Here is a 57671-nt window from a genome sequence, read left to right on the forward strand (position 1 = left end):
CTACTACAGCCTGTCCGGCAACAACGTTGTGTTGACCCAGAAGGGCGCCGACTTCGTTAACGCCGGCAATCAACTGCCGAAAATCGATCTGACCGTCACCGACCCTGATGGCGCCAGTTCCAACGGCACCGGCCAGCCGACCGTCACCCTGCACAACGACATCCCGGTGATCACCATCGCGGCCAATACCCTCGATGAGAACGCTGCTAAAGCGGGCACTGTCGCCGGTACCTTCACGGCCACCGATGAAGAAACGCCGCGCGCGGGTCTGACGATCACCTTCACCGGCAACAGCAACGCAGACGGCTACTACAGCCTGTCCGGCAACAACGTTGTACTGACGCAGAAGGGCGCTGACTTCGTTAACGCCGGCAACCAACTGCCGAAGATAGACCTGACTGTCACCGACCCTGAAGGCTTGAACTCTCACAGCACTGGGCAGCCGACTGTCATCCTGCACAACGATGTGCCGGTGATCAGCATCGCGGCCAATACCCTCGATGAGAACGCTGCTAAAGCGGGCACTGTCGCCGGTACCTTCACGGCCTCCGACGAAGAAACGCCGCGCGCGGGTCTGACGATCACTTTCACCGGTAACAGCAACTCGGACGGCTACTACAGCCTGTCCGGTAACAACATTGTGCTGACCCAGAAGGGCGCGGACTTCGTCAACGCCGGCAATCAACTGCCGAAGATCGACCTGACCGTCACCGACCCTGAAGGCCTGAATTCCCACAGCACCGGGCAGCCGACCGTGATTTTGGTCGACGACACTCCAACCGCCAGCAACGGCTACATCCAGAGCAACGAAGACACCTCGGTCGAACTGACCTGGGCCACCTTCGGCGTCAAGGATGAAGACTCCGCTAACCCGAAAGTGGTGTTCACCAGCCTGCCTGCCGGCGCCATCGAGTACAACGTCAACGGCACGTGGGTCAAACTCACCACCAACGATCTGAAGACCGATACCTCGGCGGGCAAGTCGTTCAGCCAGGCTGACTTCGATAACCACAATGTGCGTTACACCCCGGCAGCCAACGAGTCGGGCGACAACAGCTTCGGCGGCACCGGCGTGGGTAACATGCAAGGCGATTACACCCAGCTGAAGTTCCAGGCTACCGATGGCAACTCCTACAGCGACACCAAGACCATCACTGTGGATATCCACCCGGTGACGGACGTTCCGGTCGTGACGGTCGGCGCATTCGGCGCTGTGCCGACAGGCTTGACCATTCAAACCTGGACCGGCGGCACCCTGCGCACTGATTTGGGGACCAACGGTAACGGTGTGGTCAACTCCAGTGACCTGATCAAGGTGATCGACGCCAAGACCGCTGCGAGTGCTGTCTCTACGGGCGTGACCAGCAGTGTCAGCAACAGCAATGTGGCGGATGGCACCGCGACCAAGGTCTCTGGCCTGATCTACCTGGAAGCCGGCAAGAGCTATACCTTCACCGGTACCGCCGATGACAGCCTGGCCATCACTGTAGGCGGCAAGTTGGTCGCCAGCGAGACCTGGAGCAAGGGCAGCGCGATTACCGGGACAGCCTATACGCCGACCGAGTCGGGCTATTACACCCTCGATATCTACCACTACAACCAGGCCGGCGCGGGCAACTACGACGTCAATGTGTCGATCAACAATGGCCCGTCGATGTCGCTGGGCAACAGCGGCGTGCAGACCTACACCAGCGTGGACGCGTTGAAAGCGGCCGGTGCGGTCCTCGGTGACAGCCACGTGGTCAACGGCGAAGGCTATTACACCGGCTACGTCTACAACCGTGGGCCGGAAGACACCGCCATCAAGGTCGCGCCGATTACCACCACGTTTGTCGACAACGACGGTTCTGAATCCCACAAGGTGGAAATCAGCGGCTTGCCGGCAGGCACCGTGATTACCGACGGCACCACGGGGCACAGCATCACCTCGACTGGCGCAACCACGCTGTACGACGTCAGCACCTGGAACCTGAAAACCCTGACGGTTACACCGTTCAAGGACTCCACCGCCAGCTTTGATCTGACCGTGAAAGCGACGGCCAAAGAGTTGAGCACCGGCGTTGAAGCGGTGACCACTGGCAAAGTGAGCATCGTGGTCACTGCGGTCAATGACGCGCCAACCCTGGACCTCAGCACCGTCGACGGCTCTGTTGCAACTGGCTTCAGCACCTCGTACACCGAACGCGGCACCAACGGTGTTGCGATTACCGGCAATGTGGCCATCGCTGACGTCGACAGCACCCAGATGCAAAGTGCGACCATCACCCTGAAAAACGCCAGTTCGGGTGACGTGCTCAGCTCCAACCTGGTGGCAGTGGGCGGTACCTACAAAGGCGTCACCGTGACCAGCGTCGGCACCGACGTCAGCGGCAAGATCGTGCTGACCCTGTCGGGTGTGGCGGATGCTGCGACCTACAAGGCGCTGCTCGAGTCGTTCCAGTATTCCAGCACCAGCAAGTACCCGGCCATTGGTGACCGCACCATCGACATCGCCGTGACTGACAATGAAGGCAGCAACAGTCTGAGTTCGTCAGTGGCGACGACCACCATCACGGTCAAGCCCCAGGTCTACACCCCTGTCACCGAAGGCGGTGCGGCGGCGGATACCATCGACCTGGGTTCCAGCTCGGCCAACAACATCGTGGTCGGCGACAAGGGCGGCATCACCACCCCGGGCAGCAACTACAACATCGCGTTTATCGTCGACACCTCGGGCAGTATCGGGTCGAGTGCGATGTCGTCGATCAAAACCCAGCTCTCCAGCATTTTCGATACCTTGATCGCCAACGCCAAGCTGACGGGGTCGGGTGTGGTGAAAGTGCTGCTGGTCGACTTCGATACCAAGGTTGAATCCCAAGTGTCGGTCAACCTGGCCGACCAGGCTGCCGCCAAGGCTGCCTTGCAGGCCGTGTTGAATAATATGGCCTCCAACCCGAGCGACGTGACCAACTACCAGGATGCCTTCAACGCGGCGACGGCCTGGTTCAAGAGCAGTGACGCCACCAGCAACGCCGGTGCAAAAAACCTGACGTATTTCATTACCGATGGTGAGCCGAATGTCTACAACGCCACGTATGACAACATCAGCCTGGGGTATACCAGCTCCTGGTGGGGGTCCAACGTTACCTTTGACAACAAGGTCAACGGCTACACCTACACCCTGGGCCAGACGACTCCGGTCACCGCAACGATCTATGGCCAGACGCAGGTCATCGTCGACAAGGACGGCAAGGTGTACTCGTACGACTCGTCCGGCAACAAGACCTTTGAAGGTTATGTTGTGTCCGACGGCCGTGGTGGTTTCGACGTCGCGGGCGCTGCCGGCAACTCCGGCCGTTATGACTACGCGCTGGAAAACGCCAAGGCCGCTTACACGGCGTTGACGACTGCGGTCTCGGGCGGTGTTGAAGTACAAGCCATCGGCCTGGGCAACAACGTCGATAAGGACATGCTCCAGAAGTACTTCGATACCGACAAGACGGTCAGCACGATCGACACTGCGAAACTGGCGGATACCATCACCGGCCATACCGCCGATGCGGGTGCCGACAACGTTTCCGGCGGTTCGGGCAACGACATCATCTTCGGTGACCTGATCAGCTACAAAGGCCAGGAAGGCAGTGCGGCACTCAAGGCGTTCGCCGCCGAGAAGCTGTCCACCACCGTCGACCAGATCGATGACCGCACCTTGCATCAGTACATCACCGAGCATGTGCAGGACGTCGGTGCACTGGCCAACGCGTCGAACATCTATGGCACCAATGATGGCGGCGACACCCTGATCGGCAATGCCGGCAACGACATCCTGTTCGGCCAGGGCGGCAACGACACCCTCTCCGGCGGTGCCGGCAACGACATCCTGGTGGGCGGCAAGGGTAACGACATCCTGACCGGCGGCGCGGGTGCAGACACCTTCGTATGGCTCAAGGGCGACACCAACACCAGTGGCGGCTTCGATCGCATCACCGACTTCAAGCACGGCGAAGGCGACAAGCTGGACCTGTCCGATTTGCTCCAGGGCAATAACGACAACAACTTGTCCAGCTACCTGAAGCTGACCACCGACTCTGCGGGTAATTCGACGTTGAGCGTCAGCAGCACCGGGTCGTTCACGGCGTCGGGTGGCGGCACGGCTGATGTCACCATCAAGGTCGATGGCGCCAACTGGGGGGCCGGCAGCACCGCGATCAACAACCTGATCGCCGGTGGCGACTTGACCGTCAAGCACCACGACTGATCACCCACGGGGCGTCAATCTTTCGAGATTGGCGCCCCGTTGGCATCGGCTTCGGAAAAATGCGTGTAATCTCTGGGGGGCCGTGCGCGGCGCCTGCAGGGATTTTTTATTGGGAGAACGTTGATGTTCTACGTGCAACGCGATCAACACAACGCTTTGATTCGCGTCGAGGCGCAGGCCTACGCCGAAGCCACCGAGACGCTGCCGGCTGACCATCATGAGATTCAGGCGTGGTTTGCCGATGATCTGGTCGACAACAGCCTCAAACAGCTCAAGCAAAGTGACCTTGAGATGATTCGAGTGCTGGATGACTTGATCCAGGTACTGATCACCAAGAACGTGATGAGCATCACCGACTTGCCGCCGGCAGCACAGGCCAAGTTTTTGGAGCGTACCCAGGCCAGGGCGGCGTTGGGTGGCTTGAGCGAGTTGATCAATGACGATGAAACCGGTTTGATCTGACGCCCACGCACCTCCTTCACGGCGTACCCGTCAAGGAGGCACGATGCGTCAGTGCTTCACTTCCAGGGCGCCGGTTCTCCGACCAGTTGGCCTTGCACGCCTTCAATACCCATCTCGCGAATCACTCGCAACTCACCCTCGGTTTCTACTCGTTCGGCAATCAGCGGCAGGTCAATGCTGTGGGCGGCGCGCTGGATCGCTTCGATAAAGAAGCGCTTATGGCTTTCCTGGTCGATGGCTCGGATGTAGCTGCCGTCGATCTTGAGGTACGCCAGGCCCAGGTTCGCCAGGTTGCCGATCATGCTGAAGCGGCCACCGAAACGTTGCAGGCCGAGGCTGTACCCCAGGCTGCGCATACGGCGGGTAAGACGCTCCAGCTGGGTTTGCTCAGGCACTTGCTCTTCGCCGATCTCCAGCGTCAAGCGCGGCCCCAGAGCCGGGTGCTGGGCCAGACGTTCGAAAACCCGCTCCAGGGCCTGTGGGTCATTCAAGGTCGCGGCCGAGAGGTTCAGCGCCACCGCTGGAGTGTGCTGCGTCAGGTGCTTGATCACCAGGTCGAGCATCAGTTGATCGAGGCGCGCGGTCCAGCCGAAGCGCTCCAGCCAAGGCAGGAAGTGGCCGGCGGCGATGGTCTGGTCCTGATTATCGAGCAGGCGGGACAGCACCTTGTAATGCAGCACCTGTCGGGTGTCGCTGCTGCTGACTACGGGCTGGAAAAACAACCGGAAGCGCCCTTGGTTCAGGGCGTCGTCGAGCAATGTGTGCCAGCTGTGCGGATCGTCGCTGGCGGTGCCCGTGGTCTGGTGTTCCAGGCACACCCAGCTTTGGCCAATGCTGGCTTCGGCCTGGGTCAGCGCCTGGTCGGCCAGCATCAACAGATCTGCCGAGGCATCGCCAGGGTTGTACGGCGCCAGCCCGATGAAGGCCACGGTCGACAGGTCGGTGGCGCCCGTTTCGTGCAGGCTTTGCAGGGTGCTTTCCAGCGCCTGGGCCAGTTGCAGCGCTTCGTCCCGCACTAGGCCAGGGGCAAGCACCGCAAACTCGCCACCTCGACTGCGGGTGATCAGGTTTTGGGTTTCCGGGTATTTGGCACAGGTTCGCACCAGCTGCTGGCTGACGGCCTGCAACAGTTGGTCGGTACGCTGCCCGCCCAGGCGCTGGTTGAGGCCGCTCAAATCGTTGACCCGCAACATCAGCAGGTAGCCCGAACTGGACTCTTCGAGGTTGCTGACCCGCGATTGCAGTTGCATCTCGAAGTAGCGACGGTTGGCCAGTCCGGTCAGGCTGTCCTGATAGGACTCCACCCGCAGCTTCTCGCTGCGCTCGGTCTGCTCGTGGAACAACGCCTTGAGCTTCTCCACCATCTGGTTCATGGCCTGCACGACACGGCGTAATTCGGGGGTGCGGGGCAGATCGGGCAGGCTGAGGAACTCGCGACGCGCAATGGCGTGGGACTGCTCCACCATATAATCCAACGGCTTCAACTGGCGGCGCAGCAACAGCGCGCCCAATACCGCACTCACGGCACCGCAGATCAGCAGCCAACCCAGGCTCCCCAGTGCGCTTTGCCAGAGTTTTGCCAGGGCAAACATCGGGTGACTGACCACTTCAACCCGTGCCGCCTGCTGCCAGCCACGGCTGACGATGGCATCGCCGCCGGCCGGCGCCAGGCCGATCATCTTCACGAACCAGGCCGGTACGCTGCTGGCGTCCGGCTCGGCGGCACGCTCCACCAGCACCTGGTTATTACTCAGGTCCACCACGCGGATGCTTGCGTAGTAGCCACTGTCAAAGATCGAGCTGACCATCAGTTCGGTCATCGCCGGATCGTCGATGTTCGGCGTCAGCGACAGTGCCAGCGCGGTGGCCGCGTCCTGGGCGTGGGAGCGCAGTTGGTTGACGTACTGGGTACGCGAACTCTCCAGGCTGACGATGAAGCTACCGCTGAACGCGACCACCAGGAACACGCAGATAGCGATCAGCAATTGTTTGAACAGTGACATCGTAGCTCCTGTTAATTATCCGAACTGGCCGGAAACCCTTCTGCGCTCATTTTCTTCAACACGTCCTGCCAGCGTGACAGGCGCTTGGTGTCACCGACTTTTTTGTTGCCTGTCGCGCCGGTCAACCACAGCCCTTCGCCGTTGAACGCATAGACAGGCAGCAGGTCCGGACGTTGGCTGGCAGGCAGGATGGGGTCCATCAGGCTGTCCAGCACCAAGGGCATGGCTTCGGGGCTTGCATAGTATGTCAGCACCATATGCGCACGGTTCTGGCGCAAGGCCTTGACGTAGGTTATGCGCAGCTTCTCGGCCGGTACGCCCAGATGCCGCAGGCTGAAGTATTTGGCGATGGCGTAGTCTTCACAGTCGCCTGCGCCTTTCCACAGGGATTGAATGGGGGTCGCCCAATAATCAATCTCGTGCCACAGGTCGATGTCTTCCTCGTAGTGCAACTGGCGGTTGAAGAACAAGTTCACTACTTTGAGCTGCTCGGCCTCACTTACCTGCTTTTGCGTTGACAGCAATTGTTGCCACGCATCGATGCGCTGACGCCCGGGGCCCAGCGGCCCGTAAAGCGACTCGGCGCGGCGGCTGATCTGGCTGAAATCCCAATCGGCGAGCAAATCGCCCAGCAGGCCGCCACCCAGCAACAGCGTGATGGCAAGACCGTACAGAATCCGCGGGAGTTTAAAGCGTAACGCCACTGCGATTACCCAAGCTTGCAGCATTGAAGGTGCGGCAATGGTGCGGTGATACTGGGTAAAAAACAATGGCACGATGAAATCACCGCCATTGAATTGGAGTAAATATGCGTCAGGAAATTGGCCTTTTTCCACTCGTCTGAAAGGGTGGTGTGGGTTTCATCAAAATAATGACACCTCGTTAGCGCTGTCACAGAATATGGCAACGAAGACGCCTACAAAAAGACCTGCGGTGAAGCCTCACCTTGCCGACCTTTCACGTCTTTAAATGGCGCTGTAAAGGAGCTCCGGCTATGAGCCGCACTGATGATCTATTTGCCTTGTTCGGCAAGGGCGTTTCCCGGGACCCTACGGGAAGAAATGCGCGCTTGCACTTTTTTGGCAGCATTCCGTTCGATGATGGCACTCGGGTAAACCAAAAAGAGGGTTCGCGCCTAAGTGCTCAGGGGACTTATGCCCATGAACACCCACAAAATGAACCATTGAGCGCGCTGCGCCCGACCGTTGTGGCGTTGGTGTCAGTCAATGGTGGCGTGGGCCGCAGCACCTTGGCTACGGCGCTGAGCAGCGGCCTGCAGCGTCTGGGTGAGTCGGTCGTGGCGGTGGACCTGGATCCCCAGAATGCCTTGCACCAGCACTTCGGTGTCGATCGTGAGCTACCCGGCGTGGGCCGTAGCAGCCTGCTCAACAGACCCTGGCAGAGCATTCTGCAATCGGGGTTCGCCGGATGTCAGGTTATCCCCTTTGGCGACACCGACACCCAACAGAAGGAAAACCTGCAACGTTGGTTGACCCGTGAACCGAAGTGGCTGGCTCAGCGCCTGTCGGCACTGGGGCTGAGCGAAGGGCATACGGTGATCGTCGATACCCCCGCAGGGAACAACGTTTATCTCCATCAGGCGTTGAGCGTGGCCGATATTGTGCTGGTGGTCGCCCAACCGAATGCCGCTTGCCTCGGCACGCTGGATCAATTGGACGCACTGCTGGCGCCCCACCTTGAGCGTGAACGCCCACCCCGTTGTCACTTTGTGATCAATCAACTGGATGAAAACTCGGCGTTCAACCTGGATATGCTCGATGCCTTCAAGCTGCGTCGGGGCGAATACCCATTGGAAGTCGTCCACCGTGATCCGGCGATCAGCGAAGCCCTGGCCTTTGCGGCCGACCCGCTGGCCGGCTCGGTACCGAGCCTGGCCGGTGACGATATCAGTGAACTTTGCCGGTTATTGATCGCCCGTAAAAAGCGCGCCTAAAGCACGGTTTATACGCTTGACGCCAGATGCTTATGCACAATCGGTGGGGTACAGGTGTCACGAAACTGCTGTTTTGTGCAACCGTTCTCAACACGCCGCAACTGCCTGTTTTACGTGCGTTTTATTCTGTGAACAAAAAATGAACAACGTGGCTTTTTGCCTGTAGCGCAGATGGCCACAGGTCTTGTAAAGATTCCATCAACAGAGTTATCCACAGGCTGGGGTGCGACAATCCTGCCCCTTAATCGCGCTCGGCAAGCACCATCAAGTTGCGTGGTGTCAGTGCGGTTTCGCAGAAGCTGCCCACCTCGACCCTGTAGCCACGTTCGGCCAGAAACAGTGCCCGATCCAGGACCAGCCACAGCTCAAGTGGGCGCCGAAACAGCCCACGCAGCAACTCCAGGTTCCTGACCTCGGCCAAACGTCGCCAGCCGTGCGCTTCCAGCGCCGCCCAATCCTGTTCACCTGTGGATAACCCTTTGAGACTGGCCAGCGCCTGGCAGTAGTCGGCGAAGGGTTTGTCCAGCCAACCGGCGGGCAGGGACGGTGTGGGCAGGTACTCGTCGCAGTGGCGTAACTGGCGTTGTAACTGATCGAAACCCAGACGGCGGGCCATTGAGGTGTCCCGCTGCAGCCGCACGCGTTTGCCGGCCGTGACGGTTTCGCTGAGGGGCAGGCCAAGGTCGTCGACCGACAGCCGCAAGGTGGAAGCACGGCCCGCTTCGGACAGCGGTTGGTAGGCGCTCGCGTGGATGCGGTTGTAGCAGCACGGCGCTACGGCCAGTTGCTTGCAGCCGGCGGCACTGGCCAGTTGCAGCAGGCGCACATGCAGGTCGCCGCAGGCATGCAGGGCGACGGGGGTGTGCTCGGGGTCTAGGCTTACGTCCGCCATGACATCTTGCAGGCGATGGGTGACGGGCAGGCCATGGTGGTCGCTCAAGGCCTGGCCTGCCGCGATCAGCGCCGGGTCGTATTCCAGGCAGGTCAGTTGCTGGCCGGTGTGCAACAGGCGGCGGCCGAGGTGGCCCTTGCCGGCGCACCAGTCCAGCCAGTGCCGGGGTGTTTGCGCAAACTGCAGCGCGGCGCCGAAGGCTTCGATTTGCTGCCACTTGCGCCCGGGTACGTCGACATTCAGGCGGCGCGCCGCGGGTTGCAGGGGCTGCGTCGGTAACTTATCCACAGCACTGAGGCGCAGGGCTTCGCGGGCCAGTGAGGGAAAAGGCGCTGGCGCCGGTAGGGTGTGGGGATGGTTATGGCTGGTTTCCGCGTCGGACAACGAGCGTTGACGCAGCCATCGGGCCAGTTGCGGATGCTCGGTTTCCCAAGGCAACTGCCGATGCACAAAGGGCCGTGGTCGCCACAGCCCTTGGTGTTCGATCAGAAACGCATCCAGCGCCTCGAAGCGGGCTTCAACGTCCCTGGCAGGCATCGACGCGCAGCCAGCGTTCCAGCAGCCTGAAGCCGCGTACCAACAGGAAGGAGATCAGCAGGTAGAACACGCCGGCGGTGAAGAACATCTCCACCGTCAGGTAGTTGCGCGCGATGATCGTCCTGGCCATGCCGGTCAGTTCCAGCAGGGTCACGGTGCTCGCCAGCGAGCTGGCCTTGAGCATCAGGATCACTTCGTTGCTGTAGGCCGGCAATCCGATGCGCGCGGCCCGGGGCAGGATGATGTAGAACAGCGTCTTGGGCCTGGACATGCCCAGCGCACGGGCGGCTTCGATTTCCCCAGGCGGAATGGCCTGGATGGCACCCCGCAGGATCTCGGCGATGTACGCGGCGGTGTGCAGCGTCATGGTGGCGGTGGCACACCAGAACGGGTCGCGCAGATACTTCCACATGAAGCTTGAGCGGATGCTGTCGAATTGGGCCAGGCCGTAATAGACCAGGAACAACTGCACCAGCAGCGGCGTACCGCGAAAGAAAAAGATATAGGCGTAGGGCAGGGCGCGCACAGACAGGTGCTTGGACGAGCGCGCGATACCCAGGGGGATGGCCAGGATCAGGCCGAGGATCACAGCGATGCTCACCAGCTCCAGGGTCAGGATGGCGCCCTGGATAAACTTCGGCAGCCACTTGATGATGACTTCCCATTCCATTACGTCGTCCTCACGAAGCCGCGGGCGGCGCGTTGTTCCAGGAAGTGCATGGCCACCATCGACAGCGACGTCAGGCCCAGGTAGATGAATGCGGCGACCATATAGAAGGTGAAAGGTTGTTTGGTAACCGTTACGGCAATCTGCGCATGGCGCATGATTTCTTCGAGGCCGATGACCGTGACCAGCGCGGTATCTTTCATCAGGATCAGGAACAGATTGCCCAGGCCCGGCAGGGCGATTCGCCACATCTGCGGCATGATCAACCGGGTAAAGATACGAAACTTCGACAGGCCCAGTGCCACACCCGCTTCGCGGTGGCCTTTGGGAATGGAGATGATTGCACCGCGCAGCACTTCCGTGGCGTAGGCGCCGAAACACAGGCCCAGGGCGATCACGCCAGCGGCAAAGGCGCTGAGGGACAGGTCGGGAATGTCGAGCAGCTCACCCAGTGAGCGCATGGCGTTGATCGTGCCGAAGTAAATCAGCAGCACCCACAGCAGCTCCGGCACACCGCGAACGATTGTCGAGTAAGTACCGCCCAGCCATTGCAACGGCTTGTACGGGGAAGTCTTGGCCAGGGCACCGGCGAGGCCGAGTACCAGCCCTAGGCATAATGCCGTGAGCGCCAGTTTGACGGTCATCAGCGCGCCGGCAGCGAGCGCCGGGCCGAATCCGTAGAGATCGAAATTCATGGTGTTTTCATATCGCGGCAGGCATTGCTGAAAGCCGGCGCGCTCAAGTGAGCGCGCCGGGCAGGCCGTTCAGGTCATTCGATGCTGAACGGGAAGTACTTGTCGTTGATCTTCTTGTAGGTGCCGTCAGCCTTGATCTCTGCCAGGGCTTTGTTCAGGCGCTCGCGCAGCGGGTCGCCCTTGCGTACGGCGATACCGATCTTGTCGCTCTCGACAACCGGGTCGCCCTTGAACTCGTAGGCCGAACCGTCTTTGCTCTTGAGCCATTCGTACTGCACGTACTTGTCGGCGAGGATCCCGTCGAGACGGCCGGACGTCAGGTCAAGGTAGGCGTTTTCCTGGGTGTCGTAGAGCTTGGCTTCGGTGTCAGGCAGCTTGTCTTCCAGGTAGGTGCCGGCGAGCGTCGCGCGTTGGGCGCCGATGACCTTGCCCTTCAGGTAGCCGGCGTCGGTCTTGAAGTCTGCGGCGGCCTTGGGCGCGATGAACTGCAGCTTGTTGGAGTAGTACGGGTCGGTGAAGTCGACGGCTTGCTTGCGCTCGTCGGTGATCGACAGCGAGGACACCAGAAAGTCGAATTTCTTGGCATTCAGGGCCGGGATGATGCCGTCCCAGTCGGACACGTACACGTCGCACTTCTCGACTTTCATCTTGGCGCACAGGGCGTCGCCGATGTCTTTGTCGAAGCCGACCACTTGGCCGCTGGCGTCTTTATTGTTGAACGGCGGGTAGGCCGCTTCGATCCCCATGGTCAAGGTTTCTGCCATGGCCGTGGCGCTGAACGCCATCGAGACGGCCGCGGCCAGAAGGAATTTTTTATAGTTCTGCATGCATGTTGCTCCGTTAGCGGTTGCTGGACATGAATTGTTTGCAGCGCGCCGAAAGCGGGTTTTCAAACACCTGCTGTGGCGATCCTTGCTCTTCGATCAGGCCCTGGTGGAGGAACACCACTTCGCTGGACACCTGACGGGCGAAGCCCATTTCGTGGGTGACCAGCAGCATGGTGCGGCCTTCTTCGGCCAGCGCGCGGATCACATTAAGTACTTCCTGGACCATTTCCGGGTCAAGGGCTGAAGTGGGTTCGTCGAACAGGATGACCTTGGGCTGCATCGCCAGGGTGCGCGCGATGGCGGCCCGTTGTTGCTGGCCGCCGGACAATTGCGCGGGGTAGGCATGGCGCTTGTCGGCGATGCCGACCTTGTCCAGCAGGGCTTCGGCCACTTCTATGGCCTCGGCCTTGCTTTGGCCGAGCACGCGGCGAGGGGCCTCGATGATGTTGTCGAGGATGCTCATGTGCGGCCACAGGTTAAAGTTTTGAAACACAAAACCGATTTCGCTGCGCAGGCGGTTGATCTGCTTGCCGTCGGCGGCCTGCAGTTCGCCGTTTTTCGCGGCCTTGAGCTTGAGTTCTTCGCCGGCCACCAGGATCTGGCCCTGGTGCGGGTTTTCCAGCAGGTTGATGCAGCGCAGGAACGTGGACTTGCCGGAACCGGAGGAACCCAGGATCGAGATCACATCGCCGTCGCGAGCGGTCAGCGAGATACCTTTGAGTACCTCCAGCTCACCATAGCGTTTATGCAAGTTGCGGATTTCAAGCGCGGGCGTGGCCTCGGCCATGTGGGGTCCTCATTGTGTTCATTGCGATCTTCGCTGTTGGGCCGCCTTCCTGGCGAGGCGCCAAGCTAGCATAGCGTCCTGATGGCGGCCAACAGCGTGGCGGGCGGTAAACGGGCGGTGTGCGGCAGGGTGTCGCATCGGCACAGCAGGGTGTCGCGCCATCAACAACCGAACAACCGTTTGAACCCGTGAATCCCGCAGGCTTCGCGTGAAAAAGGGCGCGATGGTGCCAGCTTTGGCCGGGTGTTGGAAGGGTTAAACCGGCAAACGGTAGTGATCGGCCCTTTTATGGCGCGCCGCGTACTTTTCGTGTGTGTTTTTGGTGCACTTGTTCGTCTTGAAAGTGAGTCGCACGGTAACGCTATAGCGGAATGCCATTGTTCTCAATGACTTGCGATGACTGTTGAATCGTCCTACAGGCCGCGTCAATCGCGGCTTTGTAACATTTTGGCGCAAATCTTGCGTAAAAAATAAAGAACGCCCTGTTGGTTTCTTTTCACGAGGAAGAGCCCAGGCCGGGCGGACCGTTTTCGCAATTCCTCGCAAAGGTGTGTCAATGAGTAGTACGCAAAGCTCCAATGACCTCGAACAGGGGCTCAAACCGCGTCACGTCACCATGCTGTCGATTGCCGGCGTCATTGGTGCCGGTTTGTTTGTCGGCTCCGGCCATGCGATTGCTGCCGCCGGCCCTGCGGTCTTGCTGGCATATGCCGCAGCGGGAACGCTGGTGGTCTTGGTGATGCGCATGCTGGCCGAAATGGCCGTGGCGTCGCCGGACACCGGTTCGTTCTCCACTTACGCCGACCGTGCGATCGGTCACTGGGCCGGTTTTACCATCGGCTGGCTGTACTGGTGGTTCTGGGTGCTGGTGATTCCATTGGAAGCCAACGCGGCCGCGACCATTCTCAACGCCTGGTTCCCGGATGTGGCCATCTGGGCCTTTACGCTGATCATTACCTTGCTGCTGACGGCCACCAACCTGTTCAGCGTGAAGAACTACGGTGAGTTCGAGTTCTGGTTCGCGTTGATCAAGGTCGTGGCGATCGTGGGCTTTGTGATCCTCGGCCTGGCGGCGATTTTCGGCTTCCTGCCGACCAGCCAGGTCAGCGGCGTTTCCCACCTCTTTGACACCCAAGGCTTTATGCCCAACGGCATGGGCGCGGTATTGGCCGCGATCCTGACCACCATGTTCTCCTTCATGGGCACCGAGATCGTCACCATCGCCGCCGCTGAATCGAAGAACCCAGGCCAGCAAATCACCAAGGCCACCAACTCGGTGATCTGGCGGATTGGTTTGTTCTACCTGTTGTCGATCTTCATCGTCGTGTCCCTGGTGCCTTGGAACGATCCGACCCTGGCGGCCGTAGGTTCCTACCAGACCGTGCTGGAACGCATGGGTATCCCGAACGCCAAGCTGATCGTCGACCTGGTGGTCCTGGTTGCCGTGACCAGCTGCCTGAACTCGGCGCTGTACACCGCTTCGCGCATGCTGTTCTCCCTGGGCCGTCGCGGCGATGCACCGGCCGTGGCCAAGCGCACCAACAAGAGCGGCACGCCTTACTGGGCGGTATTGCTGTCCACCGGCGCGGCGTTCCTGGCGGTATTTGCCAACTACGTGGCACCGGCAGCGGTGTTCGAATTCCTGCTGGCCAGCTCTGGCGCCATCGCGTTGCTGGTGTACCTGGTGATTGCAGTGTCGCAACTGCGCATGCGCCAGAAGCGCATGGCGGCGGGCGAGAAAATTGTCTTCAAGATGTGGCTGTTCCCAGGCCTGACCTACGCGGTGATGGTGTTTATCGTTGGCACATTGACCATCATGCTGTTCCAGGAAGCGCACCGGGTCGAGATCATCGCGACTGGGGTCTTGAGCTTGCTGGTAGTGGCGGCGGGGTTGATTGTGTCCAGCCGTCGCAAGGCGCAGAGAGTGGGCGCTGCGGTGCTGAATTGATGTGATGGAATGCGGTGCTTGATTGCGCCGCAGTTCAAATGTGGGAGGGGGCTTGCCCCCGATGGCGGTGCGTCAGTCGACATCTAATTGACTGGTACCACGCTATCGGGGGCAAGCCCCCTCCCACATTTGGTTTTAGTTGGTGAGGGCCTCGGATGCGGCGACGTAATCCGCCTGGAACTGCGGCGATTCAATCCACGCCAGTGCGGCGGCTTCATCGTCGCTGTCGGTGGCCCACTGCTGATACTCGATCAGTGCCGCCAGGATAAAGTCGGTGGCTTCTTCTTCGCCTTCCTGCTCCAGCACCAGCGCGAGCAGCGGGTGGGCCAGGAATACCGCGCAGAGGGCCTGCTGGCTGGTCTCGCCGGCGGTGCGCATCTCCACGAACAGCTCGGTCAAATCCACTGATTCAAGGTCAATCCGGTCGTCATCGCCGGCAAACGTATCCGGCTTGCTCGCGACGGCGCGCTGGGTGCGGTTCTGCTTGGCCTTGGCCTTGGCCCGGTGGGCACGTTTTTGCTGCTTGTTCGGCGAGGCCATGGGCTCACGTCCTTGGGTCAGGATCTGGGTGGGGTATTGAAGCGCAGGTTGAGGGAAATCCCAAGGGTATCCGCCGTTAATTGACCGTGTTGCAGCCATGCCAATGCAATCGGCCACAACCGATCCTGATACTCGCTGCGAAAGAACGCGAAATGTCCGACCTGTTTTTCGCCGATGTCTTCCGGGGCGATGCGCAGATGGGTGCGCTCGCTGCCGTCGAAGTAACCCAGCAACCGTTCAATCGCCGCCACGGTGCCGAAGGGGTCATCGGTGATGCTGATCGCCAGCATCTGCGCCTTTACGCGACTGAATGGCAAGTCCGCCAGGGCCCGCCCGCTGGGCCGTGTCTCATACCTGGGCGTTGGCGTGCTCCAGTCGCGCACCACGCCTGCCGGCGTATCCTCCAGCCAACCCAGGCGCTTGCCGGGGAAATACCCGCAGAGTGCCGTGACCATCGGCATGACCACATGCCATTTGGCAAACATCTGCCAGCGCCCGGCGGCGGCGTAATCGCGCCAGTAGGCGAACTGCGCGCCCACGGTCACGATTCGCCGGATCACCGCGCCGGATGCCCCCAGTCCCGCCGCACAACCGCCAAAACTGTGGCCGACCACATCAATCGGCTGGCCTGGAAACTCCCGCTGTGCCCGCAGCAGGATCGCTTCGAAATCCAGCGTGCCCCAATCCGACCACGACGCCTTGAACCCACGCAACGAACCGCTGCGCGACTCGCCAATGCCGCGATAGTCATAGGTGATCACGTCGAAGCCGTTGGCGAACAGGTAGTCGGCGAAACGTGAGTAGTGGCGGCAACGCACGGAGGTGGCGGCGTTGATGATGACGACCGGGCGTTCGCGGTCGGTGCGCGGGTGGCGCCAGGTGAAGCCGCCGAGGGGGTGGCCGTCTGCGGCGGATTCCTTGAAGGATTCGCTTTGGCTATTTCTGGGTGTAGTTGCAATTTCTACTACTGAAGAGGCGTCATTCAAATTCATCGTTTCGAAGCCCCTGCCTGGATTATTATTTTTTAGTAACAGTTAGCCAGTTTGCCAGCACTTGTCTGCCCTTTGATTGGGTCATTAACCTTCGGCGCTCGCAAAGCGTGCAGAGCCCCGGCGAAAGCCATACATCCGAGAGAAACGACAGCAAACCATGGACAGATTAGACTGGCAGGCACCTATTCCGGAGGTCTCCATGAGCATCCCACGTTCTCCCATCGTTTCAGAGTTTGAAACTGAAGAGCAGGCTGCCAGCTACGACCGTTGGTTTCGTGCCAAGGTACAGGCTTCCATTGATGATCCTCGCCCAAGCATTCCACATGATGAGGCAATGGCTGAAGTCGAGAGGATGCTGGAAGAGAGGCGCAAGGCTCGTCGTGCTGCTCGTTAAATGGCGACCTGAGGCTATCGTCGCCTTGACCGAAATTATTGATTACATCGAGCAGTACAATGCCGCTTCCGCCGCTTCGTTGCACCGTACGATTGTGGAGGCCGCTGAGGGTTTGTCGTCAATGCCATACGGATTCAGGCAAGGGCGCTTGTCCGGCACTCGTGAAATGGTTGTTCATCCAAACTATTTGGTCGTCTATCGCGTTATGGAACAGGTCGAGATCCTGACCGTATTGCATACACGCCAAGAATATCCTTCAGAGGCGACCGGTCCGCTGCACTCGACCTCGCGCCAGTAGACGCATAGGCTTGCACCTCTGCGATCCACCAGAGCGTTTTCATGACCCGCGACACCCTCGAACACCACCAGATCCCCCTCTACTTCGCCGCTGTCCTCCTGGCTGCCGCTTTCGGCCTGCTCGCGCCTTCGTTGGCCCAGGGCCTCGGCGCGCTGGTCACGCCCGCCATCGCGGTGTTGATGTATGCGATGTTCCTGCAAATTCCTTTTCTGGACCTGCGCCAGGGCTTGGGCCACAAGCGCTTTCTGTCGGCGCTGCTGCTGGCCAATTTCATCCTCGTGCCGTTGCTGGTCTGGGCCTTGACCCGTGGCCTGGTGGAGCGCCCTGCGTTGCTGGTGGGCGCATTGCTGGTGTTGCTGACGCCGTGTATCGACTATGTGGTGGTGTTTACCCATATCGGTAAAGGCGACTCGCGCTTGATGCTGGCGGCGACGCCGGTGCTGTTGTTGCTGCAGTTGCTGCTGTTGCCGGTGTACCTGGGGTTGATGCTGGGGGCGCAGTCCGGGGTGGTGGTGCAGGCGGGGCCGTTTATCGAGGCGTTCCTGTTGTTGATCGTGTTGCCCATGGCGCTGGCGGTGATCACTGCATTCCTGGCGCGGCGCTCATCGGGCGTCAGCGCCTGGAGTGATGCCTGGGCGTGGTTGCCGGTGCCGGCGATGGCGCTGGTGTTGGTGGTGGTGATCGGTTCGCAAATCACTTCGGTGGTGCGTGACATTAACCTGCTGCTGCCGGTGATTCCGGTATACGTGGCGTTCCTGTTGCTGGCGCCGGTGATCGGGGCGTTGGCTGCGAGGCTGTTCGCGCTGCCGGCGGCGACGGCACGAGCGGTGACGTTCAGCGCATCGACGCGTAACTCATTGGTGGTGTTGCCGCTGGCCCTGGCGTTGCCAGAAGACGTGCGCGGCGTGGCGGCGACGGCGGTGATCCTGCAAACCCTGGTCGAATTGGTCGGCGAGTTGATCTACGTGCGCCTGATCCCGAGGCTGGTGTGGCCTGCAGGCCGGTGAAATGTGAATGTTCAGGTTTGTTCAGGTGCTATTAGGGATACGTTCGGCACTCTAGATCGGCGTTCCCTACCTGACAGGCCAACCCATGGATCACTGCAACCGTTTCCGCCTGGAGTCCCTGGGCATTTTCCTGTTCGCGCTGTTGCTGTTCACGCTGGGTATCTGGGACCAGCAACCCCAGGGCTTTGACGGTCGCTGGGCGCTGTTCCTGCAGGAAATGTTTCGCCATGGCGCGAGTCTTTTCCCCACCACCTACGGGCAGCCTTACGCGGACTACCCTGGTACCGCGACCTTCTTCAGTTACGTATTTGCCCGGCTGTTCGGTGCGCCCAACCATTTGGCCAATGTGCTGCCCACTGCCCTTGCATCCGCCGGGGTCGTAGCCTTGATCTATCGCCTGCTGGTCCCGGCGAGTCGCCCGTGGGCGTTGCTCACGGTGCTGCTGACGTTGCTCACCACCCAATTGCTCGAGAAGTCCCGCTCGGTATGCCTGGACCAGATGGTGGCGTTGCTGTGTGTCGGCAGTTTCTACCTGCTGCACAGTGGTGAGCGCCTGGGCTCACGGTTCAGGCAACTTGCGGTGTTCCCGCTGTTCATCCTGGGTTTCGCGATACGCGGCCCGCTGGGCTTGATCGAAGTCTGCGGCGTGGTATGTGTGTATTGGGCGCTGGGCAGCCCTGGAGAGCGGGTCAGGCAGGTGTTGATCCACGGCATCGTCGGCCTGGTGTTGCTTACGGCCTGTTGGTGGCTGTTGGTGAAGCTGGCGCGCATCAGTGGCGGCGATGCGTTTGCCGATGAAGTGTTCAAGATGCAAGTGGGCGGGCGCCTTGATGAAAGCGGCGAGCCGTTCTATTTCTACTTCCAGCTGAGCCTGTACCGTTACTTCCCCGTGGTGCCGCTGGCGTTGGTCACATTGGTTGCGCTGCGTCATCGTTGGGCGGAGCGGTTTGATGACCCGGTGCAATTGGTGGTGCGGCTCGGTGCCTGTGGGCTGATGATCCTGCTTGGCTTGTCGGTGCCGCATTTCAAGCGTGCCTATTACATCTTGCCCATGGTGCCGATGTTTGCGGCTGTCGCGGCCTATGGGCTGCTTCAGGCGCAAGGCTGGCTCTCGGGCGTGCGCAGGGGCTACGAGTGGCTTGTCGCGGCGTTGCCGGCGCTGTGCGTGGTTGCCGTGTTGGTCTGTCGGCATGGGTGGCAGAAGCACGGTTACTGGCCTGACGTCTCGTTGCCGCTGTTGGTGGGGGCGCTGGTGCTCCTGCAAGTGGCGGCCGTGCTTGCCTGGCGGCGAGCGGGGCGGCTGGTGTGGCTCAGCGCGTTCGCGCTGGGCGCGCAATGGCTGGTGCTGGTGACGGTCGTGGAGCCTGCCAAGGACCTGCAGTTCGACACCCGGCAGTTTGTCGGCCAGGTGGAGGCGCTTCGCGTATCGCAGCCCGGGCAACTGGTATTCCTGAATCTCGGCAGGGACACCTGGGCGGTGCGCTACATGATGAATCTGGACCATGACGAGCAACCGCTGTTTGTCGGTGCGACAGAGGTTGAGCGCTTGGGCGCGTTGCCCCGTCCGTCGTGGGTCATTGTGGCGCGCAAGGAAACCGCGCTGCTGAAGGGCACGCCTCTGGAGCATCTGACGCCAAGCTTTGAAGGGCGGTTGAACGACAACCCGCTGATGGTGTTCTTGCTGAAATGAACGGGCACTGTGCTGTGCCGTTTTTGTAATCGTCGTAACGGACCGATTACCCAACAAAAAGCCTGCAATGAGCAGGCTTTTTGTTGTCAGCTGTGACTGCGGATCAAGCAGCTTCCAGCAAGGGGATCTGCATGCCAATCTTGGCCGAGGCGAAGTTCATATCGCCGCTGGCAATCGACTGCGCCTTGAAGCCTTGGCCGATCAGGTCCTTGATATAAAATTTGTTGTAGATGAATGCAAAGACGATGTTGCTCAAACCCATTGTGATCATTGCGATGACGAATTGAATCAGGCCGTATTTCAAGTCGCCGCGAAACAGGGCCGGGAAGCAACCGAAAAAGAAGGTGGTCCACGAAAAGCCGACAGGAGCTTCCTTCATCGCGCCCGTGTTCGGGTTTTTGAAAATGATCGATGTGTATGCCATTTGTTTCTCCATGTGCCCAAGGGATTAAGCGACACGTTGGGCTGCGTATCGCTTGGGTGTGATGTGTCGGGGTGTCAGTCAACGATTTCCCAGATCATGTTGTCCTCGTCGACCATGACGTCCACGCTCAGGGTCTCGTGACCATCCGGGCCATCGACCTCAAGCAGTCCGCGATACTTGTTCTGCCCTTTTTTGATCAGGGTTACTTCCTTGATTGTGTTTTCGCCGGGCGAGGTGTCTTTGTCCCACTGCTCCTGGATGGTTTCCTTCACCTCTTGGGCAAGCTCCTCATTGGCCGCGTGGGCATTGCCAAGGCAAAGCGTTGCGGCGAGCGCCAGCGCAAGGTTGATGCGGGTGAGGGGGCGGGTCATTTCGGGCTCCTTGTTGACATAACTCTTCCATGTCGACTGAAGGGGGGCTTCAGTGTCGAATAGTAATAAGGGTTGTCATGCTGTGATGGGAGCGAGCGCGGGGGAGTTAATCCGTCGTCGTGGCTTGCTCGTGTGTTGACGGGCAATGGCTGACGGTTACAGGAGGGAATGCATCCGCATAATGTTGCTCGCCGGCCTTGGCATATTTTGAATCATATCATAGCGCTATTACTGCGAGGTGCAGTGGGGAGCGACATAAAATGTCGGACAACAAAAAACCCGCACTAGGCGGGTTTCTTATGTGTTTCAGATGACGTTTGCACCACCTGAAACTAATTAGTGGTGCCCAGAGACGGAATCGAACCGCCGACACGGGGATTTTCAATCCCCTGCTCTACCGACTGAGCTATCTGGGCAACGGGGCGCATTAAACGGGTTTTTCAGGGGGTCGTCAAGCAAGTTTTCAAAAAATATTTAATTATTACCGTCGCTTACGTGCCGACCCTGGTTTTTGATCAATTATTGAGCAGGCGGCACGTAGCCGTCAGCCTTGGCGTAATCCTCGCCGGAAAAGAACTTGTCCATTTCGCCTGACAGGTATTTACGGTCTTCGGCGTTCATCATGTTCAGGCGTTTTTCATTGATCAGCAGCGTCTGGTGTTTCAGCCAGTCGCCCCATGCCTGGGCGGAGATGTGATCGAAAATGTCCTGGCCCTTCGCACCTGGGTACGGAGGGCGTTCCAGGCCTGGCAATTCTTCGTTGTACTTGCGGCACATTACGGTGCGGGTCATGACGACTCTCCTGCGTTCAATACATCGGCCGCGCGTTTCAGCAGTTTCTTTACCGGGGCGGCAAGGCCCAGGCGCGGCGGGGTGGCGAGGTTATACCAGAGCCAGTCGGCCTCGGCCACGTGATGGGCGGATTCCTCGACCTGCACCAGCCAGGGTTCGATGGCCAGCTGGAAGTGGCTGAAGGTGTGGATCAGCCCCGGCAGTGCCTGGTGCTCGCCCAGCTCGAGTGCGTGCTGGTTGGCCAGGTGTTCGAGGTCTTGCAGGTCGTCCAGTTCGGGCAGGCTCCACAAGCCGCCCCACAGGCCGGTGGAAGGGCGGCGGTAAAGCAGGATGGCGCCTTCGGCATTGGCCAGCATCGGCATCAGCGTGCGCTTCTGCGGGATGCTCTTGCGCGGCTTGGGGATCGGGTAGCGTGTCTCCAGGCCGAGCAGGTGGGCTTCGCAGCCTTTTTCCAGCGGGCACAGCAGGCAGCTGGGCTTGCTGCGGGTGCAGAGGGTGGCGCCCATGTCCATCATCGCCTGGGTGTAGGCATTGACGCGATCATGGGGCGTGAAGCGCTCTGCGGTAGCCCACAGCTGCTTGGCCACCTTGGGTTCGCCGGGGTAGCCCTCTTGAGCGGTAAAGCGCGCCAGCACGCGTTTGACGTTGCCGTCGAGGATCGGCGCGCGCAGGCCCATGCTCAGGCTGGCAATCGCGCCGGCGGTGGACAGGCCGATGCCGGGCAACTCGGTGAGTTTTTCCACATCCCTGGGAAACTCGCCGCCGTACTCGGCCACGATGATTTTCGCGGTCTTTTGCAGGTTGCGCGCCCGAGTGTAATAACCCAGGCCGGTCCACAGGTGCAGCACTTCGTCTTCCGGCGCGGCGGCCAGGGCTTCGACCGTTGGCAGGGAGGCCATGAAGCGGTCGAAGTAATTGAGCACCGTGCTGACCTGGGTCTGCTGCAGCATGATCTCCGAAACCCACACCCGGTAAGGCGTGATGCCCTGCTGCCAGGGCAGGTCATGGCGGCCGTGGCGGTCGTACCAGTCCAGCACCGCCGTTGAAAACTGCTCGTTTTTCATCGTTTGAACAGGCCTTTCAAAGCATCTTTGAGCTGCGGATTGACCTTGTCGAGCTTCTCTTCCAGCTTCTCGCTGAGCTTGTTGCCGGCCGCCTTGATCGCGACCTGGCTCAGGCCGTCCTTGTCCAGGCGGCAGGCCTTGGCGCCGAGTTCCAGCGGGCCACGGCAGCGCAGCGGCACTTCGATGCCCTGGAAGTTGGCGCCGACTTCGCAGGCCGGGTCCGGTACTTCGCGCTGGTCGCCTTCGACGATGATGCCGACGCGGTAATCCATGCCCAGTACGCGCAGGTCGACGTCACCGTTGCCATTGACCGCCAGTCCGGGGATGCGCACTTTCAGGTCGGGGTTGTTGGCGACGCCGTTACGGAAGGTCAGGTTGCCCTTCAACTCCTGGAACGGTGTGTCCTTTCCGCGTTGTTCGCCGCTCAAGGTCTTGCGGTTGAGCAGGGCGATACCGGTGCACAGTTGCTGCTCGAGGTTGGCGTTGAGCAGCACGCCGTTGTTGATCACAAAGCTGGCGGTACCGTTGAGGCTGTCGATCAGGGCTTTCTGGCTATTGCCGCGGCCGCTGAGGTTGCTGTCGAGGGTGACCTGGCCTTTCACCGGCGGCGTTTGTCCCTGGGCCTGCAGGATGCGTTCGACCGTCACCTGCTTGATCCGGCTTTGCAGGGCCAGCAGTGGAATGTCCTGGCGCACGTCGAGGCTGCCGTTGGCCTGGAAGGTGCCGTTGTAGAGCCCGCCGCTCAGGGTCTCGAGCTTGAGTTGGCCGTCGACGCCGGACGCTTTCAGCACGGCATTCTGGATCGGCAATTTACTCAGGGTCAGTTGGCCGAAGGCGAGGTCGGCATTCACATCCAGCTTGCGCAGGTGGGCCAGTGGCAGCAGTTTGTCGGTGCTCCAGGCGCCTTTGGTCGGTGCTTCCGGCAGTGGCGTGGTGCCCCCGGCCGCCATGGCGCCGGCTTCGCTGTTCTGCACTTCGGCCTGGCGGGCGGCGGTCGCGCCCTTGGCGGATTCGGACTTGGCCGGCAGGTAATTGTCGGCGTTGAAGGTATCGCCCTTGAGCTGCACGCGCAGCGCTTGCTTGGCAAAGTCGTCCACGGCGATACGACCGGTAAAGGTGCCGCCATCGAGTTTCAGGTTCAGGTCTTCCAGCGCCAGGCTGGTCGGCGTGCCCTTGAGGCGGCTGACCAGCTCGACCTTGCTCAGGCTGCCCTCGGCCATGGGTGGCAGCGGGTTGCCGACGCTGTCGAGGAACTTGGCCAGGTCAAACTGGGCGATGGACAGCGCGCCGCTGAGCTGCGGGGTCTTGTCCAGGTCGTTGACCTTCAGTTCGCCCAAGGCGCGCAACTGGTTGGCCGAGAGCTTCAGGTTGGTCCATTCGGCGATATTGGCCGCCTGGTCCACCAGTAGCTGGCCCTGGGTGGAGAAGGTCACGGTCTTGCCTTGCAGCGGCTCGCCAGTGGCTTCGCCGGTGACTTTCATGTCTTCGAACTGGTAGCGCTTGAGCGCGCGTTCGATACGCAGGTTGCCGTTGAGCTCGGTCTTGACGCGCATCACCGGCTGGTTGCTGCCGAAGAAGGCGGTGAGTTTCACCGGGATGCTCGCGCCTTCGTGCACGGCGCCGGTGCTCAGCTGGATGCTTTCGGCGCTGAATTGCTTGCCGGTCTGTTCATCGTTGTATTCGACGCGGGCGTTGTTGACCGTCAGGCTGTCGATATCCAGGCGGATCGGCTTGGACGGTTTTTCCGCTTCGGGCTCGGCAGGCGCTTGCGCCGGCGCGGGGGTTCCGGCAGTTGCCACCGGTGCGGTCTTGCCGATGTCTTCCCAGTTGCCATGGCCCTGCTTGTCGCGGTTGAGGCGCAGGTTCAGGCCTTCGACCCGCACATCGCTCATCTGTACTTCGCGACGCAGCAGCGGCAGCACGCGCACCGACAGGCCAAGCATTTGCAGGTCGGCGAAGGGTTGGGTCGGCGTGGTCAGGGTCGCCACGCTGGCTTCGTGCAGTTCAAGGCCGAGCCAGGGGAACAGGCTCCAGCCGATATCGCCATTGAGCGTCAGCTCGATGTGGGCCTTGTCGCGGGCAATCTGGCGAATCTCGTCTTTATAGTCGTTGGGATCGAAGAGATGGGTCAGGGCAAAGCCCAGAGCCACAATGATCAGCAACAGCCCGAGAAGTACCAGACCCAGGATTTTGCCGAACGCTTTCATGGGCGAGTCCTTGTATGTCGATTTCAAAATTTAGCCGCAGAGTATAACGCCCGACGGCCTGCGTCAGTTCACCGATCGTTACATTGTATCCACAGGTCGGGAAGCGGGTTTTTGACGCCAATAAAACTGAAAAATCGCAAAAAGATGATGTCATTTTGGTTTTTCTGTCATCCGCTAATGCTAATCTTCAGCCGTTCGTTCGCCTTCTGCGACTTATCGTCGCGCCAAAATGGAGCTTCACTCTACAAAAACGGCCACGCTTTGCGTGCAAGGCCGAGGGAGAGAGCGCCTGACGAACGCATACTAATAACTGGGGGATACATCAATGAGCAGCAGCACTGTGGCGGGCACTACCGCCCCACAGCCTGCGTTCCTGTCCAAGGAGCGCATTATCGCCAAGCCCGGCTTCAACCGCTGGCTGGTTCCACCGGCCGCCCTGGCCATCCACCTGTGCATCGGCATGGCCTACGGCTTCTCGGTGTTCTGGCTGCCGCTGTCCAAGGCGCTTGGCATCACTAAACCGGTTGCCTGTGCGCCGGACATGAGCTTCATCGCCCAAGTCTTCTCGTCCCAATGCGACTGGCCCATCTCCATGCTGGGCTGGATCTACACCCTGTTCTTCATCTTCCTGGGTTGCTCGGCAGCGATCTGGGGTGGCTGGCTGGAACATGCCGGGCCGCGCAAGGCCGGTGTTGTGTCGGCGTTGTGCTGGTGCGGCGGCCTGCTGATCTCGGCGCTGGGTATCTATACCCACCAGATCTGGCTGATGTGGATCGGCTCCGGGGTCATTGGCGGTATCGGCCTGGGCCTGGGTTATATCTCGCCCGTATCGACCCTGATCAAGTGGTTCCCGGATAAGCGCGGCATGGCCACCGGCATGGCGATCATGGGCTTCGGCGGCGGCGCAATGGTGGGTGCCCCGCTGGCTGCTGCGCTGATGGGGCACTTTGCTTCGCCGACCAGCGTGGGCGTATGGCAGAGTTTCCTGGTCATGGCTGCGATCTACTTCGTGTTCATGATCGGCGGCGCGCTGTCCTACCGCGTTCCACCCACTGGCTGGAAGCCTGAGGGCTGGACCGCACCGGCGAAAAAAGCCAGTAACGCGATGATCACCCACCGTCACGTGCACGTGAATGTGGCGTGGAAAACCCCGCAGTTCCGCCTGGTATGGCTGGTGCTGTGCCTGAACGTGTCCGCCGGTATCGGCATCCTCGGCATGGCTTCTCCGCTGCTGCAGGAAGTGTTCGGTGGCAAGCTGCTGGGTGTCGATGTGCCGTTTGGCCAACTGGACGCCGGGCAATTGGCGTCGATTGCCGCCATCGCTGCGGGCTTCACCGGCCTGCTGAGCCTGTTCAACATCGGTGGCCGGTTCTTCTGGGCGTCGTTCTCCGACTACCTGGGGCGTAAAAACACCTACTTCGTGTTCTTTGCCCTGGGCTTTGCCCTGTATGCGCTGATCCCGAACCTGGGTCACCTGGGCAACGTGGCGCTGTTCGTGGCGGCGTTCTGCATCATCCTGTCGATGTACGGCGGTGGCTTTGCGACCGTCCCGGCCTACCTGGCCGACCTGTTCGGTACCCAGATGGTCGGCGCGATCCACGGTCGCCTGCTGACCGCCTGGGCAGCGGCGGGCGTGCTGGGCCCGGTGCTGGTGAACTACCTGCGTGAGTATCAACTGAGCATCGGCGTTGAACGCGCTGCGGCCTATGACATCACCTTGTACATCCTCGCCGGCCTGCTGGTGCTGGGCTTTATCTGCAACATGCTGGTCCGCCCGGTGGCCGACAAGTACTTCATGACCGACGCGGAACTGGCCGCCGAGCAGGCGCTGGGCCATGACAAGGGTGCCGATGCCAGCACTTCCCTGGAGTGGAAAGCGGCACCCGGCACCGTGCCGTTGGCGATCGCGGCCTGGTTGGTGGTGGGTATTCCGTTGGCGTGGGGTGTGTGGGTGACCCTGCAGAAGACGGCGGTACTGTTCCACTAAGTTGAATACAAGCGGGTGCACCATCCTGGAGCACTCGCTTGTGTGTACATGTCTATCCCCGACATTCCCCGCCTCAACTCGTCAGTCTTATACCCTTCGATGTTTCTGTTTAGCGCCCGCGCCCCTATAATGGCTGCCTTTTTCGCCCAATGATTTTGCGGAGCTGGTGATGGCCGAACGTAAGGCGTCCGTCGAGCGCGACACTCTGGAAACCCAGATCAAAGCCTCGATCAACCTGGATGGCACCGGAAAGGCCCGATTTGATATCGGTGTACCTTTTCTTGAGCACATGCTGGACCAGATCGCCCGTCACGGGCTGATCGACCTGGATATCGTCAGCAAGGGCGACCTGCATATCGACGACCACCACACGGTGGAAGACGTAGGCATCACCCTCGGCCAGGCGTTTGCCAAGGCCATCGGCGACAAAAAAGGCATCCGTCGCTACGGCCACGCCTATGTCCCGCTGGACGAAGCGCTGTCGCGTGTGGTCATCGACTTCTCCGGCCGCCCAGGCCTGCAGATGCACGTGCCGTACACCCGCGCCACCGTGGGCGGCTTCGACGTCGACCTGTTCCAGGAATTTTTCCAGGGCTTCGTCAACCACGCACTGGTCAGCCTGCACATCGACAACCTGCGCGGCACCAACACCCACCACCAGATCGAAACCGTGTTCAAGGCTTTCGGCCGCGCGCTGCGCATGGCCGTGGAGCTGGATGAGCGCATGGCCGGGCAGATGCCCTCGACCAAGGGCGTCCTGTAATGCAGACGGTCGCGGTTATCGATTACGGCATGGGCAACCTGCATTCGGTGGCCAAGGCCCTCGAACACGTAGGGGCCGGCAAGGTGCTGATCACCAGCGATGCCAACGTGATTCGCGAAGCCGACCGCGTGGTGTTCCCCGGTGTGGGCGCGATTCGCGATTGCATGGCCGAGATCCGTCGCCTGGGCTTTGACAGCCTGGTGCGCGAAGTCAGCCAGGATCGCCCGTTCCTCGGCATCTGCGTGGGCATGCAAGCCTTGCTCGATCGCAGTGAAGAGAACGACGGCGTCGACTGCATCGGCCTGTTCCCCGGCCAGGTGAAGTTCTTCGGCAAGGACCTGCACGAAGACGGCGCCCACCTGAAAGTCCCGCACATGGGCTGGAACGAAGTCAGCCAGGCAGTGGATCACCCGCTGTGGCACGACATCCCGGACATGGCGCGCTTCTACTTCGTGCACAGCTACTACATCGCCGCCGGTAAGCCGCGCCAGGTGGTGGGTGGTGGGCACTACGGCGTCGACTTCGCCGCAGCGTTGGCCGAAGGTTCGCGTTTTGCCGTGCAGTTCCACCCCGAGAAGAGCCATACCCATGGCCTGCAATTGCTGCAGAACTTCGCCGCCTGGGATGGGCGCTGGTAAATGGCCAGGAAGCCGAAGCTGCCGATCTTGACCCTCACGCCGGAGCAGGAAAGTGAGGCTACCCTCAAGATCAAGCGCTTCATGGAAGACCGCTTCGAGCTCAAGCTGGGCTCGTTCGAGGTTGCCGAGATTCTTGAGCTGTTCACCACCGAAGTGGCTCCGCACTATTACAACCGGGCGATTTTCGATACGCAGACGCTCCTTAAAGAAAGGTTCGAAAGCATCGAAAGCGACCTGTGGTCGCTTGAGAAACCCTGATTTCCCAAGCATTGCTGAATATCGAATAAGGTTTGCCAGATGCTGATTATCCCCGCTATCGATCTCAAGGACGGCGCCTGCGTCCGTCTGCGCCAAGGCCGTATGGAAGATTCCACCGTGTTCTCCGATGACCCGGTGAGCATGGCTGCCAAATGGGTGGAAGGGGGCTGCCGGCGTCTGCATCTGGTGGACTTGAACGGCGCCTTCGAAGGCCAGCCGGTCAACGGCGAGGTGGTCACCGCGATCGCCAGGCGCTACCCGAACCTGCCGATCCAGATCGGCGGCGGTATCCGCTCCCTGGAAACCATCGAGCATTACGTCAAGGCCGGCGTGAGCTACGTGATCATCGGCACCAAGGCCGTGAAAGACCCGGCCTTCGTCGCCGAAGCCTGCCGCGCGTTCCCGGGCAAAGTGATCGTGGGCCTGGACGCCAAGGATGGTTTCGTCGCCACCGACGGCTGGGCTGAAATCAGCACCGTGCAAGTCATCGACCTGGCCAGGCAGTTCGAAGCCGACGGCGTGTCCGCCATCGTTTATACCGACATCGCCAAAGACGGCATGATGCAGGGCTGCAACGTGCCGTTCACCGCGGCGCTGGCGGCGGCGACGAAGATTCCGGTGATCGCTTCCGGCGGCATTCACAACCTGGGCGACATCAAGTCGCTGCTGGACGCCAAGGCGCCAGGGATCATCGGCGCCATCACCGGCCGCGCGATCTACGAAGGTACCCTGGACGTCGCCGAAGCCCAGGCTTACTGCGATGCCTACAACGGCTGAGGACTGACCATGGCGCTGGCCAAACGCATCATCCCTTGCCTGGACGTCGACAACGGTCGCGTGGTCAAGGGCGTCAAGTTCGAGAACATCCGTGACGCCGGCGACCCGGTGGAAATCGCCCGTCGCTACGATGAGCAAGGTGCCGACGAGATTACCTTTCTCGACATCACCGCCAGCGTCGACGGCCGCGACACCACGCTGCATACCGTCGAGCGCATGGCCAGCCAGGTGTTTATCCCGCTGACCGTGGGCGGTGGCGTGCGCACCGTGCAGGACATCCGCAACCTGCTCAATGCCGGTGCGGACAAGGTCTCGATCAACACGGCTGCGGTGTTCAACCCGGAGTTCGTCGGCGAAGCCGCGCAGCACTTCGGCTCGCAATGCATCGTGGTCGCCATCGACGCCAAGAAAGTCTCCGGCCCGGGCGAAACCCCGCGCTGGGAGATCTTCACCCATGGCGGTCGCAAGCCGACCGGCCTGGACGCGGTGGAGTGGGCGATGAAGATGGAAGGCCTGGGCGCCGGGGAAATCCTGCTGACCAGCATGGACCAGGACGGCATGAAGAACGGCTTCGACCTGGGCGTGACCCGCGCCATCAGCGATGCGCTGGGTATTCCGGTGATCGCCTCCGGCGGCGTCGGTAACCTGCAACACCTGGCCGACGGCGTGATCGAAGGCCATGCCAGCGCGGTGCTGGCGGCGAGTATTTTTCACTTTGGTGAATACACCGTTCCCGAGGCCAAGGCCTACATGGCGGCGCGCGGTATCGTCGTTCGCTAAACGTTGCTGGACACCATGGCAGGCGCGCGGCACTCTCTGCGCTTGCCATGGATTCCGGTAGCCTTCATGTTCAAGACCCTGCTGCTTGCCCTCGCCAGCACCTCCATCTTCATGGTGAGTGCAGCCCACGCCGAAGAGCCGTCCGACGCCTCCCTGGTATTGCTGACGGAAAATTTCCCGCCCTACAACATGGCCAAGAACGGCAAGAACTTCGCCAGGGACGAGAACATCGAAGGCATCGCCGTGGACATCGTGCGCGAAACCTTCAAGCGTGCCGGCATTTCCTACAATCTCACCCTGCGTTTTCCCTGGGAGCGGATCTACAAGCTCGCCCTGGAGAAACCCGGCTATGGCGTGTTTGTGATGGCGCGCCTGCCGGATCGGGAAGCGCTGTTCAAGTGGGTCGGCCCCATCGGCCCGGACGACTGGGTGCTGCTGGCCAAGGCCGACAGCAAGATCCAGCTCGACGACCTGGAGCACGCGCGCCGCTACAGGATCGGCGCCTATAAAGGCGATGCCATCGCCGAGACCCTGGAGAAGCAGGGCCTTAACCCGGTGGTGGTGTTGCGTGACCAGGACAACGCGCAAAAGCTCGTGGATGGCCAGATCGACCTGTGGGCTACCGGCGATCCGGCCGGGCGTTACCTGGCGCGCCAGGTCGGTGTGACCGGGCTCAAGACTGTGCTGCGGTTCAACAGTGCCCAGTTGTACCTGGCGCTGAACAAGGATGTGCCGGATGAGACGGTGGCCAGGCTGCAGGCAGCGTTGGATCAGTTGCGCTCTGAAGGGCGGGTGGAACAGATCATGGCGGACTATTTGTAGCGGTAGACGCCGTTCTTGCCGTGCCCCGCCATGGCTTGATTGCTGCGCACACTGATCATCAGCTTGATATCAATCCACTCGATGCCCTGGGCCTGGAGCTTGGGCAATTCGCGCTCGAGCACCGCCAGCGTCTGCGGATAGGGGTGGCCGATCATCACCGCCGAACCCTGTTTATGCGCCAGCTTGATCGCGGTTTGCAGCTGCGTGGCAATCGCCGCTTCGGTGCGCTCATCATCGAGGAATACATCCCGTGAGACATGGGCCAGGCCGATCTTCTGCGCCTCGGCGGCGGCCACGGTCTGTGCGCTGGTGCGGCTGTCGACGAAGAACTTGTTGCGCCGCTGCAGTTCGGCCATCAGCCAGGCCATGGCGGCCGGCTGGGCGGTCATGCGACTGCCCATATGGTTGTTGATGCCGGCGGTGTAGGGCACGGCCTTGAAGGCGGCGTCCAGGCGTTGGCCAAGTTCTTCGAGGGAGAGTTCAGGGTGCCAGGCGAACGGGCCGGTGGCGGGGTCCATGGGCATGTGCAGGATCACGATCTTGCCGGCCTTGTGCGCTTCGCGGGCGAATTCGGCGGCGTGGGGCGTGTCGGGCATGATCGCCGTGGTCACCGGCCCAGGCAGGGCCAGCACGCGACGATCCCGGGGCAGGTTTTGCCCCAGGTCGTCGATAATGAGGGTCAGGTAGGCTTTGTGGGATTCGCCGGCAGGGGTCGCTTGGGCGACCCCTGCCAGGCTGCACAGCACAGCGATGATCAGGGCAACACGCATATCAACGGCTGCGCGTAATGCTCAGGCCCTTGAGCAGGCTCAGCGCCTGGGCCAACTGGTAGTCATCGTCCTGCGGCATCGGCTTGGCTTTCTTGCTGCTGCCGGTTGGCTGGTCGGCACCGCCGTTGCCATTGCCCAGGTGACCTTGCAGGTCGGCTTCCTTGTAGTACTCGCTGTCGATTTCGTTGGTGATCTTGGCCTTGCGCACTTCGATGTCCGGCACGATGCCCTGGGCCTGGATCGAGCGGCCGTTCGGCGTGTAGTACAGCGCGGTGGTGATCTTCAGGGCGCGATCGTTGTTCAGCGGCAGCACGGTTTGTACCGAGCCTTTGCCGAAGCTGGTGGTGCCCATCAGCACGCCGCGCTTCTGGTCTTGCAGGGCGCCGGCGACGATTTCCGAGGCCGAGGCGCTGCCGCCGTTGATCAGCACGGCCAATGGCACGTTCTCGCTGAGGTCGTTGCCGGTGGCCGAGAAGCGCAGCTCGGAGTTGGCGATACGGCCCTTGGTGTAGACGATCAGGCCCTTGGTGATGAAGTGGTCGACCACTTCCACCGCCGACTGCAGCACGCCGCCCGGGTTGTTGCGCAGGTCGAGCACGATGCCGCTGAGTTTCTTGCCGTTGTCCTTGCGCAGCTTGGCCAGGGCCTTGGCCACTTCTTCGCCGGTCTTGACCTGGAACTGGGTGATGCGGATGTAGCCGTAGCCCGATTCCAGCAGCTGGCTCTTCACGCTCTTGACCACGATGGTCGCGCGGGTGAGCGTCACGTCAAACGGGTTGCCGCCATCGCGCACCAGGGTGAGGGTGATTTTCTGGCCGATCTTGCCGCGCATCTTGTCGACGGCTTCGGTCATGGTCTGGCCGCGGGTCGGCTGGCCGTTGATCTTGACGATAAAGTCACCGGCCTGGATGCCGGCCTTGGACGCCGGGGTGTCATCGATGGGCGAGACCACCTTGATATTGCCGTCTTCGGCGCCGACTTCAATGCCCAGGCCGCCGAATTCACCGCTGGTGCTTTCCTGCAGCTCGGCAAAATCTTCCGGACCCAGGTAGGCGGAGTGCGGATCAAGGTTGCTGAGCATGCCCTTGATGGCATTCTCCAGCAGGGTCTTGTCGTCTACAGGTTCGACATAGGCGGCCTTGATCCGGTCCATGACCTCGGCAAAGGTGCGCAGCTCGTCCAGCGGCAATGGCGCCTTGGTGGTCGCGGCCGTGGCGGCGGGTGCTGCCGGGGCGGCCTGGTCGGCAAAAGCCAGAGGCGCGCCGATGACCAGGGCGATCGTCAGGGCCAGCGAAGTGAGGCGGGACAAATGCAGCATGTCGAACGAACTCCTAATGTAGATGCGACCCTATCCTTGGGACCGGCACCATTGTGCGGGATCGCTCGGGCGACCCTGCTGACGAATAGCGAAGTACAGCGCCGGGGTGTCCTGGCCACCACTGTTACCGACAGTGGAGATGGATTCACCGGCTTTTACAACATCACCTGCCGACTTGAGTAACGTCTGATTGTGGCCATAAAGGCTTAAATAGCCATTACCGTGGTCGAGAATCACCAGCAAACCGGCGCCCCGCAGCCAATCGGCAAACACCACGCGTCCGCCATGTACGGCGTGGACCTGGCTGCCGGCAGAGGCGCTGATCATCACTCCGTCCCACTTGGCTCGGGTGTCATCGCCCCGGGTTTCCCCAAAGCGTGCCAGCAGTCGACCATCAACCGGCCATGGAAGTTTGCCGCGGGCTGAAGCAAAAGGCCCGCCGAACGACTCGCCGGCACTGGAAACCAGCGGGCCAGGGGCGGAATGTACCGGTTTGCGCGGCGCCGGGGCGTCGCTGGTGGCTGCCAGTTCGGCCTCACGCTGGCGCTTTTTTTCCGCTTCCTGCTGGGCGATCAGCGCTTTTTGCCGCGCTTCTTCGGCCTCGCGTGCCTGGCGTGCCAGGGTTTCTTCGATGGTCTTGAGCACTTTGGCCAGGTCGGCCTGGTCCTGCTCGCGGGCCTGCAGCTTGGCGTCGCGGGCCTTCACGTCGTCATTGAGCTTGGCCAGGGCCAGCTGGCGCTCCTTGCGGACTTTGTCCAGCTCGTCGCGCTGGGCGTTGAGGCTGGCTTTCTGGTCCTCCAGCTGCGACTGCTGGTTGGCGATTTCCTGTTCGACATTGGCCAACTGGCGCAGGGTCTCGTTGAAGCTTTTCAATTGCTCCAGGCGGGCCTTGCTCAGGTAGTCGTAGTAGGTCAGGGTGCGCGCGAATTTCTCCGGGTTCTGCTGGTTGAGCAGCAACTTGAGGTATTCCTGGCGGCCGCTCTGGTAGGCGGCGCGGGCCTGGATCGCGATCAAGCGTTGCTGTTCAACGCGTGCGCTCTGGAGTTTTTTTTTCTCAGCGTCGAGTCGCTCCAGTTCCGACTCGCTCTTCTTTAGTTCTTTTTGCAGCTCCTGGACCTGCTTCTCCAGCTTGCCCATTTCGGTTTCCGTGCCGCGCAGGTCTTTCTGCACCCCGGATTTTTCTTCCTGGAGCTTGCCGAGCAGTTTTTTCAGCTCGGTAATGTCCTGACGCGTAGCGTCCAACTGTTGTTGAGTTTGTGCGCGCTCGTCGGCAAACGCCGGTTGGAGCAGGCAGACAAGAGCGAGGGTAATCAAGGCGCGAAGCATAGAGGCGGGCGACACCAGGGAAAGGGACGGCCTAGTATGCCCGCCAAGCGCTGCAAAAAAAACGCCCAATTCGGCCTGGAAGGCAAGATAGGTGCCGAGCGGCGGTGGTATGGCAAAAAGACATCTGCCAAACACCGCAGATCCCATGTGGGAAGGGACAAGCCCCTCCCACATGTTTGTTGAGATCAGACCAGAATTGAGGTCCCGGTCATCTCTTTGGGCTTCTCCAACCCCATCAGCATCAGCATGGTCGGCGCCACATCCGCCAGCACGCCGCCTTCACGCACTTTGAAATCGCGCTTGCCGACGTAGATGAACGGCACCGGCTCGGTGGTGTGGGCGGTATGGGCCTGGCCGGTGGTTTCGTCGGACATCTGCTCGCAGTTGCCGTGGTCGGCGGTGATCAGCGCTTCGCCGCCGACTTTTTCCAGGGCGTCGACGATGCGGCCGACGCACAGGTCCAGGCATTCCACAGCCTTGGTCGCAGCTTCCAGGTTGCCGCTGTGGCCGACCATGTCACCGTTGGCGTAGTTGACCACGATCACGTCGTAACGCTGGTGGTCGATGGCGTCGACGATCTTGTCGGTGACTTCCGGCGCGCTCATTTCCGGCTGCAGGTCGTAGGTGGCGACTTTCGGCGATGGGATCAGGATGCGTTCTTCGCCCGGGAACGGTTCTTCACGGCCGCCGGAGAAGAAGAAGGTGACGTGGGCGTATTTTTCGGTTTCAGCGATACGCAGCTGGGTCTTGCCGTTCTTCGCCAGGTAGTCGCCCAGCACGTTGTCCAGGCTGCCGGCGGCAAACGCTGCGGGAGCCGGGATGCTGGCGGCGTACTGGGTCAGGCCCACGAATTGGACTTTTGGCTGGCGCGCCCGCTCGAATTCCTTGAAACCGTCTTCGACAAACACACGGCTCAGCTCGCGGGCACGGTCGGCGCGGAAGTTCATGAACACCACGGCGTCGCCGTCTTCGACCTTGACCGGCTCGCCGATGGTGGTGGCCTTGACGAATTCATCGCTCTCGCCACGGGCGTAGGCAGCTTCCAGGCCTTCCTGGGCGGTGGCGGCGTGGAATTCGGCCTGGCCGTCGACGATCAGGTTGTAGGCCTGGGACACGCGGTCCCAACGGTTGTCGCGATCCATGGCGAAGTAGCGGCCCACCAGGCTGGCGATGCGGCCCTTGCCCAGGGCGGCGAAGGTGGCGTCCAGCAGCTCGATGGAGGACTGGGCGCTTTTTGGCGGGGTGTCGCGACCATCGAGGAAGGCGTGCAGGTAGATCTTGTCGGCGCCGCGCTTGAAGGCCAGCTCGGCCATTGCCACCAGATGGTCCTGGTGACTGTGAACGCCGCCGTCGGACAGCAGGCCCATGAAGTGCACGGCTTTGCCGGCGGCCACTGCTTTATCTACCGCTGCGCAGAGGGTCGGGTTCTCGAAGAACTCGCCATCGCGGATCGATTTGGTCACGCGGGTGAAGTCCTGATAGACCACTCGTCCGGCGCCGAGGTTCATGTGGCCGACTTCCGAGTTGCCCATCTGGCCGTCCGGCAGGCCCACGTCCATGCCCGAGCCGGAGATCAGGCCGTTGGGCACCGTCGCGGTCAGGCGGTCGAGTACGGGCTTCTTGGCCGCGTACACCGCGTTGTCGTGGTGGCTTTCACTGTGTCCGAAGCCATCGAGAATTATCAGGACCAAAGGTTTAGGCGTAGTAGTCATAGATCCTCTCGCGGCGGTAATAAAGGAAGGCAATTGAAAAGGGAGTGGCAGTTTAAAGCGAAGTTCCGACCACGTCACCGCCTTACGGGGGTTGGCCCCCCCTGACGGCTGTGTATACTTACCGCCATTTTAACGCCCTGGAACCTCCTTGATGGTTGATCACCTGATTGCATTTGCCACTGCCCACTATCTGCTCGTGGGTGCCTTCGTCATCCTGCTGGCGCTGCTGATCGCTCACGAATTGAGCCGTGGTGGCCGCAGCCTGAGCACGTCGGAGCTGACCGCGCTGGTCAACAAGGATGAGGCCATTGTGGTGGATATCCGCCCAGTCAAGGATTTCGCCGCCGGCCACATCGTCGGTGCCCTGAACATTCCTCAGGACAAGCTGATCGCGCGCCTGGCCGAGCTGGAAAAGCACAAGGCCAAGACCATCATCCTGGTCGACGCCCAGGGCCAGCACGCCGGTACCCACGCCCGCGAGATGCTCAAGAGCGGTTTCACCGCCGCCAAGCTGTCCGGTGGCATCAGCAGCTGGCGCGCCGATAACCTGCCGCTGGTGAAGTGATATGAGCCAGGTCGTCGTATATTCCAGCGATTGGTGCCCTTACTGCATGCGGGCCAAGGCCCTGCTGGAGAAAAAGGGCGTTGCCTTCGAAGAGATCAAGGTCGATGGCAAACCCCAGGTGCGTGCCGAAATGGCCCAGAAGGCGGGGCGCACGTCGGTGCCGCAGATCTGGATCGGCGCCAAACACATCGGTGGTTGCGACGACCTGTTTGCCCTGGAGCGCGCCGGTAAACTCGATGCGCTGCTGCTCGTCTGACTCCTAACCCCTAAAAGACCCCAAGATCAAGAAGGATCTGCGATGACTGACCAACAGAACACCGAAGCAGCAGAAGCCCAAGGCCCACAATTTTCGCTGCAGCGTATCTACGTGCGTGACTTGTCGTTCGAAGCGCCGAAAAGCCCGGCTATCTTCCGCCAGGAATGGACCCCAAGCGTTGCCCTGGACCTGAACACCCGTCAAAAGGCACTGGAAGGCGATTTCCACGAAGTCGTGCTGACCTTGTCGGTCACCGTCAAGAATGGCGAAGAAGTGGCCTTCATCGCTGAAGTGCAACAGGCCGGTATCTTCCTGATCCAGGGCCTGGACGAAGCGTCCATGAGCCACACCCTGGGTGCGTTCTGCCCGAACATCCTGTTCCCGTATGCCCGCGAGACCCTGGACAGCCTGGTCACCCGTGGTTCGTTCCCGGCGTTGATGCTGGCTCCGGTGAACTTCGATGCCCTGTACGCTCAGGAGCTGCAGCGCATGCAACAGGAAGGCGCGCCGACGGTTCAGTAATCTCGAGCCCGACGCAGAACCCAATGTGGGAGGGAGCTTGCTCCCGATAGCGGTGGATCAGTCACGTAGATGTCGACTGACACTCCGCCATCGGGAGCAAGTCCCCTCCCACATTTGTTATGTGTGCTATTTGAAGCCGAGTTGGCGCCAGCCTTCGTAGACGGCCACGGCCACGGTGTTCGACAGGTTCAGGCTGCGGCAGCCTTCGCGCATCGGCAGGCGCAGGCGATGCCCGTCCGGCAGGGCGTCGAGTACGTCGGCCGGCAGGCCACGGCTTTCCGGGCCGAACAGGAAGGCGTCGCCTTCGGCGAAGCTGGCATCATGGAACGGTCGCGAACCCTTGGTGGTGAACGCGAACAGCCGTGGGTGGCCCAGGCTTTCCAGGCAGCTGGCCAGGTCGGCATGGCGCTGCAGGGTGGCGTACTCGTGGTAGTCCAGGCCGGCACGGCGCAGGCGTTTGTCGTCCATGTCGAAGCCCAGGGGCTCGATCAAATGCAGGTGGCAGCCACTGTTGGCGCACAGCCTGATAACGTTGCCGGTATTCGGCGGAATTTCTGGTTGAAAAAGGATGACGTGAAACATGCACGGCTCCGAAGGCAAAGATGCGCTGCATTCTACCCCTGAAGAAGACCCAAGACCGAAGCTAATGCCGAGGGTCATGGGCTCATTGGCGATTGTCGGCCTGATGGTGGGCCTGATGATCGGTCGCCTGACCACCCCTGACCCGATCGAGTTGCAGCAGATAGAGACGGCGGCGGACGGTGTAGTGGTGTGGTTCAACCGCGAACCCAAGCTGCACGGCGAGCACATCGACGGCACCGTGGCGCTGTTGTTCGATGCACAAGGCAAAGCCGCCAGCGGGCAGCTCAAGGTCAACGACAAGGATGTGAACTGGCGCGTGCGCAAGACCGATGCGGGCTTGCTGCTGAACCTGGTGGCGGCTCGGCCGTTGCGCGGGGAGTGGAAGGGCGAGGAGGTGGATGACCGCTGGCGGCTGGAGATCCATCTCCAAGAGCAATAAAAGAGGGAGTTCCCGGCCTGCCTGTACCAGGGCTCCCAAAACGGGGTGAAGCCAGAGGCTTCGGTGTTAAAGAGGGAATCCCCGGCCTGCCTGTACCGAGGTTCCCGAAAGCGGCGTGGAGCGCGACGCGGTTCGCATCAAGCACCCCGGGTGTAAAGAGGGGATTCTCGGCCTGCCTGTACCAAGGTCCCCGAAACTGGGTTGTACTGGGGTTATTGCAGGGCGCGTGCCAGAGTGGCTGAGTTGTGCCAAAAAAATTCTCCAGAAAGCGCAAAGCCCCGGAATACGGGGCTTTGGTGTTTTCGGGGTTCAGTATTTTCTTAACAAAACGCTTGTTTCGGGCTTGGAACGTGTGCACGATGCTAGAACAGGGTGCATTGAAGCGGTGCACGGTTCTGAGTCCGTGTGGAGGTCCAATGTGGGAGGGGGCTTGCTCCCACATTAGACCTCGGTAGATGGGAGATCAGGCGTCGTCGCCCTCATCGTCATCACCACCATCCACCTTCATGCCCAACTCCTTGATCTTGCGCGTCAAGGTATTGCGACCCCAACCCAGCAACACGGCGGCATCGCGACGGCGGCCGGCGGTGTGCTTGAGGGCGGTTTCGATCATGATCCGCTCGAAGGCCGGTACGGCGCTGTCCAGCAGGTTCGACTGGCCGCGTGCCAGGGCCTGGTCGGCCCACTGGCGCAACGCCTGTTCCCAGTTGGTCACCGGTGCCGAATCCTGCGGCAGGCTCAGCAGTTCCGGCGGCAGGTCGCCGATATGCACTTCGCGGCCGGACGCCATCACGGTGATCCAGCGGCAGGTGTTCTCCAACTGGCGCACGTTGCCGGGCCACGGCAGGTTCTTCAGGTATTCCTCGGTCTCGCTTTTCAGCAGCTTCGGCTCGACGGCCAGCTCCTGGGCGGCGCGGCTGAGGAAGTGGCGGGCGAGGGTCGGGATATCTTCGCGGCGGTCCGACATCCGTGGGATGTGGATGCGGATCACGTTGAGACGGTGGAACAAGTCTTCACGGAACTTGCCGGCGTGCACCAGGGTTTCCAGGTTCTGGTGAGTCGCGGCGATGATGCGCACATCGACCTTGACCGGTGTGTGCCCGCCCACGCGGTAGAACTCGCCGTCCGCCAGTACGCGCAGCAGGCGGGTCTGGGTGTCGGCCGGCATGTCGCCGATTTCATCGAGGAACAGCGTGCCGCCGTCCGCCTGTTCGAAGCGGCCGCGACGCAGGTTGGCTGCGCCGGTGAACGCGCCTTTCTCATGGCCGAACAGCTCGGACTCCATCAGGTCCTTGGGGATCGCCGCCATGTTCAGCGCGATAAACGGCGAGGCCGCCCGCGGGCTGTGGCGGTGCAGGGCGTGGGCCACCAACTCTTTACCGGTACCCGACTCGCCGTTGATCAGCACGGTGATGTTGGAATGGCTCAAGCGCCCGATGGCGCGAAACACTTCCTGCATCGCCGGCGCTTCACCGATGATTTCCGGGGTGCGGGTCAGGGTCGGCGGAGCTTCCTGGTTCTGCTGTTCCTGGGCGTGCTGGTTGGCGCGCTTGACCAGCGCCACGGCCTCGTCCACGTCAAACGGTTTGGGCAGGTACTCGAAGGCACCGCCCTGATAGGACGCGACAGCGCTGTCCAGGTCCGAGTGCGCCGTCATGATGATCACCGGCAGGCGCGGGTGCTGCTCGCGAATCCGCGCCAGCAGGTCCAGGCCACTGGCGCCGGGCATGCGGATGTCGGAGATGATCACGTCGGGCTGCTGGCGCGCCAGGCGGCTCATCACCCCGTCGGCGCTGTCGAAGCTCTGGGTGGTCATGCCTTCCTGTTGCAAGGCTTTCTCGAGGACCCAGCGGATAGAACGGTCGTCATCGACGATCCACACAGTTTCACTACGGCTCATGTCGATGGGGCTCCTTGTTCCAGAGGCAGAAAGATCGAGAATGTGGTGTGGCCGGGATGGCTCTCACATTCGATCAGACCCTGGTGCTGGCTGATGATGTTCTGGGTAATGGCCAGGCCCAGCCCGGTACCGTCCGGGCGGCCGCTGACCATGGGAAAGAAAATGGTTTCCTGGAGTTCCGCAGGAATGCCCGGGCCGTTGTCGATGATCTCGACCTTGGTTACCAGGCGATGGCGCACGTGGCCGATGGTGAACTGGCGCAGGGCACGGGTGCGCAGGCTGATGCGGCCCAGGCGCAGCTCGTTCTGGCTGCTGATGGCCTGCATGGCGTTGCGCACAATGTTGAGCACCGCCTGGATCATCTGCTCGCGGTCGATCAACACGTCGGGAATGCTCGGGTCGTAGTCGCGCACCAGGGTGATGCAGCCCTGGCTTTCGGCTTCTACCAACTGACAGACGCGCTCCAGTACTTCGTGCACGTTGGTCATCGCCAGCGACGGCAGCTTGTTGGAGCCGAGCATGCGGTCCACCAGGTTACGCAGGCGGTCGGCCTCTTCGATGATGACGTTGGTGTAGTCCTTGAGGTGCTCGTCCGGCAGTTCACGGGCCAGCAACTGCGCCGCGCCGCGAATGCCGCCCAGCGGGTTCTTGATCTCATGGGCCAGGCCGCGCACCAGCATTTTGCTGGTCTCCTGCTTGGACAGCTGGGCTTCTTCCTTGGTGATGCGCAACAAGCGGTCGCGGGGGTGCACTTCGAGCAGCAGCAGGGTCGCGCCGTTGCTCAGGATCGGGGTTACGGCGTAGTCGACGGTCAGCGTCTGGCCGGTCAGTGCCGTGAGCATCGCTTCACGTTTGGTGAACGGGTGTGCCTGCTCCACTGCCTGGCGCAACGAACTCAAGGCTTCGGCCGACTCGGTGAACAATTCGCTGATGAACTGCCCATGGCTGCGCTGACCGCTGATGGCCAGGAGCATCTCTGCCGCCGGGTTCATGTACTCAAGGCGCAGGTCGTCATTGAGCAGGATGGTCGCGGTGGTCAGGTTGTCGAGTAGCAAACGGTGCAGTGCATCGCTGATGGTCATCGGGACCTCTTTTGGAGCAAGGCGCGGGCTTGAGGCACACGCTGATACAAGGAAAATGCAAAAACCAAACCAAGGCTCCGAAAAGAAGCGTGAATCCCCTGAAATAAGGGGTTAAGGCGCGAAACTGTGGCGTTCTGCCAGCCTGCTCGGGAAGTTTCGAACCAAAATGGTGTGAGCCAGTGGGAAGGGTGCGGGATGTCGCACCAATATAGTGCGGTTTTGTGAAGGTTGTTCAGGAAGTGGCGAATTCACACAAATCCAATGTGGGAGGAGCTCCCACATGTTTGGGGCGGGTGACAGATTCAGTCTTTGTGGATACATAGCTCGGCTGTGGCGCGAATCATCGCCAGCTGCCGCAACGGGTCGTTCAGCGGCTCATGCACCGCTTCAGCCAGCCATTGAGGGCACTGCGGGTCGCTGCGTTGTGGCGTGAAGTCCGCGAGTTGTTGCAGCAGGCGTTTTTGCAATTGATCCAGTTGCGGGCGAATCTGCTTCACCAGGTCCGGGCGCGGGTCGTCGGGTGCCTTGCCCTGGAACTGCCAGTCGGACAGGTGGGTGTATTGCACCAGCTTGTTTGCCTCGATCTGCGCCGAGAAAAATTGCTCGGCGGCGGCGGGCTCCAGTTTGTAACTCGGTGCCTGGGCAACGACGCTGGCGAGCACGTCCTGCTCGCGCTTTTTGTCTTCTACCGGTTTTTTACTGTCCCATTTGCTCAGGGCCACCTGGTCGGCAATGGCCAGGCGTTCGGCGATGCTGTTGAGTAATGGCGCCAGTGTCGGCGGTGCAGCGAATGCACTGGCGCTGGCGAACAATAAAGTGAATGCGAGTAGACGCTTCAAGAGGTGACCTCCTAGGGTGCGGGCAAAAAAAAGACCTCCCGAAGGAGGCCTTTTTCATCACGCTGCGTCAAGCAGCGCTACCGGATCAGCAGCTGTAGTACAGCTCGTATTCCAGTGGGTGTACGAAGGTGCGTACTTTGATTTCTTCTTCGCTTTTCAGCTCGATGTAGGCATCGATGAAGTCGTCGCTGAATACGCCGCCTTTGGTCAGGAACGCACGGCCCTTGTCCAGCTCTTCCAGGGCTTCTTTCAGGCTGCCGCACACTTGTGGGATCTCTTTGGCCTCTTCAGGCGGCAGGTCGTACAAGTTTTTGTCGGCGGCGTCGCCAGGGTGGATCTTGTTCTGGATACCGTCCAGGCCGGCCATGACCAGGGCAGCGAAAGCCAGGTATGGGTTGGCTGCTGGATCCGGGAAGCGAGCTTCGATACGGCGAGCGCGCGGGCTGGACACGTAAGGAATGCGGATCGAGGCGGAACGGTTGCGAGCCGAGTAGGCCAGCATGACCGGTGCTTCGAAACCTGGGACCAGACGCTTGTAGGAGTTGGTCGACGGGTTGGTGAAGCCGTTCAGGGCCTTACCGTGCTTGATGATGCCGCCGATGAAGTACAGGGCGGTGTCGGACAGGCCGGCATAACCTTCGCCAGCGAAGGTGTTCTTGCCTTCTTTGGCGATGGACAGGTGAACGTGCATACCCGAACCGTTATCGCCGTACAGCGGCTTAGGCATGAAGGTAGCGGTACGGCCGTAGGCATCAGCCACGTTGTGTACGCAGTACTTCAGGGTCTGGACTTCGTCAGCCTTGGCCACCAGGGTGTTGAACTTAACGCCGATTTCGTTCTGGCCGGCAGTCGCCACTTCGTGGTGGTGAACTTCGATGACCAGGCCCATTTCTTCCATGGCGTTGCACATGGAGGTACGGATTTCGTGGTCATGGTCGAACGGCGGAACCGGGAAGTAGCCACCTTTGATGCCTGGACGGTGGCCTTTGTTGCCGCCTTCCACGTCCTGGTCGGACATCCACGAACCTTGTTCGGAGAAGATCTTGAACATGGAGCCGGAGATGTCGGACTTGAACTTGACCGAATCAAAGATGAAGAATTCCGGCTCCGGGCCTACGAATACGGTGTCGCCGATACCGGTGGACTTCAGGTATTCCTCGGCACGCTTGGCGATCGCACGTGGGTCGCGGTCGTAGCCTTGCATGGTCGAAGGCTCGATCACGTCGCAGACGATGATCAGGGTTGGGTCTTCGGTGAACGGGTCGAGGACGGCAGTGCTGTCGTCCGGCATCAGGATCATGTCGGAGGCTTCGATGCCTTTCCAGCCAGCGATGGAGGAGCCGTCGAACATTTTGCCTTCTTCGAAGAAAGCATCATCCAGCGCGTCGCGAGCCGGCATGGTCACGTGGTGCTGAGTGCCTTTGGTGTCCGTGAAGCGCAGATCAATCCATTTAACGTCATGATCTTTGATGAGTTGAACCGACTTCGACATAGTGTCCTCCGGGTGGCTTCGGGCTGGGGTAGTGGAGTTAGCCCTTAGAATGTGGGTGATGCCGGCGCGGATAGTCCGCCATGGCAACCTGCCTCACAAGAGAGCAAATTGCATGCCAGTGCGCCAACATGGGTTTTTTGCTCCAAAAACGCCCCTATAAAGGTGCATTGCGACAAATGCCCGAAATTAGCGCACCGCAATGTGGCGTTCGCGAGTGCAAACGCACCTCTTTAGTGCGAGTCGAGTGTTGTGCATATTAACTGGTTAAACCTTGAGCGATTTCCGCTATAATCCGCGCCCCCCTTTTTCGGCAGGCCCTGCGCGCGCTGTTTCCATGAAATTAATCGTTAAAGTCTTCCCCGAGATCACCATCAAGAGCCGACCGGTACGGATGCGTTTCATCCGTCAGTTGGCCAAGAACATCCGTGCCGTGCTCCGCGATCTGGACCCGGCTGTGGTGGTGAACGGTGTGTGGGACAACCTCGAGCTGGAAACCCGCCTGACCGACGCCAAAGCCTTGAAGGACATGACCGAGCGCCTGAGCTGCATGCCGGGTATCGCGCATTTCCTGCAGGTGGATGAGTACCCCCTGGGGGACTTCGACGACATCACCGAAAAATGCAAACGGCACTTCGGCGACAGCCTTGAAGGCAAGATTTTTTCGGTGCGCTGCAAGCGTGCCGGCAAGCACCCGTTCAGTTCCATGGACGTCGAGAAATACGTCGGCAGCAAGCTGCGTCGCGAGTGCGGCGCCGCCGGAATTTCCCTCAAGGCGCCGCAAATTGAAGTGCGCATGGAAATTCGCGACCAACGGTTGTTTGTGATTCACAGCCAGCACGACAGCATCGGCGGCTACCCGCTGGGCGCCCTGGAACAGACCCTGGTCCTCATGTCCGGCGGTTTCGATTCCACGGTGGCGGCCTACCAGATCATGCGCCGCGGCCTGATGAGCCACTTCTGCTTCTTTAACCTGGGCGGGCGTGCACACGAATTGGGCGTGATGGAAGTTGCGCACTTTATCTGGAAGAAGTACGGCAGCTCCCAGCGCGTGCTATTTGTGAGCGTACCGTTCGAGGAAGTGCTGGGCGAAATTCTCGGTAAAGTCGATAACAGTCATATGGGCGTAGTATTGAAGCGTATGATGTTGCGCGCTGCGTCCCGAATCGCCGATCAGTTGCAGATCGACGCGCTGGTGACCGGTGAAGCGATTTCCCAGGTTTCCAGCCAGACGCTGCCGAACCTGTCGCTGATCGACTGCGTGACCGAGAAGCTGGTACTGCGCCCGCTGATCGCCAGCCATAAGCAGGACATCATCGACTTGGCAGAAACAATCGGCACCGCCGACTTTGCCAAGCACATGCCTGAATACTGCGGGGTCATTTCGGTGAACCCCAAGACCCACGCCAAGCGCAACCGCGTGGAGTACGAAGAACAACAGTTTGATATGGCGGTTCTGGAGCGTGCGCTCGAGAACGCCAAGCTGGTCCCGATCGATCGTGTTATCGACGAACTGGGCCAGGATGTGCAGATCGAAGAAGTCAGCGAAGCCCTGGCCGGCCAGATCGTCATCGACATCCGTCACCCGGATGCCGCTGAAGATGAGCCGCTGGAAATCGCCGGCATCGACGTACAAACGCTGCCGTTCTATGCATTGAACGCGCGTTTCAAGGAACTGGATAACAGCCGTCAGTACCTGCTGTATTGCGACAAAGGCGTGATGAGTCGCCTGCATGCCCACCATTTGCTCAGTGAGGGGCATGCCAATGTGCGCGTTTATCGACCGAGCTAAGAGCCCGGGGCTGTTTGCCTGTGGCCTGCGTCACCGGCCCCCCGACTCTGCCGTCAAGCTGTAACGGCAAGGCCTGACTCTACTGTTAATCGCTGCCACGACCTGTCAGCACACCGAATCCTCTGATCGAGATACACAAGTGATCGAAAATCTACGTAACATCGCCATCATTGCCCACGTTGACCATGGTAAAACCACCCTGGTAGACAAACTCCTGCGTCAATCCGGCACCCTGGAGCGCAACGAGCTCAACGACGAGCGCGTGATGGACTCCAACGACCAGGAAAAAGAGCGCGGTATTACCATCCTGGCAAAAAACACCGCTATCAACTGGAACGGCTACCACATCAACATCGTGGATACCCCGGGCCACGCCGACTTCGGCGGCGAAGTAGAACGCGTAATGTCGATGGTTGACTCCGTTCTGCTGCTGGTTGACGCTCAAGACGGCCCTATGCCGCAAACCCGTTTCGTGACCAAGAAGGCGTTCGAAGCCGGCCTGCGTCCGATCGTGTGCATCAACAAGGTTGACCGTCCAGGCGCGCGTCCGGACTGGGTTCTGGACCAGATCTTCGACCTGTTCGACAACCTGGGTGCCACCGAAGAACAGCTGGACTTCAAAGTCGTCTACGCCTCGGCCCTGAACGGCATTGCCGGTCTGGACCACACCGACATGGCCGAAGACATGACTCCGCTGTACCAGTCGATCGTCGACAACGTACCTGCACCGGCTGTTGACCGTGACGGCGCGTTCCAGATGCAGATCTCCGCACTGGACTACAACAGCTTCCTGGGTGTTATCGGCGTTGGTCGTATCGCTCGTGGTCGCGTCAAGCCGAACACCCCGGTTGTGGCTATCGGTGCCGACGGCAAGAAGCGCAACGGTCGTATCCTGAAGCTGATGGGTCACCACGGTCTGCACCGCATCGACGTTGAAGAAGCGGCAGCCGGCGACATCGTGTGCATCAGCGGCATGGACTCGCTGTTCATCTCCGACACCCTGTGCCACCCGGACACTGTCGAGGCGATGAAGCCTCTGACCGTCGACGAGCCAACCGTTTCCATGACCTTCCAGGTAAACGACTCGCCTTTCTGCGGTAAAGAAGGCAAGTTCGTGACTTCCCGTAACATCAAGGAACGTCTGGACAAAGAGCTGCTGTACAACGTTGCACTGCGCGTTGAAGAAGGCGACTCGGCTGACAAGTTCAAGGTTTCCGGCCGTGGTGAGCTGCACCTCTCGGTACTGATCGAAACCATGCGTCGCGAAGGCTTCGAAATGGGCGTTGGTCGTCCTGAAGTGATCATCCGTCAGGTTGACGGCGTGAAGCAGGAACCGTTCGAAAACGTCACCATCGACACCCCTGAAGAATCCCAGGGCAAGGTCATGGAAGAGATGGGCCTGCGTAAGGGCGACCTGACCAACATGGTGCCGGATGGCAAAGGCCGTGTGCGTCTGGAATACAACATCCCTGCTCGTGGTCTGATCGGTTTCCGTAACCAGTTCCTGACCCTGACCAACGGTGCTGGCATCCTGACCTCGATCTTCGATCGCTACGACACCATGAAGTCCGGCGACATGTCCGGCCGTCAGAACGGTGTTCTGGTATCGGTTGAAACCGGCAAGGCACTGACCTACTCCCTGGAAACCCTGCAGGCGCGTGGCAAGCTGTTCGTTGAACACGGTCAAGAGATCTACAACGGCCAGATCGTTGGTCTGAACAGCCGTGACAACGACATGGGCGTCAACCCAACCAAAGGCAAGAAGCTCGACAACATGCGTGCTTCGGGTAAAGACGAAACCATCGCCCTGGTTCCACCTGTTCGCTTCACCCTGGAACAGGCCCTGGAATTCATCCAGGACGACGAACTGTGCGAAGTGACGCCGAAGTCGATCCGCCTGCGTAAGAAGATCCTGGACGAAGGCGAGCGTACCCGCGCTGCCAAGAAAGCCAAGAACTGAGTTAACTCAGGCTGAATGAAAAACGCCCCCGGTCGAAAGGCCGGGGGCGTTTTTTTATGCCTGCAGATTTTGGGGTGGCTGTACTGGCCTCATCGGGGGCAAGCCCCCTCCCACCTTTGAATGTGTTCACAGATCAAAATGTGGGAGGGGGCTTGCCCCCGATAGGGCCCTTGAGAGCCCCACAAAACCCGAATCAGAACTTGTCGAGGGTCTTGAACTTGGTCTCGCGCACCACTTCCTTCGGCTTGTACGCGCAATACCCCGGGCGCGGCCCGATCTTCGGGTGGTTGCGGCAAGTATCCGGGCGCTTGTCATAAATAGTGCAGAAGCGCGTCTTACGATCCAAGTACAGGCAGTCGTTGTTGCTCATGCGCTGCAGGGTAAAAATCTCGGATTTGTTGTTGTAGCGCTCGACGATGCCTTCCTTTTGCAACCGCTTGGCGATGTTCTTCGGCGGGTCGCCGCGCTCGAATTCATCGACGATACCAATGCGGATCAGGTCCTTGATCTTCACCTCAACCGGCAGCGTGCAGCAGCTGGACACGCAGCCGCCGCACATATGGGCGGAATATTTCTGCCAAGTCTCGAGACGGTCGAGTTCCGCGGCGGCGATCAGTTGAGGCTTCATCAGGGTTCCAAAAGGTGGGGCGGTATCCGGGCGCGCGATCATACCGGGATTGGTGGTTTTTTGAACAATATTTTACGGGTTTCAGCTCAAAGGCGCGGACGAGGGCTGATCGGGCACGACCCCTGCATCAAAAGCGTATTAAAGGTGAATGAGTTAAAAAACTGCCGAACCAGAGCGTCTACCGTCTGTCAGACCGACTAGGCTCTAGCAACTCCTTCAATCTCGCCCGAGGTCACACCGATGTCTCAGGAACCGCTTGCACGAGAAGCAGAGGTAGCCGCATTCCGCGATGCTGTCTTGACCAAACTCACCTACGCGGTGGGCAAAGACCCGGACCATGCCTTCGACCACGACTGGTTCGAAGCCATTGCCCTGGCCGCCCGCGACCAGATGGTCGACCACTGGATGGATCACACGCGGCGTATCTACCGCAAAGGCCAGAAGCGGGTGTATTACCTCTCCCTGGAATTCCTTATCGGCCGCCTGCTCTACGACAGCCTGAGCAACCTCGGCGTGCTGGAGATCGCTCGCGAAGCCTTGTCCGAGCTGGGTGTGGACCTCGAGCGCATTCGCCTGCTGGAGCCCGACGCGGCGCTTGGCAACGGCGGCCTCGGCCGTCTGGCCGCGTGCTTTATGGAAAGCATGTCGACCTTGGGCATCGCCGGTCACGGTTATGGCATTCGTTATGAGCACGGCTTGTTCCGCCAGGCGATTGTCGATGGCTGGCAGCAGGAACAGACCGAACGCTGGCTGGATTTCGGCAACCCGTGGGAATTCGAGCGTGCCGAGGTGATTTACCCGATTGGCTTTGGCGGCAGCGTCGAGACCCTGCCGGATGCCTCCGGCAAGCTGATCCAGGTGTGGACGCCCAACGAAACCGTGCGCGCCGTTGCCTACGACACCCCGGTGGTCGGCTGGCGCGGCGCCAGCGTGAATACCTTGCGCCTGTGGCGTGCCCGCGCGGTGGAAGACCTGCATCTGGAACGCTTCAACGCCGGTGACCACTTGGGCGCCGTCGCCGAAGTGGCCCGCGCCGAGAGCATCTCCCGAGTGCTTTACCCGGCGGACAGCACCGAAGCGGGGCAGGAACTGCGCCTGCGCCAGGAATACTTCTTCGTCGCCGCCTCCTTGCAAGACCTGCTGCGTCGCCACAAAAACATGCACGGCTCGGTCCTGAGCCTGGGCGAACATGCGGCGATCCAGCTCAACGACACCCACCCCTCGATCGCCGTGGCCGAGTTGATGCGCCAGTTAGTCGACCTGCACGACATTCCGTGGGAAGCCGCGTGGGATGTCACCGTCGAAACCCTGTCGTACACCAACCACACCCTGTTGCCCGAGGCTCTGGAAACCTGGCCGGTCGGCCTGATGGAGCGCATGCTGCCCCGGCACATGCAGATCATCTACCTGATCAACGCCCAGCACATCGATGCGCTGCGCGCCAAGGGCATCCATGACTTCGACGTACTGCGCGCCGTGTCCCTGATCGAAGAAGACAACGGCCGCCGTGTACGCATGGGCAACCTGGCGTTCCTCGGCTCCCACAGCGTCAACGGCGTGTCTGGCCTGCACACCCAGCTGATGCGCAGCACGGTGTTCTCCGAACTGCACAAGCTCTACCCGGAGCGCATCAACAACAAGACCAACGGCATTACCTTCCGCCGCTGGCTGTACCAGGCCAACCCCAAGCTCACCGATATGCTGGTGGAAGCCTTGGGCCCGGACATTCTCGACACCATCGAAACCCGCCTGGGCGAGCTGGAAACCTTCGCCGAGAAACAGACCTTCCGCAAAGCCTTCGCCGACCAGCGCCTGCACAGCAAGCGTGCGCTGGCCGAGATCATCCATGAGCGCCTGGGCATTTCGGTGAACCCGGCGGCGATGTTCGACGTGCAGGTCAAGCGCATCCACGAATACAAGCGCCAGTTGCTCAACCTGCTGCACACCGTGGCGCTGTACCAGGCAATCCGTGCCGAGCCGGGTACCGACTGGGTGCCACGGGTGAAGATCTTCGCGGGCAAGGCGGCGGCCAGCTATCACCAGGCCAAGTTGATCATCAAGCTGACCAACGATATCGCGCGCACCGTCAACAACGACCCGACCGTACGCGGCCTGCTCAAGGTGGTGTTCCTGCCCAACTACAACGTCAGCCTGGCGGAAAGCATCATTCCGGCGGCGGACTTGTCGGAGCAGATCTCCACCGCCGGCTTTGAAGCCTCGGGCACCAGCAACATGAAGTTCGGCCTCAATGGCGCGCTGACCATCGGCACCATGGACGGCGCCAACGTGGAGATGCACGAGCGTGTGGGCGCCGATCACATGTTTATTTTCGGCCTCAGTGCGCAACAGGTGGAGGCACGTAAACATGCCGGTGAGTTCAACGCCGGGCCCGATATTGCGGCGTCCCATCGTCTGAACGATGTGCTGCAAGCGATTCGCGGCGGGGTGTTCTCGCCGGACGATCCGGGCCGCTATGTGGGCTTGATCGACGGGTTGATCGACTACGACCGCTTCCTGGTCTGCGCCGACTTCGATTCCTACTGGGACGCCCAGGCGCGGGTCGAAGCGCATTGGCATGATTCCAAGGCGTGGTGGCGTTCTGCGGTGCTCAATACCGCGCGCATGGGCTGGTTCTCGTCGGACCGGACGATCCGCGAGTACGCCACTGAAATCTGGAAAGCCCTCGACTAAACACCGCAATACAAAATGTGGGAGGGGGCTTGCCCCCGATGACGGAGTGTCAGTCGACAAATATGTCGACTGGTACACCGCTATCGGGAGCAAGCCCCCTCCCACATTAGTTGCGCGTCGATATACTGAGCGCCGGTTTGCTTAGGGAATATCGACCATGCAATGGATTTTCATGCTGATTGGCCTGGTGCTCGGCTGGACGCTCGATGAGTCGTTCTATGATGCGGGCATCGGTGCGCTGTTGGGGTTGGGCATCGGCCAGGCGATTCGCCTGTCGAAGCTGGCGACCCAGGCGCAGCAACAGGCTGTTCAGTTGGAAACCACGCAGAAGGCGTTGATCGCCCTGGGTGAGCGCCTGCGGCAACTGGAAGTACCCACCCCGACACGCCCTGTCATCGTCGAAACGCCTGTGCCTGAGGCGGCACCTGTCGCCAAGGTGCCTGAACTGGTGTGGGAGCTGCCGGCTGAATTGGCACCTGTCGCCATGGTCGCCGAACCGAGCCAGCCATTGCCGGATGACGTCTGGACGCCTGCCCCGACGCCACGCCCGCCTCAAGAACCTGCCGCTCCCCGTGGCCCAAACCTGATCGAACGCGCCATCGGCGGCGCACGCAATTGGCTGTTTGGTGGCAACACCGTGCTGCGTGTCGGCGTGGTGCTGCTGTTTCTAGGCCTGGCCTTCCTGTTGCGCTACGCCACCGAAGGCATGGTGGTGCCGATCGAACTGCGTTACGCCGGCGTTGCCGCGGCGGCCCTTGGCCTGTTGGGCCTGGGCTGGTGGCTGCGGTTGCGTAACAGTAACTACGGCTTGATGCTGCAAGGCACCGGGATCGCGGTGCTGTACCTGACGGTGTTTGCCGCGATGCGCCTGCACCCGTTGATCGACCCGAGCGCGGCGCTGGGTCTGCTGGTGGCGGTCACGGTGTTCTCGGCGATCCTGGCGATTACCCAGGATGCGTTGGGACTGGCCTGTGCGGCCGCGCTCGGCGGCTTCGCGGCGCCGATCCTCACGTCCACCGGCGCCGGTAATCATGTCGCGCTGTTCAGTTATTTTGCCCTGCTCAATGCCGGTATCCTCGCCATCGCCTGGTTCAAGGCCTGGCGCTTGCTCAACCTGATCGGCTTTGTCGGCACCTTCGGTATCGGCTTTGCCTGGGGCATGCGTTCCTATACGCCGGAACTGCTGTGGAGTACCGAGCCGTTCCTGATCCTGTTTTTCCTGATGTACCTGGCTATCGGCCTGTTGTTCGCCCGGCGCAAGTTGCGGGAGATGGGCGACGCGCCCGAAGGCCGTGATGCGTTGTTGCGCTGGTCGGCATCCAAAGGCGACTACGTCGATGGCAGCATGCTGTTCGGCCCGCCGCTGGTGGGGTTTGGCCTGCAGTTTGCGCTGGTGCAGCACCTTGAGTTCGCCGCAGCATTCAGCGCGCTGGGCCTGGGCATCCTCTACATGGGCCTGGCCAGCGTACTCAATGGCGGGCGCGCCTTGCTGCTGGCGGAAACCTGCCTGGCCCTGGGGGTGATCTTTGCCAGCCTGGCGATTCCCCTGGGCCTTGATGCACGCTGGACCGCAGCCGCCTGGGCGGTGGAAGGTGCCGGGATCTTCTGGCTCGGCTTGCGCCAGCAGCGGCCGTTGGCGCGGGCATTTGGCCTGTTGCTGCAATTGGGCTCGGCGCTGGCGTTTCTCAGTGAGCTGCGCATCGGCGAGCACACGCTGCTGGATGGGGCGCCCTTGGGGGCGTTGCTGCTGGGCGCGGCCTTGCTGTTCAGCTTCGACCAACTGCGCAGGGCCGCGACGGAGCAGGCGGCGGAGTGGGAGCGCAAGGGCCTGCCGGTTCTGGCCAGCCTCGGCCTGACCTTCGTGTACCTGCTCGCGCCGCTGCTGTTGCTGACTCAAGGCACTGCCATCAGTTGGGCGCTCGCCGGCCTGGCGACCCTGTTCATCGGCTTGCGGATTGGCTCGCGCACGTTCCTGTTCACGGCGTTCGCCGTGCAACTGCTGGGCGGGGCGTTGTTCCTGCTGCGCTTGCAAGGCGGCGACTCGGCAGCGGTATTCAACGCCGGCTGGAGCGGCCTGCTCAGCGCGTCGTTGATCGGCCTGGCGTTGATCGGCGGCATGCTGCTGGCGGCGCGCGACGACATGGTGCGCAGCGATGTACGGCTGTTGCGTGGGCTGTCCGTGGTGCTGCTGGCCGGGTTGGTGCTGATCAACCTCGCCGTGCTGTTTGTACTGCCATGGGAAAGCGCCAGCGGTGTGTGGGCGGCCAGTGGGTTGTTGATCATCTGGTTGAGCCTGTACCTGCAACAGCGCGTCAGTTTTGTGTTCGGGTTACTGCTGCAAGTGATCGGCGGCGCGTCGTTCCTGCTGGCGGTGCCGGAGCTGCTCGGGCCTTTGACCAGCGAGGGCGTGCGTCCCCTGGGGCACAGCGGTTTCTGGACACCGATGGTGCTGGGCCTGGCCGCCTTGATCGGCGCCTGGCGCCTGCAGCGTGAACCCCATGCGCCGGTGTTTGCCGTGCTCAAGCTGCAACGCCTCTCTGACCTGCTGCTGGTGTGGGGCGCGGCGTGGTGGGCGTTGGCGTTGATCGCTGAAGTGCTGCGGTTTATACCCGATGAGCTGCGGGGTGCGTGCCTGCTGGGTAGTGCCGCGGTCAGCGTGGCGATCTGGGCGTTGCTCGCGACGCGCCTGCGCTGGGCGTCACTGGGCATGCTCTGCAGCCTGTTGATGCCGGCGGCGGGGATGGTTTTGCTGGTGTCTGCGCATAATTATTACCACCCGGCAGCGCACTACGGCTGGCTGGCCTGGCTGGCGGTGTTTGGGGTGCATTTCATCGCGCTGCGGCGTTTGGCGACGCTGGTGCCGGCCACCGTCCTGAGCGTTGCTCATGTGTTGGGTGGCTGGATGTTGATCGGCGTATTGGCGCTGGAGTTGCGCTACGGCCTGTTGTTGCTGTCGAGCGAATACAACGCCTGGCGCTGGCTGGGCTGGGCGATCCTGCCAAGCCTGTACCTGGTGCTGGCTGCCGCACCGCGCAACTGGCCGTGGCCGGTGTCGGCGTATCGACGGGAATATCGCGTGTTGGCGGCGCTGCCCTTGGCGGTACTGATGCTGGGCTGGTTCTGGCTGGCGAATACCTTCAGTGACGGCACGGCCGAGCCATTGCCCTATGTGCCGCTGCTCAACCCGCTGGACCTGGGCTTGCTGTTTGCGCTGCTGGGCGTGTACCTGTGGTCGCGCAGCGTGGCGCCGCAGCGCGGGCCGCGTGCTGAATTGATCGCCCAAGGCATTGCCGGTGTTTCGCTGTTCGCGTTCTTTACGGCCCTGGTGATGCGCACCGCCCACCACTGGGGCGGCGTGCCGTTCCATCTGGATGGGTTGCTGGAATCGATGCTGGTGCAAGCCGGCCTGTCGATTGTCTGGACCCTGATCGCCCTCGGCCTGATGATCGGCGGCCACCTGCGCCATCGCCGCGAAGTCTGGTTGATCGGCGCGGTGCTGATCGCGGTGGTGGTGGCCAAGCTGTTCTTCGTCGAGCTGAGCAACCGTGGCGGCCTGGCGCGGATCGTGTCGTTTATCGGCGTGGGCGGGTTGTTGCTGGTGGTGGGCTACTTTGCGCCGCTGCCGCCCAAGCGTGCCGAACCTGTGTTGGAAACTGAAGGAGCATCCTCTTGATCGGTAAGTTGAGCGTGGTCGTGCTGGGCATCTGTACGACATTGTCGGCGTGGGCGCAGGAAACGCCGGCCGACTTCAGCAGCCAGGTGGCGCTGAGTGTCAGCGGCAACGGCCCCTGGTATCGCCTTGAGTTGCCCTTGGACGTGCAACTGAATGCGCGCCAGGCTGATCTCAGCGATGTGCGCGTGTTCAACGCCGCCGGTGAACCCCAGGCCTACGCGCTGGCGCGTCAAGCGTCGCAACGCACCGAAAGTCGTGAAGTCACCGACGTGAAGTGGTTCCCGCTGTACGCCGCCGACACCCAGGCAACCTTGCCCGGTGTGGTGATGAAAACCACGGCCGAAGGCACCCTGGTGGAAATCAAACCGTCCACCGCACCCAAGCCCGGCAAGCAGGTGCTGCGTGGCTGGGTGCTCGATGCCAGTAAAATCAAGGCGCCGTTGCAGCAGTTGAGCCTGGACTGGAGCCGCGAGCAGGAAGGCTTCCAGCGCTTCAGCATTGAAGCCAGTGATGACTTGCAGCACTGGCAATCCTGGGGGGATGGGCAAGTGGCGCGTTTGTCGTTTGCCGACGAGCGGGTCGAGCAGCATGAGGTCAGTTTGCCGGGCCAGTCCGCGCGTTACCTGCGCCTGGTGTGGAAGGGGCAGGCGGCGCCGTTGCTGACCTCGGCCAGGTTGGCCAGTGCCACCAGCAGCAGCCTGCCGCTGCCGCTGGTTTGGTCGCAGCCGCTCTCGGGCACGCGGCTCAAGGCGGGTGAGTACACGTGGAAGTTGCCCACCGGGCTGGGTGTCGAACGCTTGCGTGTCGAGCTGAAGCAGGCCAATACGCTGGCGCCGGTGACCTTGGCGGGGCGACGCGATGGCAATCAAGCCTGGCAGCCGCTGAGCAATGGTCTGCTCTACCGCCTGACCCAGAATGGCCAGGACGTGGTGCAGGACGAGTTGCAACTGCCCGGCCAGACGGTCACCGAACTCAAGTTGCAGGTCGACGAGCGCGGCGGTGGCCTGGGCGTCGAAGCGCCGGCCCTGCGCTTCGCGGTGCGCGCCACGCAGTTGGTGTTCCTGGCGCGGGGCGAGCCGCCGTTCACGCTGGCGCTGGGGGATGCCTCGGTGACGGCGGCGAACCTGCCGTTGTCGACGCTGATCCCGGATTACACCGCCGAGCGCCTCAACACCTTGGGACAGGCCAAGGTGGCCGGGGCCGTCGCGGTCACTTCGCCACCGGTCCCGGCGGCTGTCGACAGCGGGCCGAACTGGAAAAAACTCGGACTCTGGGCTGTATTACTGCTCGGCGTGGCGGCGCTGGGAGGCATGGCCTACAGTTTGCTGCGCAAGCCACCGGTGGCACGTTAAATAAAGTCCATGAACTCTATTGGGTTTAAATCCTCTGATAGGAGGAAATACGCCCCGACTCGCGTTAAACTGCGCGGGTTTTTAGCCCCCCCTTCATCGGAGCCTTCCATGTCCCGCGTTACCTTGAGTCGCTATTTGATTGAGCAGACCCGCAGCAACAACACGCCTGCCGATCTGCGCTTCCTTATCGAAGTGGTGGCGCGTGCTTGCAAGGAAATCAGCCACGCCGTGTCCAAAGGCGCATTGGGTGGTGTCCTGGGCAGCATGGGCACTGAAAACGTGCAGGGCGAAGTGCAGAAGAAGCTCGACGTGATTTCCAACGAGATCCTGCTCGAAGCCAACGAATGGGGCGGTCACCTGGCCGGCATGGCGTCCGAAGAAATGGACAATGCCTACCAGATCCCGGGCAAATACCCGAAGGGCGCCTACCTGCTGGTGTTCGACCCACTGGACGGTTCGTCCAACATCGACATCAACGCCCCGGTCGGCACCATCTTCTCGGTACTGCGTTGCCCGAACGAATACCTGAGCCAGAACGAAGCCCTGAACGAAAAGGCCTTCCTGCAGCCAGGCACCGAGCAGGTCGCTGCCGGTTACGCGATCTACGGCCCACAGACCATGCTGGTGCTGACCCTGGGCGATGGCGTCAAAGGCTTCACCCTCGACCGTGAAATGGGCAGCTTCGTCCTCACCCACGAAGACATCACCATTCCGGCTTCCACCCAGGAATTCGCGATCAACATGTCCAACCAGCGCCACTGGGAAGAACCGGTCAAGCGCTACGTGAACGAGTTGATGGAAGGTGAAGAAGGCCCGTTGAAGAAGAACTTCAACATGCGTTGGGTCGCGGCGATGGTGGCCGATGTGCACCGTATCCTGACCCGTGGCGGCCTGTTCATGTACCCACGCGACAGCCGCGAGCCGTCCAAGCCGGGCAAACTGCGCCTGATGTACGAAGCCAACCCGATGTCCTTCCTGGTAGAACAGGCGGGCGGTGCGTCCACCGACGGCCACCAGCGCATCCTCGACATCCAGCCCGACGGCTTGCACCAGCGTGTGGCGGTGTTCCTGGGTTCCAAGGAAGAAGTTGAGCGTGTGACCGCTTACCACAAGAAGTAACCTGCGGCGATAAGTGAACGGCGTTGTTGTGAGCCGGTTCACCCTTAAAGAAGCCCCGAAACGTTTCAGCGTTTTCGGGGCTTTTTTGTTTTCGTTCGTCGGGAACCAGACACCCCTTTTCCCTTCTAAGCTTCTGGCAGATACCCAAGCTGCTTCGTCTCTCCAGGAGTTATTCCATGTCGTTACGCCGTCTCGCTTTGCTGGCTTTTTGCGTGCTGTTGGCCGCTTGCAGCAAGGTCAATCAAGAAAACTACGCAAAGTTGTCGGCCGGCATGCCTAAGGCCGAGGTGGAGTCGCTGCTGGGCAAGCCGACCGATTGTTCCGGCGCACTGGGCATGTCCAGCTGCACATGGGGCGATAAAAACAGCTTTATCAGCGTTCAATATGCCGGTGACAAAGTTCTGATGTTTTCCGGGCAAGGCCTGAAGTAAACCGGGGCGAAAGCCTGCGGGAGAAGAAGAATGATGCGTTTTGTTTTGTTCCTTTGCGCCAGCCTGTTTTTGGCGGGCTGCGCCAGCCATTCTGGCGATGATCTGCAACCCAAGACAGCGAGCAACGTCAACCTCAAGCGTTACCAGGGCACCTGGTATGAGTTGGCCCGATTGCCGATGTACTTCCAGCGCAACTGCGCGCAGTCCGAAGCCCGCTACACATTGCTGCCTGATGGCGATATGTCGGTATTCAACCGCTGCCTCACCACCGAGTGGAAGTGGGAAGAAGCCAAGGGCACGGCCACGCCGCAGGTGCCTGGCAAGACCGACAAGCTCTGGGTGGAATTCAACAACTGGTTTACGTCACTGCTGCCAGGCGTCGCCAAGGGCGATTACTGGGTGTTGTACGTCA

The 57671-nt window shown here is 61.0% G+C and carries 51 protein-coding genes and 1 tRNA gene (1 of these 52 only partly in view); 27 read left to right on the top strand and 25 right to left on the bottom strand.

Translation table 11 applies throughout. The features are described from left to right. Together AC07OT_RS27850 and AC07OT_RS27855 are read left to right on the top strand one after the other, a co-directional pair. Positions 1-4237: beta strand repeat-containing protein (locus tag AC07OT_RS27850; protein WP_495109589.1), on the top strand; the 4237-nt coding region annotated here is incomplete at its 5' end. A 123-nt stretch (positions 4238-4360) separates the two neighbouring features. Then, a complete protein-coding gene (locus AC07OT_RS27855; protein WP_065940728.1) occupies positions 4361-4699 on the top strand; it encodes a tryptophan synthase subunit beta in 339 nt (112 codons plus the stop codon). 56 nt (positions 4700-4755) lie between these two features. Here AC07OT_RS27855 and lapD read toward each other — a convergent pair whose 3' ends face one another. Both lapD and lapG read right to left on the bottom strand, forming a co-directional pair. Then, positions 4756-6702 carry a cyclic di-GMP receptor LapD gene (gene lapD, locus AC07OT_RS27860; RefSeq protein WP_495109590.1) on the bottom strand — a complete coding sequence of 649 codons (1947 nt, stop codon included), beginning with the start codon at positions 6700-6702 and terminating at the stop codon, positions 4756-4758. A gap of 11 nt (positions 6703-6713) precedes the next feature. Then, positions 6714-7430: a cysteine protease LapG gene (gene lapG, locus AC07OT_RS27865; RefSeq protein ID WP_115486522.1), complete on the bottom strand. Its 717-nt coding sequence runs from the start codon at positions 7428-7430 to the stop codon at positions 6714-6716. 266 nt (positions 7431-7696) lie between these two features. Here lapG and bcsQ point away from each other — a divergent pair, with 266 nt between their 5' ends. Continuing rightward, positions 7697-8656: a cellulose biosynthesis protein BcsQ gene (bcsQ, locus tag AC07OT_RS27870; RefSeq protein WP_495109591.1), complete on the top strand. Its 960-nt coding sequence runs from the start codon at positions 7697-7699 to the stop codon at positions 8654-8656. A gap of 241 nt (positions 8657-8897) precedes the next feature. Here bcsQ and AC07OT_RS27875 read toward each other — a convergent pair whose 3' ends face one another. The 5 genes from AC07OT_RS27875 to AC07OT_RS27895 form a co-directional block, all read right to left on the bottom strand. Continuing rightward, a complete protein-coding gene (locus AC07OT_RS27875) occupies positions 8898-10085 on the bottom strand; it encodes a methyltransferase (RefSeq protein ID WP_495109592.1) in 1188 nt (395 codons plus the stop codon). Beyond that, entirely contained in the window at positions 10066-10755 is a 690-nt protein-coding gene (locus tag AC07OT_RS27880; protein WP_495109593.1) for an ABC transporter permease, read from the bottom strand. The genes AC07OT_RS27875 and AC07OT_RS27880 overlap by 20 nt, the downstream gene beginning before the upstream one ends. Further along, positions 10755-11447 (bottom strand): ABC transporter permease, encoded by a 693-nt coding sequence (locus AC07OT_RS27885; protein ID WP_027605092.1) that lies wholly within the window; start codon positions 11445-11447, stop codon positions 10755-10757. Before AC07OT_RS27885 ends, AC07OT_RS27880 begins: the two co-directional genes overlap by 1 nt. A 74-nt stretch (positions 11448-11521) precedes the next feature. After that, the gene (locus AC07OT_RS27890; RefSeq protein WP_495109594.1) at positions 11522-12274 is read right to left on the bottom strand and encodes an ABC transporter substrate-binding protein; all 753 of its coding nucleotides are present in this window, start codon (positions 12272-12274) and stop codon (positions 11522-11524) included. Between the two features lie 13 nt (positions 12275-12287). Next, positions 12288-13061, bottom strand: coding sequence for an ABC transporter ATP-binding protein (locus AC07OT_RS27895; RefSeq protein ID WP_027605090.1), 774 nt, complete (start codon positions 13059-13061; stop codon positions 12288-12290). Between the two features lie 556 nt (positions 13062-13617). Here AC07OT_RS27895 and gabP point away from each other — a divergent pair. Beyond that, a complete protein-coding gene (gene gabP, locus AC07OT_RS27900; protein ID WP_495109595.1) occupies positions 13618-15009 on the top strand; it encodes a GABA permease in 1392 nt (463 codons plus the stop codon). A gap of 135 nt (positions 15010-15144) precedes the next feature. Here gabP and AC07OT_RS27905 read toward each other — a convergent pair whose 3' ends face one another. Together AC07OT_RS27905 and AC07OT_RS27910 are read right to left on the bottom strand one after the other, a co-directional pair. After that, positions 15145-15549: a hypothetical protein gene (locus tag AC07OT_RS27905; protein WP_495109596.1), complete on the bottom strand. Its 405-nt coding sequence runs from the start codon at positions 15547-15549 to the stop codon at positions 15145-15147. A gap of 17 nt (positions 15550-15566) precedes the next feature. Next, positions 15567-16541, bottom strand: a complete 975-nt coding sequence (locus AC07OT_RS27910; RefSeq protein ID WP_495109597.1) for an alpha/beta hydrolase family protein — start codon at positions 16539-16541, stop codon at positions 15567-15569. Positions 16542-16740: 199 nt separating this feature from the next. Between AC07OT_RS27910 and relB the strand changes: the two genes are divergently transcribed. The 4 genes from relB (at position 16741) to AC07OT_RS27930 (ending at position 19930) form a co-directional block, all read left to right on the top strand. Continuing rightward, positions 16741-16935, top strand: a complete 195-nt coding sequence (gene relB / locus AC07OT_RS27915; RefSeq protein WP_081744416.1) for a type II toxin-antitoxin system RelB family antitoxin — start codon at positions 16741-16743, stop codon at positions 16933-16935. Beyond that, complete coding sequence (locus tag AC07OT_RS27920) at positions 16925-17233, top strand: type II toxin-antitoxin system RelE/ParE family toxin (RefSeq protein ID WP_051429336.1); 309 nt, start codon at positions 16925-16927, stop codon at positions 17231-17233. The genes relB and AC07OT_RS27920 overlap by 11 nt, the downstream gene beginning before the upstream one ends. A gap of 41 nt (positions 17234-17274) precedes the next feature. After that, positions 17275-18240 (top strand): arsenic resistance protein, encoded by a 966-nt coding sequence (locus AC07OT_RS27925; protein ID WP_495109598.1) that lies wholly within the window; start codon positions 17275-17277, stop codon positions 18238-18240. A gap of 85 nt (positions 18241-18325) precedes the next feature. Continuing rightward, on the top strand, positions 18326-19930 hold the full coding sequence (locus AC07OT_RS27930; RefSeq protein WP_495109599.1) for a glycosyltransferase family protein: 1605 nt from the start codon (positions 18326-18328) through the stop codon (positions 19928-19930). 103 nt (positions 19931-20033) lie between these two features. On the opposite strand, the gene AC07OT_RS27935 is transcribed toward AC07OT_RS27930, so the two are convergent. The 6 genes from AC07OT_RS27935 to AC07OT_RS27960 form a co-directional block, all read right to left on the bottom strand. Next, entirely contained in the window at positions 20034-20354 is a 321-nt protein-coding gene (locus AC07OT_RS27935; protein WP_115486512.1) for a hypothetical protein, read from the bottom strand. Between the two features lie 74 nt (positions 20355-20428). Then, complete coding sequence (locus AC07OT_RS27940; RefSeq protein WP_495109600.1) at positions 20429-20725, bottom strand: hypothetical protein; 297 nt, start codon at positions 20723-20725, stop codon at positions 20429-20431. Between the two features lie 340 nt (positions 20726-21065). After that, positions 21066-21141: transfer RNA gene (locus tag AC07OT_RS27945), tRNA-Phe, on the bottom strand. A 103-nt stretch (positions 21142-21244) separates the two neighbouring features. Then, positions 21245-21517: an oxidative damage protection protein gene (locus AC07OT_RS27950; protein ID WP_027605083.1), complete on the bottom strand. Its 273-nt coding sequence runs from the start codon at positions 21515-21517 to the stop codon at positions 21245-21247. Then, the gene (mutY, locus tag AC07OT_RS27955; protein WP_065925759.1) at positions 21514-22581 is read right to left on the bottom strand and encodes an A/G-specific adenine glycosylase; all 1068 of its coding nucleotides are present in this window, start codon (positions 22579-22581) and stop codon (positions 21514-21516) included. Before mutY ends, AC07OT_RS27950 begins: the two co-directional genes overlap by 4 nt. Next, complete coding sequence (locus tag AC07OT_RS27960) at positions 22578-24788, bottom strand: AsmA family protein (RefSeq protein WP_495109601.1); 2211 nt, start codon at positions 24786-24788, stop codon at positions 22578-22580. Before AC07OT_RS27960 ends, mutY begins: the two co-directional genes overlap by 4 nt. 325 nt (positions 24789-25113) lie before the next feature. Here AC07OT_RS27960 and AC07OT_RS27965 point away from each other — a divergent pair, with 325 nt between their 5' ends. The 7 genes from AC07OT_RS27965 to AC07OT_RS27995 all read left to right on the top strand — a co-directional run bounded on the left by AC07OT_RS27965 (position 25114) and on the right by AC07OT_RS27995 (position 30813). Then, positions 25114-26775, top strand: coding sequence for an OFA family MFS transporter (locus AC07OT_RS27965; protein ID WP_027605080.1), 1662 nt, complete (start codon positions 25114-25116; stop codon positions 26773-26775). A gap of 169 nt (positions 26776-26944) precedes the next feature. Beyond that, positions 26945-27538, top strand: coding sequence for an imidazoleglycerol-phosphate dehydratase HisB (gene hisB / locus AC07OT_RS27970; protein ID WP_017849940.1), 594 nt, complete (start codon positions 26945-26947; stop codon positions 27536-27538). Beyond that, on the top strand, positions 27538-28176 hold the full coding sequence (gene hisH, locus AC07OT_RS27975) for an imidazole glycerol phosphate synthase subunit HisH (protein ID WP_065940741.1): 639 nt from the start codon (positions 27538-27540) through the stop codon (positions 28174-28176). Before hisB ends, hisH begins: the two co-directional genes overlap by 1 nt. Next, entirely contained in the window at positions 28177-28434 is a 258-nt protein-coding gene (locus tag AC07OT_RS27980) for a DUF2164 domain-containing protein (protein WP_027605078.1), read from the top strand. A 39-nt stretch (positions 28435-28473) separates the two neighbouring features. Continuing rightward, complete coding sequence (gene hisA / locus AC07OT_RS27985; protein WP_027605077.1) at positions 28474-29211, top strand: 1-(5-phosphoribosyl)-5-[(5-phosphoribosylamino)methylideneamino]imidazole-4-carboxamide isomerase; 738 nt, start codon at positions 28474-28476, stop codon at positions 29209-29211. A gap of 9 nt (positions 29212-29220) precedes the next feature. Further along, positions 29221-29991 carry an imidazole glycerol phosphate synthase subunit HisF gene (gene hisF, locus AC07OT_RS27990; protein WP_003171107.1) on the top strand — a complete coding sequence of 257 codons (771 nt, stop codon included), beginning with the start codon at positions 29221-29223 and terminating at the stop codon, positions 29989-29991. Positions 29992-30057: 66 nt separating this feature from the next. After that, a complete protein-coding gene (locus AC07OT_RS27995) occupies positions 30058-30813 on the top strand; it encodes a substrate-binding periplasmic protein (RefSeq protein WP_065925754.1) in 756 nt (251 codons plus the stop codon). On the opposite strand, the gene AC07OT_RS28000 is transcribed toward AC07OT_RS27995, so the two are convergent. From AC07OT_RS28000 to gpmI, 4 genes are all read right to left on the bottom strand, one after another. After that, a complete protein-coding gene (locus AC07OT_RS28000; RefSeq protein ID WP_027605075.1) occupies positions 30804-31583 on the bottom strand; it encodes a divergent polysaccharide deacetylase family protein in 780 nt (259 codons plus the stop codon). The genes AC07OT_RS27995 and AC07OT_RS28000 overlap by 10 nt on opposite strands. A 1-nt stretch (position 31584) precedes the next feature. Continuing rightward, complete coding sequence (locus AC07OT_RS28005; protein WP_065940744.1) at positions 31585-32901, bottom strand: S41 family peptidase; 1317 nt, start codon at positions 32899-32901, stop codon at positions 31585-31587. A gap of 30 nt (positions 32902-32931) precedes the next feature. Continuing rightward, positions 32932-34227, bottom strand: coding sequence for a murein hydrolase activator EnvC family protein (locus AC07OT_RS28010; RefSeq protein ID WP_495109602.1), 1296 nt, complete (start codon positions 34225-34227; stop codon positions 32932-32934). A gap of 185 nt (positions 34228-34412) precedes the next feature. Continuing rightward, positions 34413-35939, bottom strand: a complete 1527-nt coding sequence (gpmI, locus tag AC07OT_RS28015) for a 2,3-bisphosphoglycerate-independent phosphoglycerate mutase (protein WP_115486507.1) — start codon at positions 35937-35939, stop codon at positions 34413-34415. A 151-nt stretch (positions 35940-36090) separates the two neighbouring features. On the opposite strand from gpmI, the gene AC07OT_RS28020 reads away from it, so the two are divergent. From AC07OT_RS28020 to secB, 3 genes are read left to right on the top strand one after another with little or no spacing between them, the layout of a single operon-like run. Beyond that, positions 36091-36504 carry a rhodanese-like domain-containing protein gene (locus AC07OT_RS28020; RefSeq protein WP_027605071.1) on the top strand — a complete coding sequence of 138 codons (414 nt, stop codon included), beginning with the start codon at positions 36091-36093 and terminating at the stop codon, positions 36502-36504. Between the two features lies 1 nt (position 36505). Further along, positions 36506-36760, top strand: a complete 255-nt coding sequence (grxC, locus tag AC07OT_RS28025) for a glutaredoxin 3 (RefSeq protein ID WP_010213876.1) — start codon at positions 36506-36508, stop codon at positions 36758-36760. 42 nt (positions 36761-36802) lie between these two features. Then, a complete protein-coding gene (gene secB, locus AC07OT_RS28030; protein ID WP_014716520.1) occupies positions 36803-37282 on the top strand; it encodes a protein-export chaperone SecB in 480 nt (159 codons plus the stop codon). Positions 37283-37408: 126 nt separating this feature from the next. Here the strand turns inward: secB and AC07OT_RS28035 are convergent, their stop codons facing one another. Then, positions 37409-37864, bottom strand: a complete 456-nt coding sequence (locus AC07OT_RS28035) for a tRNA (cytidine(34)-2'-O)-methyltransferase (RefSeq protein ID WP_046070509.1) — start codon at positions 37862-37864, stop codon at positions 37409-37411. On the opposite strand from AC07OT_RS28035, the gene AC07OT_RS28040 reads away from it, so the two are divergent. Next, positions 37863-38303 (top strand): hypothetical protein, encoded by a 441-nt coding sequence (locus tag AC07OT_RS28040; RefSeq protein WP_169899736.1) that lies wholly within the window; start codon positions 37863-37865, stop codon positions 38301-38303. The two genes, AC07OT_RS28035 and AC07OT_RS28040, sit on opposite strands and share 2 nt — an antisense overlap. Before the next feature lie 463 nt (positions 38304-38766). Here AC07OT_RS28040 and ntrC read toward each other — a convergent pair whose 3' ends face one another. The 4 genes from ntrC to glnA form a co-directional block, all read right to left on the bottom strand. Further along, entirely contained in the window at positions 38767-40203 is a 1437-nt protein-coding gene (gene ntrC / locus AC07OT_RS28045) for a nitrogen regulation protein NR(I) (protein ID WP_027605069.1), read from the bottom strand. Then, on the bottom strand, positions 40200-41285 hold the full coding sequence (gene glnL, locus AC07OT_RS28050; protein ID WP_024072896.1) for a nitrogen regulation protein NR(II): 1086 nt from the start codon (positions 41283-41285) through the stop codon (positions 40200-40202). Before glnL ends, ntrC begins: the two co-directional genes overlap by 4 nt. A gap of 302 nt (positions 41286-41587) precedes the next feature. Next, complete coding sequence (locus AC07OT_RS28055) at positions 41588-42124, bottom strand: chorismate mutase (protein ID WP_495109603.1); 537 nt, start codon at positions 42122-42124, stop codon at positions 41588-41590. An 85-nt stretch (positions 42125-42209) separates the two neighbouring features. Further along, on the bottom strand, positions 42210-43616 hold the full coding sequence (gene glnA / locus AC07OT_RS28060) for a glutamate--ammonia ligase (protein WP_024072899.1): 1407 nt from the start codon (positions 43614-43616) through the stop codon (positions 42210-42212). 334 nt (positions 43617-43950) lie between these two features. Between glnA and thiI the strand changes: the two genes are divergently transcribed. Continuing rightward, positions 43951-45405, top strand: coding sequence for a tRNA uracil 4-sulfurtransferase ThiI (gene thiI, locus AC07OT_RS28065; RefSeq protein ID WP_065940748.1), 1455 nt, complete (start codon positions 43951-43953; stop codon positions 45403-45405). Positions 45406-45544: 139 nt separating this feature from the next. Then, a complete protein-coding gene (gene typA, locus AC07OT_RS28070) occupies positions 45545-47365 on the top strand; it encodes a translational GTPase TypA (protein ID WP_010213863.1) in 1821 nt (606 codons plus the stop codon). Between the two features lie 193 nt (positions 47366-47558). Here typA and AC07OT_RS28075 read toward each other — a convergent pair whose 3' ends face one another. Further along, the gene (locus AC07OT_RS28075) at positions 47559-47993 is read right to left on the bottom strand and encodes a YkgJ family cysteine cluster protein (RefSeq protein WP_024072902.1); all 435 of its coding nucleotides are present in this window, start codon (positions 47991-47993) and stop codon (positions 47559-47561) included. Positions 47994-48233: 240 nt separating this feature from the next. On the opposite strand from AC07OT_RS28075, the gene AC07OT_RS28080 reads away from it, so the two are divergent. From AC07OT_RS28080 to AC07OT_RS28105, 6 genes are all read left to right on the top strand, one after another. Further along, positions 48234-50684, top strand: a complete 2451-nt coding sequence (locus AC07OT_RS28080; RefSeq protein ID WP_115486501.1) for a glycogen/starch/alpha-glucan phosphorylase — start codon at positions 48234-48236, stop codon at positions 50682-50684. 157 nt (positions 50685-50841) lie between these two features. After that, positions 50842-54357: a DUF2339 domain-containing protein gene (locus AC07OT_RS28085; protein WP_495109604.1), complete on the top strand. Its 3516-nt coding sequence runs from the start codon at positions 50842-50844 to the stop codon at positions 54355-54357. Then, positions 54357-55709, top strand: coding sequence for a DUF3999 domain-containing protein (locus AC07OT_RS28090; protein ID WP_495109626.1), 1353 nt, complete (start codon positions 54357-54359; stop codon positions 55707-55709). Before AC07OT_RS28085 ends, AC07OT_RS28090 begins: the two co-directional genes overlap by 1 nt. Before the next feature lie 108 nt (positions 55710-55817). Further along, positions 55818-56828, top strand: a complete 1011-nt coding sequence (locus AC07OT_RS28095; RefSeq protein ID WP_027605062.1) for a class 1 fructose-bisphosphatase — start codon at positions 55818-55820, stop codon at positions 56826-56828. A gap of 176 nt (positions 56829-57004) precedes the next feature. Then, complete coding sequence (locus AC07OT_RS28100) at positions 57005-57259, top strand: hypothetical protein (RefSeq protein ID WP_027605061.1); 255 nt, start codon at positions 57005-57007, stop codon at positions 57257-57259. Positions 57260-57289: 30 nt separating this feature from the next. Then, a protein-coding gene (locus tag AC07OT_RS28105) for a lipocalin family protein (protein ID WP_027605060.1) crosses the window boundary here: on the top strand, positions 57290-57671 show its 5' portion. Its footprint extends 188 nt past the window's final position; only the first 382 of its 570 coding nucleotides appear in the window; the start codon lies at positions 57290-57292; its stop codon lies off the right edge, out of view.

Source organism: Pseudomonas sp. GW821-FHT09C10, from assembly GCF_059418085.1.

Coding starts and splice junctions, on each gene's coding strand:
- AC07OT_RS28095 (WP_027605062.1), top strand. CDS start 55,818: ATGTCCCGCGTTACCTTGAGTCGCTATTTGATTGAGCAGACCCGCAGC.
- gpmI (WP_115486507.1), bottom strand. CDS start 35,939: ATGACTACTACGCCTAAACCTTTGGTCCTGATAATTCTCGATGGCTTC.
- AC07OT_RS27960 (WP_495109601.1), bottom strand. CDS start 24,788: ATGAAAGCGTTCGGCAAAATCCTGGGTCTGGTACTTCTCGGGCTGTTG.
- hisF (WP_003171107.1), top strand. CDS start 29,221: ATGGCGCTGGCCAAACGCATCATCCCTTGCCTGGACGTCGACAACGGT.
- grxC (WP_010213876.1), top strand. CDS start 36,506: ATGAGCCAGGTCGTCGTATATTCCAGCGATTGGTGCCCTTACTGCATG.
- AC07OT_RS27905 (WP_495109596.1), bottom strand. CDS start 15,549: ATGGCCTCGCCGAACAAGCAGCAAAAACGTGCCCACCGGGCCAAGGCC.
- AC07OT_RS27895 (WP_027605090.1), bottom strand. CDS start 13,061: ATGGCCGAGGCCACGCCCGCGCTTGAAATCCGCAACTTGCATAAACGC.
- AC07OT_RS27875 (WP_495109592.1), bottom strand. CDS start 10,085: ATGCCTGCCAGGGACGTTGAAGCCCGCTTCGAGGCGCTGGATGCGTTT.
- lapD (WP_495109590.1), bottom strand. CDS start 6,702: ATGTCACTGTTCAAACAATTGCTGATCGCTATCTGCGTGTTCCTGGTG.
- thiI (WP_065940748.1), top strand. CDS start 43,951: ATGAAATTAATCGTTAAAGTCTTCCCCGAGATCACCATCAAGAGCCGA.
- AC07OT_RS28000 (WP_027605075.1), bottom strand. CDS start 31,583: ATGCGTGTTGCCCTGATCATCGCTGTGCTGTGCAGCCTGGCAGGGGTC.
- AC07OT_RS28010 (WP_495109602.1), bottom strand. CDS start 34,227: ATGCTTCGCGCCTTGATTACCCTCGCTCTTGTCTGCCTGCTCCAACCG.
- AC07OT_RS27995 (WP_065925754.1), top strand. CDS start 30,058: ATGTTCAAGACCCTGCTGCTTGCCCTCGCCAGCACCTCCATCTTCATG.
- AC07OT_RS28005 (WP_065940744.1), bottom strand. CDS start 32,901: ATGCTGCATTTGTCCCGCCTCACTTCGCTGGCCCTGACGATCGCCCTG.
- AC07OT_RS28020 (WP_027605071.1), top strand. CDS start 36,091: ATGGTTGATCACCTGATTGCATTTGCCACTGCCCACTATCTGCTCGTG.
- AC07OT_RS28035 (WP_046070509.1), bottom strand. CDS start 37,864: ATGTTTCACGTCATCCTTTTTCAACCAGAAATTCCGCCGAATACCGGC.
- glnA (WP_024072899.1), bottom strand. CDS start 43,616: ATGTCGAAGTCGGTTCAACTCATCAAAGATCATGACGTTAAATGGATT.
- AC07OT_RS27940 (WP_495109600.1), bottom strand. CDS start 20,725: ATGACCCGCCCCCTCACCCGCATCAACCTTGCGCTGGCGCTCGCCGCA.
- AC07OT_RS28080 (WP_115486501.1), top strand. CDS start 48,234: ATGTCTCAGGAACCGCTTGCACGAGAAGCAGAGGTAGCCGCATTCCGC.
- hisB (WP_017849940.1), top strand. CDS start 26,945: ATGGCCGAACGTAAGGCGTCCGTCGAGCGCGACACTCTGGAAACCCAG.
- bcsQ (WP_495109591.1), top strand. CDS start 7,697: ATGAGCCGCACTGATGATCTATTTGCCTTGTTCGGCAAGGGCGTTTCC.
- relB (WP_081744416.1), top strand. CDS start 16,741: ATGAGCATCCCACGTTCTCCCATCGTTTCAGAGTTTGAAACTGAAGAG.
- AC07OT_RS27980 (WP_027605078.1), top strand. CDS start 28,177: ATGGCCAGGAAGCCGAAGCTGCCGATCTTGACCCTCACGCCGGAGCAG.
- glnL (WP_024072896.1), bottom strand. CDS start 41,285: ATGACCATCAGCGATGCACTGCACCGTTTGCTACTCGACAACCTGACC.
- AC07OT_RS28100 (WP_027605061.1), top strand. CDS start 57,005: ATGTCGTTACGCCGTCTCGCTTTGCTGGCTTTTTGCGTGCTGTTGGCC.
- secB (WP_014716520.1), top strand. CDS start 36,803: ATGACTGACCAACAGAACACCGAAGCAGCAGAAGCCCAAGGCCCACAA.
- AC07OT_RS27880 (WP_495109593.1), bottom strand. CDS start 10,755: ATGGAATGGGAAGTCATCATCAAGTGGCTGCCGAAGTTTATCCAGGGC.
- AC07OT_RS28085 (WP_495109604.1), top strand. CDS start 50,842: ATGCAATGGATTTTCATGCTGATTGGCCTGGTGCTCGGCTGGACGCTC.
- AC07OT_RS28075 (WP_024072902.1), bottom strand. CDS start 47,993: ATGAAGCCTCAACTGATCGCCGCCGCGGAACTCGACCGTCTCGAGACT.
- AC07OT_RS28040 (WP_169899736.1), top strand. CDS start 37,863: ATGCACGGCTCCGAAGGCAAAGATGCGCTGCATTCTACCCCTGAAGAA.
- lapG (WP_115486522.1), bottom strand. CDS start 7,430: ATGCTGCAAGCTTGGGTAATCGCAGTGGCGTTACGCTTTAAACTCCCG.
- AC07OT_RS27910 (WP_495109597.1), bottom strand. CDS start 16,541: ATGAATTTGAATGACGCCTCTTCAGTAGTAGAAATTGCAACTACACCC.
- AC07OT_RS27935 (WP_115486512.1), bottom strand. CDS start 20,354: ATGGCATACACATCGATCATTTTCAAAAACCCGAACACGGGCGCGATG.
- mutY (WP_065925759.1), bottom strand. CDS start 22,581: ATGAAAAACGAGCAGTTTTCAACGGCGGTGCTGGACTGGTACGACCGC.
- AC07OT_RS27885 (WP_027605092.1), bottom strand. CDS start 11,447: ATGAATTTCGATCTCTACGGATTCGGCCCGGCGCTCGCTGCCGGCGCG.
- AC07OT_RS27965 (WP_027605080.1), top strand. CDS start 25,114: ATGAGCAGCAGCACTGTGGCGGGCACTACCGCCCCACAGCCTGCGTTC.
- ntrC (WP_027605069.1), bottom strand. CDS start 40,203: ATGAGCCGTAGTGAAACTGTGTGGATCGTCGATGACGACCGTTCTATC.
- AC07OT_RS27890 (WP_495109594.1), bottom strand. CDS start 12,274: ATGCAGAACTATAAAAAATTCCTTCTGGCCGCGGCCGTCTCGATGGCG.
- AC07OT_RS27930 (WP_495109599.1), top strand. CDS start 18,326: ATGGATCACTGCAACCGTTTCCGCCTGGAGTCCCTGGGCATTTTCCTG.
- hisA (WP_027605077.1), top strand. CDS start 28,474: ATGCTGATTATCCCCGCTATCGATCTCAAGGACGGCGCCTGCGTCCGT.
- AC07OT_RS27950 (WP_027605083.1), bottom strand. CDS start 21,517: ATGACCCGCACCGTAATGTGCCGCAAGTACAACGAAGAATTGCCAGGC.
- AC07OT_RS27855 (WP_065940728.1), top strand. CDS start 4,361: ATGTTCTACGTGCAACGCGATCAACACAACGCTTTGATTCGCGTCGAG.
- gabP (WP_495109595.1), top strand. CDS start 13,618: ATGAGTAGTACGCAAAGCTCCAATGACCTCGAACAGGGGCTCAAACCG.
- hisH (WP_065940741.1), top strand. CDS start 27,538: ATGCAGACGGTCGCGGTTATCGATTACGGCATGGGCAACCTGCATTCG.
- AC07OT_RS27925 (WP_495109598.1), top strand. CDS start 17,275: ATGACCCGCGACACCCTCGAACACCACCAGATCCCCCTCTACTTCGCC.